The sequence below is a fragment of the Vibrio sp. D404a genome (assembly GCF_030248535.1).
In the GTDB taxonomy this organism is placed as follows: Bacteria; Pseudomonadota; Gammaproteobacteria; order Enterobacterales; family Vibrionaceae; genus Vibrio.
Window position 1 is genome coordinate 1 of the sequence record NZ_JAHGAJ010000017.1, and the last position, 57,671, is coordinate 57,671.

A 57,671-nucleotide genomic window follows, 5' to 3' on the forward strand; every position below is an offset into this window, starting at 1 on the left:
AAGAGATGGGCCGCTTTAAGCTAGGCTCTACGGTAATTAACCTATTCGCTAAAGATGCAATCAAGTTCGATGACAGCATGGCAAATGGTGAGAAAACGGTTCTTGGTACACCTTTCGCGCACATCGCGTCAGCAGAAGCAGAAGCAGAAGCAGAAGCAGAAGCAGAAGCAGAAGCAGAAAAAGTACAACCGGATTCTGAGCAAGAGTAATCTCTACACTCAAAACGAATCACAAAAAGGCGAGCGATGAGCTCGCCTTTTTCATACTCCTCTTCGAAACAATAGCGAATCCCTTTCGCAAATATTGACTAAAAACAAAACAGTTGCCGAAAAGTTAAACGAGTTTCCAATTTTATAACAGCTGCCTAAGTATCGTGAAAACAGATAACTTACTCTATTTGTAGATATTTTCTTCACAGGGGCTCTACTCCATGCCTAGGCTTAATATTGGTGTTCTCATCAAGCTGCTGATCTGTTTTGCGATTCCATTGGGTGTGTTATTCATGCCTATTGATTCCATTCCCATTGACGACCTGACCCTAATTCAACATCGTCTTTTGGCTATCTTCTTGCTTGCTGCATTGTTGTGGGTACTAGAACCCGTTCCGGTTTTCGCTACTTCGATTTTGATCATCACTCTTGAGGTGATCATGATATCGGACAAAGGGTTACACCTCTTTAGGCAGCCACCAGCAGGCCATGATTTAGGCGAACTGATCAAATACACCGATATCTTCAGCGCCTTCTCATCGCCAATCATCATTCTATTCATGGGTGGTTTTGCTCTAGCGATTGCAGCGTCCAAATACGAACTCGACAACAACTTAGCTCGTGTTCTGTTAAAGCCCTTTGGCACTGAACCCCGCTACATCATGCTTGGTTTAATGTTGATCACCGCAGTGTTCTCGATGTTCATGTCGAACACCGCAACCACGGTAATGATGCTGGCTCTACTCGGCCCGATTGTTGCCTCAGCGCCGAAAGGTGATTTAGGTATTAAAGCCTTGGTTTTGTGTATTCCAATCGCTGCCAACACAGGTGGTATTGCGACTCCGATTGGTACTCCACCGAACGCCATTGCATTGCAGTATTTAACCGGCGAAAACGCCATCGACTTCCTAAGTTGGATGATGATGGGTCTGCCGTTTGTGATCATTCAGCTCGCTATTGCTTGGGTTCTACTACAAAAGTTCTTCCCTTCTCAGCAGAAAAACATGGTGTTGAAGCTCGACGGGCAATTCAAAAAGAGTTGGCGCGCAATCGTAGTTTACATCACCTTTGCTGCAACGATTCTTCTATGGATGACAACTAAGCTACACGGCATGAACACCTATGTGGTTTCTATCATCCCGCTAGCTGTATTTACCTTAACTGGCATCATGGGCAAAGAAGAGCTCAAGCTGATTAACTGGGACGTGTTGTGGTTGGTTGCCGGTGGTATTGCGATTGGTATCGGTTTAGACAAGACAGGGCTGGCAGCGGCACTGGCACATGCAATTGACTATGAGTCACTCTCTCCAGCCGCTGTGGTACTAACGCTGTCTATCGTTTGTTGGTTGATGGCAAACTTCATGTCCAATACTGCCACCGCTAACTTATTGATGCCGATTGCTGCAGCGATTGGTGCCTCTATGGAAAGCTTAGCGGCCATCGGTGGTCTGCAAGGGCTATTGGTTGTGGTCGCGTTCTCAGCATCACTCGGGATGATCTTGCCAGTATCGACACCGCCTAACTCACTCGCCTACTCGACTGGACTAATTGAAAGTAAAGACATGGCTAAGATGGGCGTTATCTTGGGCTTAGTTGGCCTTGCGATTGTCTACTTAGCGATGTTCCTATTCGTTTAGATCTCTCTTTTGTCCAAACTCGTCATAGCTCAATACTCTATTGAGCTATGACGCTTCTCTTTTAAACACCACCCTCTACCTGAACTTAACTACTTCAAGCCTTCATGATTTTAAAGCTTAGCCAATCTAGTTCTTTGCGAACTCAGCGCTTTCGGGCATATTAACTCTCTTCGCTTTTTTACATGGATGTGAGCAATGGGATTTGAATGGTTGGCCTTGGCGGCTGCGTTTTTGTGGGCAATCGCCAGCTTAATGTCGGTAAAGCCGGCTCAACACTTAGGCTCGTTTGCCTATAGTCGTTGGCGTATGGGCTGTACGGCAATTATGCTTTCAACCATGGCTTGGCTCACCGGTGGCTGGGCAACTGTCGAAGCCGACCTTATCACCCCAATGATGCTGTCAGGCCTGATTGGTATCTTTATTGGAGATACAGCCCTATTTGCTTGTTTGAACCGCATGGGGCCACGTCAGGCCGGTTTGCTGTTCTCTTGCCATGCTGTCTTCTCCGCCATTCTTGGATACTTCCTGTTTAGCGAAAGCATGACCAGCTTAGAGCTTATCGGTTCCGCCTTGGTTTTCAGTGGCGTACTCACTGCCATTTTCTTTGGTCGTAAAGGACAAGCAAACAACCAACTAGAGACCATCAAAGGCACTGTTTGGATTGGCGTTGCGTTGGGCTTAACAGCAGCAATCTGCCAAGCATTGGGTGGTATTATCGCCAAGCCGGTCATGCAAACCAATATCGACCCTATTGCTGCCTCGGCAATTCGAATGATCACCGCCTTTATTGCGCACTCTGCATTTCGATTAACAGGTGCCAAGCTATCACGTGCAATCAACCCGATGAACGGCAATATTCTATTCATTACTGCAATTAACGGCTTTCTTGCGATGGCGGTAGGCATGACGCTGATTCTATATGCGTTGCAAGAGGGGAATGTCGGTATGGTTGCCCTGCTCTCTTCAACTACGCCAATCATGCTGTTACCAATCTTGTGGATTTACACCAAGCAGAGGCCAAATATCTACGCATGGATTGGCGCTATTGTCGCAGTAGTAGGAACGGGGATATTGGTCAGCTAATCTAACATTGCCAGAGTTAGCTGACTCAAAAGGAAGAGTTATGCTCTCGGGAAAGGAAAAGCCGTGACTTCATCGATATGATCATGGCCCATAGCCAGCATGATCAGTCGGTCGATACCCAGCGCCACGCCCGCACAACTTGGCAAGCCCGCTTTAAGCGCTTCAATGAGATGATAATCAATAGGTTGTGGCTCTAAGCCCATCTCGATACGCTTTTGGTTATCTTCCTCAAAGCGTTGCAGCTGCTCTTGCGGGTTATCCAACTCGTGGAACCCGTTAGCCAATTCAATGCCTTTAAAGTAAACCTCGAAGCGATCCGCTACGCGATGGTCTTGAGGATTAATCTTAGCCAGTGCCGCTTGGGAAGCTGGGAAGTCATAAACGAACGCTGGAACGATTTGACCGATCTTTGGCTCCACACCGATGCTAAACAATAATTGCAGTAAGGTATCGCGATCCTCTTCTGGATCTGCAATATCACTCAGACCTAATTTACCTGCACAGATTTTCAGTTCAGCCATCGAACCTTCTAATGGGCAAACACCTAACACATTAAGAAATGCGTTCTGATAAGTCATACGCTCAGCCTGATCTGATTTCAAAACCAGTTGCAGCAAATCATCCATCTCATCCATGAGCTTATGGTGGTCAAAGCCGACGCGATACCACTCCAACATCATAAACTCAGGGTTGTGATAACGACCGTTCTCTTCATTACGGAAAGCTTTCGCAATCTGATAGATACAGCCACTACCCGCAGCAAGTAAACGCTTCATGTGAAATTCTGGGCTAGTCATGAAAAATAGCTTTTGACCACCCGCGTACCCCGGTCCAACAAACTCGGTTTTAAAGGTATGTAAGTGCACGTCTGTCACCGTGGCATGACTCATGGCGGGAGTATCCACCTCCATCACATCACGCTCAAAAAAGAAGTCACGGATCTGACGAATCAGCAAAGCTCGTTGTTTCAGCTGCTTAATCGGCGCGGCTGGCTGCCAGTTAGAATTGTTCATGATATCGAGAATTACTCACTAAAAATGCTGAGGCGAAAGATACCGCTAGTTTAGCAAAAGATCATCTTTATCTTACTGCTGTAACGCGAAGCCATCTCAACACTGAGCTTGATAATTAAAGCCAAAAACAATTAATGAAACCAATAACAAACTGCTCAATATCTGGCCTTTATCGAGAGAGTTATCTTACCTGTAGCACGCAACAAATTCTTGCCGTGACTACAATCACATATTCTAGAAAGTTTATGCCCTCACATGCATTACCGAAGCAAAACCCTAAATACATCAATTTTTGAAAGCACTTCCTCTCTTACACTGAACCTACCACTTAAGGCTTAGGTGCGATGAGCGGTTTCTATCGTTCACTGATTCCTAAATCGGCTTTTTATAATAACAAGCGGAAAACTCCGCATCACACTGGAGGATAACTGTGAAGACAATTACCACAGATATCGCAGTCATCGGCGCAGGCGGCGCTGGTCTTCGTACTGCTATTGCAGCGGCTGAAGCTAATCCTGAATTAGAAGTAGCACTGATTTCTAAAGTTTACCCAATGCGTTCACACACTGTGGCGGCAGAGGGCGGATCGGCAGCTGTAATCAAGGACGAAGATAGCCTAGATAACCACTTCAACGATACTGTTGGCGGTGGCGACTGGCTATGTGAACAGGATGTTGTTGAATACTTTGTTGAAAACGCGACTCGCGAAATGATCCAAATGGAGCAATGGGGCTGCCCATGGAGTCGTAAAGAAAATGGTGAAGTAAACGTACGTCGCTTTGGCGGTATGAAGGTAGAAAGAACGTGGTTCGCAGCGGATAAAACCGGCTTCCACATGCTTCATACTCTGTTCCAGACTTCGATGAAGTACGACCAAATCAAACGATTTGACGAGTACTTTGTGGTGGATTTGATCGTTGAAGAAGGCGAAGTACAAGGCCTTATCGCGATTCACATGTCTGAAGGTGAGCTTGTTACCATCAAAGCAAAATCGGTTGTGCTAGCAACGGGTGGCGCAGGTCGTGTTTACCACTGTAATACCAACGGCGGCATCGTAACCGGCGACGGTATGGCAATGGCTTATCGCCACGGTGTTCCACTGCGTGATATGGAGTTCGTTCAATACCACCCAACAGGTCTACCGGGTACAGGTATCTTGATGACCGAAGGTTGTCGTGGTGAAGGCGGTATCATCGTCAACAAGAACGGCTACCGTTACCTACAAGATTACGGCATGGGCCCTGAGACTCCAATGGGCGAGCCGAAAAACAAATACATGGAACTGGGTCCACGTGACAAAGTTTCTCAAGCATTCTGGCATGAGCAGCAGAAAGGCAACACCATCAAGCACCCTCTTGGTGATGTAGTACACCTTGACCTTCGCCACCTTGGTGAAGAGTACCTGCAAGAGCGTCTACCGTTCATCTGTGAGCTAGCAAAAGCTTACGTGAACGTTGATCCTGCAAAAGAGCCAATCCCAATTCGTCCGACTGTTCACTACACCATGGGTGGTATCGAAACCAACGGTGAATGTGAAACTCGCATTAAAGGTCTATTCGCGGTAGGTGAATGTGCTTCTGTTGGCCTACACGGTGCAAACCGCCTAGGTTCTAACTCTCTAGCTGAGTTCGTAGTATTTGGCCGCGTTGCCGGTGAACACGCTGTGAAACGCGCAGCAGAGTTCAAAGGCTGGAATGAAGAGTCGATCGCTAAGCAAGTCAAAGCAGTCGAAGATCGCATCGCAGCGTTGATGAACCAAGAAGGCGATGAGAACTGGGCTGATATCCGTACTGAAATGGGTCACACCATGGAAGCGGGTTGTGGTATCTACCGTCAAGAAGACTTGATGCAAGCAACCATCGACAAGATCACCGAGCTAAAAGCGCGCTACAAGAAGATCAGCATTAAAGACAAAGGCAAGGTGTTCAACACTGACCTACTTTACGCTATCGAAGTGGGCTACGGCCTAGAAGTGGCAGAAGCAATGGTTCACTCAGCGATCCTTCGTAAAGAGTCTCGCGGTGCACACCAACGTCTAGACGACAACTGCACAGAGCGTGATGACGTGAACTTCCTGAAACACTCTCTCTCTTTCTTCAATGAAGATGCGGCTCCAACCATCGACTACAGCAACGTTAAGATCACCAAGTCTCAACCGAAAGCGCGTCTGTATGGTGAAGCAGCAGAGAAAGCGGCAGCCGCAGAAAAAGCAGCACAAGCCGACAAATCTCAAGATGAGAACCGTGAAGAGGAGCAAGCATAATGTCAGCGAATCGTATCCAAAAAGTAGACATTCTGCGCTACGACCCAGAGAAAGATGCAGAACCTTACATGCAGACTTTCGAAGTGCCTTTCGATGAGACCATGTCAGTGCTTGACGCGATTGGTTACATCAAAGATCACCAAGACAAAGACCTGTCATACCGTTGGTCTTGTCGTATGGCGATCTGTGGTTCGTGCGGCATCATGGTTGATGGCGTGCCAAAGCTAGCGTGTAAGAGCTTCTTACGTGACTACCCGAATGGCCTGACTATCGAACCATTGGCTAACTTCCCAATCGAGAAAGATTTGATTGTCGACATGACGCCGTTCATTGAACGCCTTGAAGCAATCAAACCATACATCATCGGTAACGACCGTAAGCCTGAAGACGGAACTAACATTCAGACACCAGAGCAGATGGCGAAATACAAACAGTTCGCTGGTTGTATCAACTGTGGTCTTTGTTATGCGGCGTGTCCTCAATTCGGCCTGAACCCTGAGTTCATCGGCCCTGCGGCACTGACTCTTGCTCACCGTTACAACCTAGACAGCCGTGACAATGGTAAAGATGAGCGTATGAAGCTTATCAACGGTGAAAACGGCGCTTGGGGCTGTACGTTTGTGGGTTACTGTTCTGAAGTATGTCCGAAGAAAGTAGACCCAGCAGCCGCGGTTAACCAAGGTAAAGTCGAGTCTTCTATGGACTTCGTGATCTCTATGTTCAAGCCTGACGGCACTCCAAAGAAAACAGCAGAGGAGGCGTAAGATGAGCAACCGTAAACCTTATGTTCGTCAAATGAATCGTACGTGGTGGAGCAACCACCCGTTCTACCGCTTCTACATGCTACGTGAAGCAACCGTATTGCCATTGGTGTTATTTACCGTGTTCTTAACCTTCGGTTTAGGTTCACTGGTAAAAGGCCCAGAAGCGTGGCAAACATGGCTCGACTTCATGGCTAACCCACTGGTTGTTGGCATTAATATTGTCGCGCTACTGGGCAGCCTGCTTCATGCTCAAACCTTCTTCAGCATGATGCCGCAAGTGATGCCGATCCGCATCAAAGGCAAACTGCTTGATAAGAAGCTGATCGTTCTTGGTCAGTGGGCGGCAGTCGCATTTATCTCACTCATCGTTCTTGTTGTGGTTTAAGGAGCTGAATTATGAACCCAAGTTACAAAGTAAATCGCGCTCCTAAACGCTCTGATGAGCCAATCTGGTGGGGCCTATTTGGCGCCGGCGGTACTTGGTTTGCGATGATCACACCAATCACGATTCTTGTACTAGGCATCCTGGTACCAATGGGCATTATTGATGCAGAAGCAATGAGCTACGAGCGTGTGTCTGGTTTTGCCACCAGCATCATCGGAGGTCTATTTGTGATTGGTACACTAGCTCTACCTATGTGGCATGCAATGCACCGTGTACACCACGGCATGCACGACCTTAAGTTCCACACAGGTGTTGCTGGCAAAGTTGCATGTTACGCATTTGCAGGCCTAATCAGCGCACTAGCTGTGATCTTTGTGTTTATGATCTAGGTAAGAGCAGATACGAGATTCGAGTAAACGAGTTTCGAAGAGCTAAAAGCAGATACGGGATTCGAGTAAACGAGTGTCGAAGAGCTAAAAGCAGATTCGAGTTTCGGTAATCGAGATGCGAAGAGCTAAAAGCAGATACGGGATTCGAGTAAACGAGTGTCGAAGAGCTAAAAGCAGATTCGAGTTTCGGGTAATCGAGATGCGAAGAACTTAAAAATAGAAGCAGAGCTGGGTAAACCGGTTCTGCTTTTTTTGTTGCCGCTATATACCCTTACAAAGCGCGACTTACACTAGCTTACACGGCTCAAAATAATTAGTGATAATATTATCATTATAAGTACAACAATGTCATTTGGCAGATGACGGTCATACTTTAATGCAAAGCATGTCCAATAAAAAAGAGGCTGATACCTGTGTATCAGCCTCTTTGCTTTTCTAACCGTTACAGTAATCTGAACTAATACAAGTAATCAGAGCTTTTGGTTACCTATGATCTTATTGCTGTGTGACCTTCTTGGTCTGGTCCATTAAGCCTAATGCACCGAAGCCGGTAATTACATCCAAGTTGGTTTTCAGACCAGTTTGCTCACCACCACCTATGTAGTTCTGTGGCATCTGCACTTGGAAGTTTTGCAGATTATTGTACAGCGAGTTCGCTACATCGCGGTTCAGTTCAGCTAGGTACACCTCTCGGTTGGCACCTAAAGCGGCATATTTCGCTTTCAAGACTTCTGCTTCTGCTCGACCTTTTTCGAGAATCGCTTTCGCTTCATATTCGGCAGATAAGGCATTGGCTTTTTGAATCGCTAGGTTGGCTTCTGCTGTTGCCAGTTCTTTCTCTTTTTCTACCTCAGCCAAGCGCTTGGTTTTCTCGACCTCGACGATTTCACGCTCAGCAATTTGGCGGGCAATTTCCACTTCCTTTTGCTGAGAAATAATCGCAAGTTCTTTGCTGCGCTGCGCGTCTTGAACTTCACGAGTACGCTGAATCTCTTTACGAAGCTGCTCAGTCTCGGCTTGCGCTTTTGAGGTTTCTTGCTCTTGAATCGCTCGGATTCGGTCTGCGACGAGACGCTTCTTGTCCGCCAATAGCTGATCTAGTTGTTTCTCTGGTTGAGGGTCGCCAATCGTCACCTGAGTTACTTGGATGCCATACTGCTGCAATGGGTTGTCCTGACGAATTGGTTGGCCAGTATTGTCCACAACAGGGACAGTCTTCCACACCAACTGATTGGTTCGCTGTAACTGGTTCGAGTTCGACTGGTTTGCCCCGACAGGTGCTAGCTCTAACTCTTCGACTTCTACTTGGCGACGCTCGGTCAGATAAATGCCTTCTCGGAGCTGGTCACCCAATTTAGATTTAAATTGGTTCAAGCCACCTTGGAAGAACTCTTCACCTGTGTATTGAGTAGCCGTAATCACGGTTACGTTACGCGCATTCTTTACCAGCAATGCATCTATCAAGTTGCTGTTGTTACGAAACTCTTTATGCATCTTTTCCACGGCTTGCGGATCGTTGCTCAACTTAAAGCGAAACGTCACCGGGATCTCGCCAATATAAGTATCGGCAAAACGCACCTGCACCGGATCTAACCTCTGATAGAAGTCTTCTCCTTTGCTATTGCCAAAAGACACAGTGATCACTTGATCGTACTTGGTGATCTTTGACAAAAATGGCATGCGAAAGTGAATGCCTGGCTCGGTAAACACATCCAGTTCACCGGTGATATTATTTTGATGCACGTAGCTGTAACCGGCATCGGTCATCAGCACAGAGCTATTGATTGTTAAGCCTAACGCGAGCAGTGGTACACCAAATACCGCTGCTTTGAGTCCTTTATGTAGTAGCTGACGTCTCTCTTCTACTTTCAGACCTTTTCCTAAGCCTCTACTTTCCATTTTATTCTCCTTTTTGGATTGTCATTGAGTTAAATCGAAATAAATCAAAGTGATATGCAACTCACTGACAACGAGGACTAATGTATCAAATTGTTACATTAAGGAATAATCGAAAGATTCATCAAATTTATAAGATTTTTACGAATGATACAGATTTAATCTAACTTTGCGGGGTATGTCGCTATGGAGAGTAAGAAGAAGGGAAAGCAAATCAGAAATGACAGGCAATAAAAAAGGCCGCCGAAGCGACCTTTCATCAGATACTTGAAGTCAATTACTTCACACGACCAACGTATTCGCCAGTACGAGTATCAACTTTAACAACTTCACCGATAGCGATGAATAGAGGTACACGAACTACCGCGCCAGTTGCTAGAGTTGCTGGTTTACCACCAGTACCTTGAGTATCACCCTTCAGGCCAGGATCCGTGTCCGTTACTTCGATTTCAACAAAGTTTGGCGGAGTTACTGTGATAGGGTTATCATTCCACAACGTTAGAGTACATACGTCGTTTTCAACTAGCCATTTAGCTGTCTCGCCTACTGCTTTCGCATCTGCAGCGATTTGCTCGAATGTCTCGTTGTTCATGAAGTGGAAGAACTCGCCGTCTGAGTACAGGTAGCCTAGATCAACGTCTACAACGTCTGCTAGTTCTACTGTATCGCCCGACTTGAATGTTTTCTCTAACACTTTGCCTGACAGCAGTTTACGAAGTTTAACACGGTTAAACGCTTGGCCTTTACCTGGCTTAACGTATTCATTTTCGATAATTGAGCAAGGCTCGTTATCCATCATGAATTTTAAACCGCCTTTGAATTCATTGGTGCTTACTGACGCCATGATTTCCTCTTACACATCTTTGAGTTGATTTCAATGCCGCATATCATAACCCGAAAAGTCGAATCTGTTGAGCAAAACTGGCTCAAACAGCTATCGAATGCGATCTCAGACCCGACAAAACTCCTTGAAGCATTGGAAATAGACCCAACACCGTGGCAAGCGGGCTTCGCCGCACGCAACCTGTTTGCGCTGCGCGTACCGTTAAGCTTTGTCGAGCGAATGGAAAAAGGCAACCCACATGACCCACTGTTGCGTCAGGTTTTGCCATTGAGTGAAGAGTTCGAGGTGCATGAGGGTTACTCTGCGGATCCATTAGAAGAGCAAGATAATGCGATTCCGGGGCTGCTGCATAAGTACAAGAACCGCGCGTTAATGATCGTAAAGGGTGGTTGCGCGGTGAACTGCCGTTACTGCTTCCGTCGCCATTTTCCTTATCAGGACAACAAAGGCTCTAAATCGGTTTGGCAGACCAGCCTCGATTACGTGGCTCAGCACCATGAAATCAACGAGGTGTTGCTCTCTGGTGGCGACCCGTTGATGGCCAAAGACAGCGAACTCGATTGGTTGATTAAGGCGATCGAGTCCATACCTCACATTAAAACGGTTCGTATCCACAGCCGCTTACCTGTGGTGATCCCGGCACGCATTACTGACGAACTATGCCAAATGCTCAGCAACACCCGTCTCAACGTCGTTCTGGTAAACCATATCAATCACGCTAATGAGATCAATGAAGAGCTGACTCAGGCGCTATCCAAGCTTAAGCGCAGCGGTGTGACCCTACTCAACCAAGGCGTGATGCTGAAAGGCGTAAATAATTGCGTTAACTCTTTGAAAAATCTAAGTGAAAGTCTATTCGATGCCGGTGTTTTACCTTACTATATGCATGTACTTGATAAGGTACAGGGCGCGGCGCACTTTTACATTTCCGATCAGGAAGCCAAACAGCATATGCAAGGCTTGATGTCTGAGGTTTCGGGGTATCTCGTCCCTAAACTGACTCGTGAAATTGGCGGCCGCAGCAGCAAGACACCACTCGATCTCCACTTAGAATAAGACGTTACCGAAATGAAGAAGTATTCGAACAGCACCACATGTAATCAAGGTTTTACCATCATTGAGCTAGTGGTGGTGATTGTTATCTTAGGTATTGTTTCAGTGACGGCTGCCAACAAGTTCCTTAATCTTCAAACCGATGCTCGTATCTCAACTTTGAACGGATTAAAAGGTGGTATGGAAGGTGCGAGTTCAATGGTCTATGGAAAATCAGTCGCTCTTGGGATTGATAAAGCCGTAAGTAAATCTATTGAGATTGAAGGCGATTTCATTCAGTTAGCGTACGGCTATCCTGCAGCAATGAATGACGAAACATGGTCGCAATTGATTGAGTCTACCTTTCTAGACGCGGAATGGGACACTGGTAATGCCGACTGGTTTTTTACTAATGTCAGCGCTACTGATGGCATCATTATTTACGCTCCAGCAAGCCGCAAAAAGCAAGGTGATAGCTGCTACCTAGAATATACCGAGGCTACCTCCTCTTCTGAGCCAACCTTTGAACTGACCACCAGCGGCTGTTAAAAGTTACTAACCACAATTTAATCGTCTAGACAAAAACTTTTTGTTCGATCGTCCGGTCTATTATTAGCATACTCGGCTCTATTCTAAATTTTTAGGAGGGGTGATATGTCACAAACCATCGAACAATTTCTCAACCTTGCCCCTTTCAGCTGGGCAGCTCTGGCCGTGTGCATGTTATGCGGCTCTTTAATCGGTATTGAACGTCAAACGCGCGGTAAGCCTGTAGGGATTCGCACCTCGATATTGATCATCAGTGGTACCTACTTTTTCTTAACCATGGCGATCAGTCTTTCACCGAATACGCTTGACCAAGCCCGCGTGCTCGGCCAGATCATCACTGGTGTCGGATTCTTAGGTGCCGGAGTGATGATGACGCTCGATGGCAAGATTCATGGTGTAACGTCTGCGGCCATTATTTGGGTGTTAGCCGCCTTAGGGATGATGATCGCCCTTGGTCATTTAAGCCAATCGGTGATCATCACTGTTCTATCTCTCGTCATCTTGTTGGGTGTCGATAAAGTGGAAAACAGTTTCCAGAGCCTACGCCGAGGCGTTCACCAGAAGTGGATGCGGAAGGGCCGAATCAATAAGTCATAAGCTCGCTTCAAAAACACAAAGCCCAATGAGTGATCATTGGGCTTTGTTGTGTAAGGTGCTTTATTCAAAGCGTAGTTAGAAGACTTGAATACAGACCTGATTCTTACCGGAAATTTTAGCTTGATAGAGCTGTTCGTCAGATGCTCGAATACTCTGGTTCTTCCATAAATGGGCCATACTGTCGAACTTATATATAGAATAGAGCGTTGCCCCACCCGACACTGACACACTGATCCTATCACCATCACTGCAGCGGTAACTCTGTAGACTGATGTCGTTCTGAATGCGCTCAAAGATAGAGGTCAAAAGCTCTGAAGATTCACCAGTAATGGCGACCACAAACTCCTCGCCACCAAAGCGCGCCACAATATCGCGCTGACGAACGCTGCTCGTCATCAAGTGGGCAACGTGACAGATCACTTCATCACCCACCTTATGACCGTATTTATCATTGACAGCTTTGAAGTCATCAATATCAAATACGCCAATACCAATGATCGGCTCTTCATCTTGTGACAATAACCTCGCTTCAAAACCACGGCGATTGAGTAAGCCCGTCATCGGGTCGCGCATTGCAAGCTCATTCAAACGTTTGTGCTCTTGCTTGGTGTGAATGCGCCATAACGCCAATACTGCAAAGATATAGAGACCAAGTAACAATGAAAGCTGTAAACGGTCCATCTCCAACACGTGGAGTAAATGTTCGCGCTTTTTCTCTTCGATATTGAGATAGAGCTGCGTGTTGAGGCCATCGACATACAATGGGTGAGAATGGGTAAAATCCATAAACCCGTACTTGTTTAGGCCAAGCGTGCTTGAGATTTCATAGCCGTGGTCCGGATTAGAAACGAGGTTCGACACATAGCCATCAACCCCAAGCACACCTTTAAACTCACCATCAACGTAGATGCCTTTGGTCAGAGTCACCACCTTTTTACCCGTGAGGTAATCATCATACTGACCAGTATAAACAACCCGGTCTTTTTGCTGCGTTAACCCGAAGCGAATGGTGTTAATCCAATAAGGACGGCTATTCACCACAGAATCAAAGGTATCACCCTCAATGTAGCTGGCGAAATCTGAAGGCGAAGAGATGATGAACTTCTTCTTAGAAATAAAATAGATCGCAGAGATGGTATCGATGGTATTGGCGAAGTAAGCCATGGTCGGAGCGATAAACAGGCGCTTACTTGCTTCGGTGTTGAGCTCTGATTGCGGATCGCACATCTCGACCGGGCCCGAGAACATAAAATCAAAGCGAGGAAGAGACTGCTCTTCACTACTGAAGTAGCAAGTTTGACCATTGATTTTACGCGTATGGTCAAAGGCATAGGTGTCCCCATGCAGCGGATAAAGCGCAGTAATGTTGTATTCAAGCGCGTTGATGATCTGCGTTAACTCTTCAATTGAGCGGCTGACCCTTTGATTTTCAATCCAATACAAAGCATCTGATTCTTCCGCTGAATCAACAAGCAACAAGCTCAATACGAGTAAAAACGTGGCGGTAAGGCCGATAAAAGCCTTTTTAAAATCTAGAATCTGATAGGTAATCAAAGCAACAATAGTCTGCGTTTAAATTTGCCGTACATTGTACCAATTTGATTTTGGTCGTCCAGTGCCAAGTACAAAAATAACAAACCAGATGCTTATCAAGATAAGAAGTAAATATGAAAAGAGTATGACTAACGCCCAAGAAAATTGATCTGAGGCGTTAGCTTACTTAACCTGAAATTCGTGTTATTTAGCGAAGTTCACGATTGGGAAACAAGGGAAGAAGCCGTTGTCTGCACAGTTGATCAGACCCACTTGTACGCCCTCAATCTTGTTGGTTTTGTTGAAGATACCAACCTGAACCGTCGACACCTCTGAAAGGTTTGCAGCGCCCACATCAACCATAGTGTCGCCTTCCGAGTAGTTCACAAAACTCACGTTCGCGCCTTTTACATCATTCGTGATGTTCACGGCACCAAGGTTCACACCCGTCGTTTTACCCGTATTCCAGTTAAAGAAACCCAGTGACGCACCTGTCATCTCTTGGTTCACTTTAGATGCACCAAAGAAACCTAGGTTCACACCCGTCGTAGTTTGTGTTTCTGACATACCAATCACAGCAAGGTCTAAACCTTTAAGGTCGTTAACTTGACCATGCAGCAGCGCAACACGCACACCACCAACCGCATCAGAATCTGGCGCGTTGAATCCATTGATTGTTGAGAACATTACAGGCGAAGAAGCAAATGCCGCTGGTGCCATAACTGCCGCTGATACCGCTAATACTGAAAGTAGTTTTTTCATTGGGGGAGTCTCCACTGACTTATTGTTGGCTTGATTTATACATTATCAATCAAGTATTTATTGTCCTTTATTCAACAGCCTTCCATGTTATATCAATGTCATAACTGTTCTGTTGAATATAAGGCGGTAAATCAGAAAGAGCAATGGAAAAACAGATACGGGATTCGAGTGGCGAGATGCGAAAAGAATAAGAGCGGATACGGGATTCGAGTAGCGAGATGCGAAAAGAATAAGAGCGGATGAGAGAAAAGAAGATGCGAGATACGGGTAACCGAGATGCGAAGAGCGAGAAGGTTTACTGTTCTAGCGATTTAATTAGGGCGCCTAGCATGCGAGAGATTTGAAGAGCTTCAGATTGCCACCTAGCCGCAACGTCTTTGTGAACAAACCCAACTTCAGTGCCGATATCGGCTTGGGTTGCAAATTCACCTATTGAACCTTTTACAATTGCAAAAAAGCGCTGGCGTTCTTTTAAGGATTTTCTCTCACAGCCTTCAGCGATATTGCTAGGTACAGATAATGCGCTACGCGTAATCTGATCTTTAAAACCATAGTCACGGCAAGTCGCCGTTTCCCTATAAACAGATATCGACAGCAGACGACTACGCTGCCACACATCAAGTTTTCTATACAGCGCGATTGCTACCTAAGTATTGAAAAGATAATCATCTCAAAAACGCCCAATAAGCAAGTCCTAAAAAAGCACCAAATCTAGAGACCTTTTCCCTTATTTTTGTCTAATCTCACATCTGCTTTTAATCTTCTAATTCTTTTCGCATCTCGATTACTCGAATCTAGTATCTGCCCTAACTCTCTTCGAATCTCGTTTACTCGCATCTCGAATCTGCTCTTAAGCATCTGCTCTTCAAAACCAAAAAACGGAGACCGAAGTCTCCGTTTCAATTTCACTATGAATAGCGAGGGGGATTACATCATACCGCCCATGCCACCCATACCGCCCATGCCACCCATGTCAGGCATTGCTGGAGCGTCTTTTTGTGGTAGGTCAGTTACCATCGCTTCTGTTGTGATCATTAGACCAGCAACTGATGCAGCGAATTGTAGTGCAGAACGAGTAACCTTAGTTGGATCTAGGATACCCATTGCGATCATGTCGCCGTACTCACCTGTAGCTGCGTTGTAGCCGTAAGAACCTTCGCCGCCTTTCACATTGTTCGCAACCACTGACTCTTCGTCACCTGCGTTCTTCGTGATTTGACGGATTGGCGCTTCCATTGCACGTAGTGCAACGCGGATACCAACGTTTTGCTCTTCGTTGTCGCCTTCAAGGCCAGCAACTTTAGAAGCAACGCGGATAAGTGCAACACCACCACCAGCAACCACACCTTCTTCAACTGCAGCGCGAGTTGCGTGAAGTGCGTCTTCTACGCGGTCTTTCTTCTCTTTCATTTCAACTTCAGTCGCAGCGCCAACTTTGATTACTGCAACACCGCCTGCTAGTTTAGCAACGCGCTCTTGTAGTTTCTCTTTGTCGTAGTCTGAAGTTGCATCTTCGATTTGTTGACGGATTTGAGAAACACGACCTTGGATCATTGCTTCTTCACCCGCGCCATCGATGATGGTTGAGTTTTCTTTAGTGATCGTTACACGCTTAGCTTGACCTAGGTCTTCTAGCGTTACTTTCTCTAGGTCTAGACCGATCTCTTCAGAGATAACCGTACCGCCAGTTAGGATAGCGATGTCTTGTAGCATTGCTTTACGACGGTCACCGAAACCAGGCGCTTTAACAGCAGCAACTTTCACGATACCGCGCATGTTGTTCACGACTAGAGTTGCAAGCGCTTCGCCTTCTACATCTTCAGCGATGATTAGAAGTGGGCGAGATGCCTTAGCAACTGCTTCTAGAGTTGGAAGAAGTTCACGGATGTTTGAAACTTTCTTATCGATAAGAAGGATGAATGGGCTTTCTAGATCAACAGAGCCTGCTTCTTGGTTGTTGATGAAGTAAGGAGACAGGTAACCGCGGTCGAACTGCATACCTTCAACTACGTCTAGCTCGTCTTGTAGTGCTTGACCTTCTTCAACAGTGATAACGCCATCACGACCTACTTTTTCCATCGCTTCAGCAATGATGTTACCTACTGTCGCATCAGAGTTTGCAGAGATAGTACCTACTTGTGCGATAGCTTTAGTATCTGCACATGGAACTGAAAGTGCTTTTAGCTCTTCAACTGCCGCAACAACAGCTTTGTCGATACCACGCTTAAGATCCATTGGGTTCATGCCAGCAGCAACGGCTTTTAGGCCTTCGTTTACGATAGCTTGAGCAAGAACAGTTGCAGTAGTCGTACCGTCACCCGCAGCGTCGTTCGCTTGTGAAGCCACTTCTTTAACCATTTGCGCGCCCATGTTTTGGAACTTGTCTTCAAGCTCGATTTCACGTGCAACAGAAACACCATCTTTAGTGATCGTTGGTGCGCCAAATGATTTGTCTAGAACAACATTACGGCCTTTAGGACCTAGCGTTACTTTTACTGCGTCAGCCAGAACGTTTACACCTTCTAGCATTTTAACTCGTGCGTCGTTACCAAATTTAACGTCTTTAGCAGCCATCTTTATTTCCTTTAAATTCTTTATTCAGTCAGTTCAGTTTGTATAGCGCGGATTACTCAACGATCGCCATGATGTCGTTTTCAGACATGATCAGAACTTCTTTGCCGTCGATCTTTTCTGTTTTAGTGCCGTAGCCTTCAGCAAAGATAACTGTGTCGCCAACTTTAACGTCCAATGGTTGTACTGAACCATTTTCTAGGATGCGGCCTTTACCTACAGCTAGAATTACACCGCGAGTTGATTTTTCAGCGGCAGAACCAGTTAGAACGATGCCACCAGCAGATTTAGATTCAACTTCTTGGCGCTCAACGATAACTCGGTCGTGTAGAGGACGGATATTCATCGGTCTTATCTCCTGATAATTTCCATTTAATTTGATAGTTGCCACGATTGGCATGGGATTAATCAGTATGTTGGGGCGAAGTGAAAGATCCCAAGGGGTGAGAGGAAAAATTTGTGATCGGAAGAGCAGATAAGAACAGATGCGGGGTGCGAGTGAACGAGATGCGAAGAGAATAAGAGCAGTGACGGGATTCGACTAAGCTAGTGGCGAAGAGCTTAAAGAGCAGTTGCGGGATACGAGTGGTGAAGAGCGAAAGGCGTTTCGTATCTCGACTCCTGCTTACTCGTATCTGCTCTTCAAGCTCTTCGCATCCCAAATCCAGTTTACTCGTATCTGCTCTTTCGTGTCTGGAATCTCAAACAACGCGCGGATAACCAGGCAGTCGCAAGAGATTCCCTACCACGCTCGTACCTCGCTATAGGGAATGACGAAGCTACTTCTAACTGTTCAAAACTATTCATATTGATTACTCCTGCCCCTCGTATCTCGTTTACTCGAATCTCGTATCTGCTTTCCTTTCTTTCCTACCCACATCTGTTTATCCTACGCTTTTAGTTTTTACGGCGTTGTACATGCGAGATAAGCACGGGCTTTTGACTGCTCCCATAGCAGAGACATTGCGAACCATGACCATACCGACCATCTTCGGTATGGTGGCGATCTTGATGTTCAACCTTGTTGATACCTTCTTCATCTCACTGCTTGGTACACAGGCGCTCGCAGCCGTAAGCTTTACCTTCCCGATTACCTTTGCGATTAACTGCATCACCATGGGGATTGGGGTTGGACTCTCTACTAGTATTGGTCGCCTACTTGGCAAAGGTTGCTCTGAAAACGCAGCACGCTTTACAGCGCATGGACTACTGCTTGCCGTAATTCTCGTCATAAGTGCTTCAACGCTAGGTATATTCACATTAGAACCTCTGTTTAGTGCGCTTGGAGCTCAACCAGAACTATTACCGCTAATATCCGAATACATGTTGGTGTGGTATCTCGCAATTCCATTGCTCGTGATTCCAATGGCTGGCAACAGCGCAATTCGTGCCAGTGGCGATACCAAAATCCCAGCCAAAATTATGATGCTGGCAGGCCTTATCAATGGCGTGCTCGACCCACTACTAATATTCGGATATGGACCTTTTCCAGAGCTAGGCATTCAGGGCGCAGCAATAGCCAGCGGTTTTAGTTGGTTTGGTGCATTGTGTGGCTCACTTTATGTACTTATCAAACGCGAGAGGCTTTTAGCATTACCTAAGCCAAAAGATATGCTCAACGATTGGAAGCAGATCCTCACGATCGGCACGCCAGCAGCCCTGTCTAACGCGCTCAACCCCTTAGCAGGTGCGATTATCATGATGATGCTCGCCAAACAAGGTACAGAAGCTGTGGCTGCTTATGGCGCTGCGCAGCGAATCGAGTCGATATTAATTATTGTGTTGATGTCTCTAACCTCTGCCCTTACCCCTTTCATGGCGCAGAACTTTGGTGCTAACAACCCTCAACGTAGCTTCAAAGCCTTATTCCTAAGTATGCGCTTTGCTGTACTGTTTCAAGGGCTCATCTTCTTGATGATGGTACCACTCAGCATTCCGCTAGCTGCTCTTTTCTCTCAAGAAGAATCAGTACGCGACATCTTATGGCACTATTTGTTAGTCGTCCCTTTCAGCTATGGTTTCCAAGGTATTGTGATGATGCTGATTAGTGGCATGAACGCGATGCACAAACCACTCAAAGCCTTCCAGTGGAGCTTCATGCGCCTGTTTCTATTCACGCTCCCCTTTGCTTGGATAGGTAGCCTATTTGATAGGATTGAAGGCCTATTTATTGGCTTGGCATTAGGCAACATCGTAGGTGGTGTAGCTGGATATTGTTATGCGTTGAAGCTAAAGGCAGATACGAGTGACGAGATGCGAAAAGATGATTAGAGCAGATACGCAGATATAGACCCAAAGTAGCATTCTACTCCAATCCGTCATTCCCTATAGCGAGGGACGAGCGTAGTAGGGAATCTTTTGCGTATAATGATTTAGTCTAGGAAAATGAATATGACAACTAACAGTTTTAAATCAGTCTATGACGCGCCGATTGGCAAGATGATCATTATTAGCAATGGCGAGGCGATTATTGAAATCGACCATGTCAATCATGATGAGCCCATTACGAGTAACCCTGACGAGCTTTGTAACCTCGCAGCGAAGCAGCTAGATGAGTACTTCGCAGGTACGAGAATCGAATTCGACCTACCTCTGAAAACTATAAAAGGCACTGAATTTCAAAAAGCGGCTTGGCAAGCACTAACGACCATTCCTTATGGTGAAACAATTAGCTATGGCGAGCAAGCTAAGCGAATGAACAACCCCAAGGCCGTACGAGCTGTCGGCGGTGCAAACGGTAAGAACCCATTTAGCATCGTAGTGCCCTGCCACCGTGTGATTGGCGCTAATGGAACCCTTACAGGTTACACGGGCGGCATGAGCCGCAAAGAGTGGTTGTTGGATTTTGAAAGGAAGATGAAAACAAGATGAGAGTAAACGGGATGCGAGATGCGAAGGGCATATAGAGCAGATGAAATATCGAGGTTCGTGATACGAAAATATGTGACGTGTAGCTGCTCTGATTCTGTTCATGACCACCTATTCGCATCACGCGCCTGCTCTTACGCTTTTCTCATCTCGCTTACTCGCCTCTCGCATCTCAAAAAACAAAAAGCCCGCACAACAAGGTGCGGGCTTTCAGTATCTTGAGTACTGTTCAATAACTCGAAAGCTACTTAACCAGAACTTCACCCGTCATCTCTGATGGGATTTCTAGACCTACTAGAGAAAGCATAGTTGGCGCTAGGTCAGACAGTTTACCACCTTCTTTGAACTCAACTTCTTTGTCGCCAACATAGATTAGTGGTACTGGTAGGTTAGTGTGAGCAGTGTGGATACCGCCTGTCTCTGGGTCTACCATCATTTCTGCGTTACCGTGGTCAGCAGTGATCAGCATTTGACCACCTACTTCTTCGATAGCTGCTGTTACTTTAGCAACACACTCGTCCATTGCTTCGATAGCTTTTTCTGCAGCTTCGTAAACGCCAGTGTGACCAACCATATCTGGGTTCGGGTAGTTACAGATGATAGTGTCGTACTTACCAGACTTGATAGCCGCAACCATCTTCTCAGTTAGCTCAGCAGAGCTCATTTCTGGTTGTAGGTCGTAAGTCGCAACTTTTGGAGAAGCAACTAGCTGACGCTCTTCACCTTCAAATTCGTTCTCAACACCACCGTTGAAGAAGAATGTAACGTGCGCGTATTTCTCAGTTTCAGAGATACGTAGCTGAGTTTGACCTTGCTTAGATAGCCACTCACCGTATGTGTTCTCTAGAGATGCTGGTGGGAATGCGATAGCTAGTGGGATGTCAGCTGCGTATTGCGTTAGCATTACGAAGTTGATTGCTGGGAATACAGCGCGCTCGAAGCCGTCGAAATCAGGTACAAAAGTACGAGTGATTTGACGTGCACGGTCAGCACGGTAGTTCATGAAGATAACTGCGTCGCCGTCTACGATAACTGCGTCTTCTTGACCTTCAGCTTTGATAGCCGTTGCTTTAACGAATTCATCGTTCTCGTCACGAGCGTACGCCGCTTCTAGACCAGCTACTGCAGACTCTGCCGTGAACTCAGCTTTACCTAGCGTTAGAAGATCGTAAGCTACTTGAACGCGATCCCAGTTGTTGTCACGGTCCATTGCGTAGTAACGACCTACTAGAGAAGCCACACGACCTTTGCCTAGTTTAGCGAATAGGTCTTGGAAACGTTGTAGAGAGTTTTCTGCGCTACGTGGCGGTGTGTCACGGCCGTCTAGGAAGCAGTGTAGGTAGATCTTCTCAGCGCCACGTGCTGCAGCCATTTCAACTGCTGCGTAGATGTGGTCTTCGTGAGAGTGTACGCCACCTGGAGACATAAGACCCATGATGTGTACTGCTTTCTCAGCCTTGACCGCAGAGTCGATAGCTTCTACTAGCGCTGGCGTTTCAGCGAACTCACCATCAGCGATAGATTTAGTGATACGAGTTAGGTCTTGGTATACAACGCGACCAGCACCAATGTTAGTGTGACCAACTTCTGAGTTACCCATTTGACCGTCAGGTAGGCCTACGTCCATACCAGAAGCAGAGATTAGTGTGTTTGGTTTGTTAGCAAACAGGCTATCGATAAATGGAGTTTTTGCATTCGCGATTGCGTTGTTTGCTGTGTCTTCACGGTGACCGTAACCGTCAAGAATCACTAGAGCCATAGGCTTCTTAGCTGACATAGGACTGACCTCGTTCAATTCAAAATAAATCGGTATAAAAACAAATTAGCGTAATTTTACTACAGTTTACAGTCAAAACTGTAGTGGAAGATCAAGAAAGGTAGCAGGTAGGAGGATCAGAGCTGAAAAAAAGCTTCTTTTGAAGGACAGAACGAAGCTATAAGAACTTTCACAATAGTGAGAAGAAGCTAGGTATGAATAATTCTTGTTTCAAGTGTGAGGAGCTCCCCCTGCCTCCTCCTTGGATAACGTCTAAGTCAAAAATATGTATCTAAGATACAAGCAGCCTTGGGCATCATAAAGCTAATTTGTATCTTGTGCTCACATTTTTACAAGATGCGAACAATATAGCGAACACACTGAACGCTATCATTTTAATCGGTAATTAAAAATCACTCTCTAATATTTTTAATATGTATGAGTTCCAATCACTTATCGCAAATACGGTAAGTCAAGCAATTAAAACCAATAATCATACATATTAAATAGACATCAAAATCAGAACTTACTCTTATCAAGTTTGGCCATACTTTGCGCCATCGTCCATGGCGGATGCCAACCTAAGGCTGTATCTAGTGTCGAAGCATCTACTTCAAGATCACCAAAAAGCTGTTCTATCATCATAGACTTACCTGTTAATTTCCCTAGTAATCGGAAAGCAAAAACCGGTATAGGCATTTGAAGTACTCTCTTTCCCAAACCTTGAGCGATTGAGTCAGTAAACTGACGTATAGATACGGTTTCACCTTCACTAGCCAAAAATACTTTGTTCGCGGCTTTCTCATGTGTGGCACAGCAAACGAGTAAGTCAGCTAGGTTATGAACAGAAATGAAATCACGACGGTTATTTGCACATCTAAATGGTAACAATGGCGACTTCGCTACTAATCTGGATAGAAGCCCAAAATTCCCAGGAGCGTTAGGACCATAAACTAAGGTCGGACGCACAATCACCACCTCCATCCCGGTTTCATTCGCTATTTGTTGCAGCGCTAGCTCAGCTTCATATTTGGAGTTTGTATACTCATTATCAGGTGACACTTCTGAATCTATCTTAAAAGTTGCTCCACCACGAGTAGACGCCCCATTAACGCCTATAGAACTAACGAATACAAAACGTTTAATACCTACTGCAGCAGCATCTCGAGCTAACTTGATCGTACCATCAAGGTTAACATTACGAAGTTCTTCATTATTTACAGCTTTATTATGAGCAAGACCGGCTAAGTGAATAATAGTATTGCATCCATCTAGAGCCTTTGACCAACCAGTGTTACTTTCAATATTCAGTACCACAGCGTCTGAAAAGTCTTCGCTACTAGATCTAACAACACAGCGGTAATCTAGCTTGCCCTGAACAATAAGCTCTCGTCCAATAAACCCTGTAGCTCCTGTCAGTAAAGTTTTCATTTATATTTAAACCACACTACGTTTATTAAATATTTGATGCAGTAGTAAAGGCTCTTCAACCATGAGAAGCCTTGCTCATTTCTATAAATATTCCAAAAGAAGCTAATCAATTTAAACTTGTTAGAACTTACAGAGCCATTAACTAAACGGTAGGTGGCTAAGTTTTCATTAATTCCATCCACAAAATTCCCATCCTTTAAAATACTTAACCAAAGAGCGAAATCTTCATGTCCGCATTTAGGGAATGAACGGTCTTCAAGTAAGCTTTTATGGAGCATAGCTGTCAAGCAACCCACTGAATTATTTGACAATAATTGTTTATACCCCACTTTTTCCGGCGGAGAGTAACTCGCAACCTGTACCCCTCTGGAGTCAATAACACGATAAGCAGTACAAGCAAAAAGACTACCGGACTCCTGCATAAAGGCCAACTGACGCTGCACTTTTTCAGGCTTCCACAAATCATCAGAATCTAGAAATGAAATATACTGCCCTGTAGCCAGCTCTAGCGCTTTATTTCGAGGAGCAGCTGGTGACCCTGAGTTCGTGATAAGCTTATACACTTTGACACGAGGGTCAACGATACTCTCCAGAACATCAAGAGTACCGTCTGTAGAACAGTCATCTACAATAATAAGCTCGATATTCTGATATGTTTGGTTCAGTACAGAGTAAACCGAAGCCAATATTGATTGGGCACTATTGTATGCTGGCATAACAACAGACACCAAAGGTGAGCTTCCCATCAACTAATTTCCTTAGCTAACTTAACCGCATCTTGCATTGAGTCTTCTATCGAGCAGTACTTCCAGTCACCATATCGACCAATAGAGTAAATGTTGTGCTTACTCAACTCCGTGAACACTTTTGATTTAGTATTATTCGATGACTGACTTACATGCACATAGGCAGGGTCCATGACCAAAGTACAATAGGACTCAAGTTTATGATCTGTGATAATTCCAGTGCAACGTAGACCTTCCAAAGTTTGTGAAAGTTGCTTCTCAATATCAACACTATCTTCTGGTGCATAACCAACTTCTACATACATGCTCAGTTTGTCTGATTTGAGAATGTTGTCATAGAAGCCAACGCGATAAAAGTTAATGTCTTTTTGAGGAAAATATAACCAGTGCAGGTCTTCATAAGGAGATTTCTTATCGAAACCTAAGTTCAATACCAAAACCTTATTGTAAGACAGGGACTTCTGCTCGCTAGTAAAGTCGTGACTTGAAAACATTGGAAGGAAACGATTTAGAGGAGCACTATTTATCAAGTAATCAAATTCAATAGTACGTTTATCAGTCACGACTTTTTTACTGATTGCGTCAATAGAAACAATAGGCTCATTAAGTAAAATCCGATCTTCTTTAATATCTTCAGCTAAAGCATCAACGAAAACCTTTGCTCCTTTTTTTGGATAAAGAAAGTGGGCGTTATAACTCGCAACTGACTGAGCCTTAAAAGATCCTATAACCTGATCTAAGTTTGCGTAAGGGAAAAAGCGTCCCATAGCATCTACGTCTAACGTATCCAGATCGCATGCATAAAGCTTTTCGTTGTATGGCTTCAAAAAATATTCAGTAATTGATTTTCCAAACTTTGAATACAGCATATCTAAAAAAGAAGAATATTCATCTTTTTCTTCTCGAAAATAAAGATCATATAAGCAGTTAAGTAATCTTTCCTTTTTCAATTGATGAATATTGGCTTGAAATGGAAAATCAACAAACTGATCGTCAAAGTAAACTTTAGTTACTTTATCCCTCTCTACTAGTTGCTCACTAGAGATCTTATCCTGGAAAAAATCTTTCAGCTCTTTTGTAGCAAAATGAAAAAAGTGACCAGCATAATCCCAAACAAAGCCATCTTGATAGATAGTGCGACAAAAACCTCCAAGCTCAGCCTCTTTCTCAATAATCAAATAGTCTTCGCTATCAACAAAATTGGCAAAAGCTAGGCCTGAAACACCCCCACCTACGATTAAGTACTTAACTTTATTCATTTCTTATGCTCTCTGCTATATTCAAAAGTTCCCTTTAGCATTATTCTTAAACTAGAAAAAAAACTAAACCGATGCTTGATGAGTTGATACTTCTTAATTGTAAATGCAATATCGAATAAGTAACCCCTGACTCCAAATAAACGATAGAAAGCGGCCCCTTTCGAATACAATAGTTCATATGTAATGTCAGTACCCGAACTCTCTGGTGGATGAATGACTATTGGGGTTGGGATATAAACGCATTTAAGACCAGCATCTAGCGCATCTTTTAAAAAAATGATTTCATCATGTACACGATACTTACTACCTAGACCAAACTCTTTATCTAACAGTAACCCTGATTTCTTTATGGCCTCCCTGCGAAAAGTAATCTCAATAGATGCACACTTTAGAATAGAAAGCTCGTTATGAACCATCTCTCTGTTGATATAACCATCCTTAAAAGGCTTACCTTCTGTAGTTTGTATCTGAAATGTTATTAAGTCAGCATCAGGGTAACGAGAGTAAGCATCGAGAATAACTTGTTCATACCCATCAAGATAGCTCACATCATCATCGGCAATAACACAGATGTCCCCAATAGCATTCTCAATAGCCAAGTTTCTACTTAATGAACTACCCCGTTCTGTATTGGAGAGCATCCTTACTGAGCCGTTTGTCTCTATTGACTCATGATCAGCTTGGTTAACAATCAAAAGTGAGGATTCGATGTTTTTTTCAGATAATGGAAAAGATGCCAGGTTCTCTCTATGCATTGTCGCCATTAGTATCTCAATGTCTATACTCATAATATCTTTAAAGTAGGGTTAATTTAGCATCTTTAGTTTTTTAGCAATTAAATCATTCCACATGCTCGTGCAATGAGCATAGAAATGCTCCAATGGTATAAGCTGCATATGCTGTTGTGCAATGGGGGTATTGGTGTTTAGTGCTGCAGTATTTAGCGCAACTCCCACTTTAAATCGAACACCTAGTAAATGCAGAAGTTCAACTGGGAAATCCAACGGTAGCTCCGGACACCCTAAAGGCATTACATCTATTTCTTTAGGATGGCGTTTAACAATAACATCTAATCCCTTATTCTTCAGCTTTTCTAACAATGATTGATAAAGGGCATGTTTGAACTCTAAAGAACATAAACCCGCCTCACTGATAGGCTGTGTTAATAAAAGAGCTTGTTGATTTGCTTTTGAGTAATAAGTCTCCGAAACGCCAAAACACCACATAAGTTTAGATTTGATAGTTTCCTCACGCAGGATATTAAACACATCAAAAACTTGTCGTGTCTTTTGACGTACTAAAGAGCAAGGAATCATATCAGGCTCAGGAGCTTCTACAGCGTCGACCCACTTTTCTTCTCCCCAGATTTGACGCTTAGGGGATAGCCCAAATACTAATCGGACCATTCCTTTCAGAAACGTTACTTTTTGAAATTGATAGCTCGCAAAACCATCAACACGTAGAGTCGTATTTTGACTATGCCCAGCTAAAACCTTTGCTAAGAACGGCCCTGAATGATAGCAATAAAATTTATCAAAAGATTGATCGAAGTAATTATATAATTTCCAAGTAAACGGAGTAATAATATATCCTTTCTTGAAAGATATATTTCTTCGGATAACTCCTGGTAAAAAGGCTCCTCCCCCTGAAAAAGAACGAATAAAATAGGCTTCTTTAATAAAAACAAACCTAATATTAGGAAAGCTCTCTTTCAATCTTCTTCTTAACCTTGGACTAACATATTGAAAGTCAATAGGCATAAAAATGACATGTTCTATATCGCCATCACGTATTGTTTCGGACAGAGCTAGTAATAGATGAGCATAAGTTATGCATAGATGCACATTTTTCATAAAACAATGTCATCCATCATTATCGTTTAATAGTCAATGTGAAATTAACTTTATCATCCGGATTAATAAAAACATCCAAAATTGTTGAAATAGACTTCCGAAAAACTTTATTTATCATAAAAGATTCACTCCTAGAAAGCCTCAAAAGGTTCCATAATGATGCCCAATAACTAACATTGCTCCCTGTATAAACATAGTCCCTAACAGTAAATTGACTAAATAATATCTCTATCGTTTTTTTTGTATATAGAACTCTATGCCTTGGTGTATCTAAGTGAATCCAATTCTTACCAAACAATCTAGCACTTCCCGAACTAATATTTGGAATATCGATAATCACATGAGTCGATTTGTGGGAGTGCATATCAATAAATTTGACGAATTGCCAAGGGTCTTCTAAATGCTCAAGTAATTGAGATGATACAATCACATCAAAATTTCTATCTATTTCTAATGTATCCAACTCCGATTCAAACAACTCTACTTCAGGCAATAGGGCACTGTTTTGCTTTGCTGCACTAACATTCACATCCGTACCCGACAAAGTCGCTTTAGGGAAAGATTGGCCGATATGATACAACAAGGCACCAGAACCACACCCAATATCAATAACTGAAAAAGAATCATTTTTACTATATAGTTCACTTATCTTATCAATAAACACTTGATGAGAATCAGAAATATAATTAATATTCATTTTATGAGGTAAGTAATCATTATAGTATTTACCAAGATTAATACCATCATCGACAATCGACAGTGATTCACAGTTATCACAGAACGTCCAGTCATAAGATTCAACTGAAACACTAAAGTTAATATCTTTACACTTTTTATATTTAATATTAGATAGCGAACCACAAACTTTGCATTTATACATTAGAATAACCATTTAAATATTATTTTAATATCAACCATACAAGTAATTGTTTCGACGAACAACTTTCTTTCTACTGTAAAATTATTTTTAAAACAAGCTAATAGCTTTTTTATATTTCTTAGCTTCAAACCCAAAAGAGTCAATATCAGACCACTCAGTGAATAATCTTCCACATTAGCTTTTATAAAATAATATTGATCTCTAGTATGCTTCCACTTTTGCCCTTTAAAGATATCTGTTGATGGCTCTCGATATACCATCGCTTTGTTATCAAAAAAAACGGAAAAATTGGAGTTAATAAGTAAGCGATAATAAAATTCAATTTCAGGAGCATAATTATAATCTAATGTATTGTAAAATAGCCCTTCATTCTTGAATATTGTCTGAGATGGTGGTGGGACCTCGATAAGTCGCTTATAGTACTTCAGGTACTCCTTATTAGTGAGGTATCCATCTTTGGAAAAAGTATACTTATCACTCTTGATGACATACATACCAAGATCTTCAAATTGGTCAACTTTTTCAAAAAAATTCAATAGACAACCTGGGAAAAGATAATCATCACCTTCTAGCACTAAAAGATATTCACCCGACGCAAATTCGAAGCCATCATTCCAATCGTCAGTTCCGTTCATATCCTTATCGACATAAATGAACTTTATTTTATCATTATTTACTAATGCGCTATTTTCCATAACCCTTCGGGAACGCTCATCACCGTTACGCAAAGTAACTATGATTTCGAAAGATCCAACACCTTGGTTTAAGACCGATGTTATTGCTCTTTCAATGGTCTCAGCTCTTTCATTTGCAGGAATAATGATACTAATAAGACACATTTATAATTCTTCCTTTAAGGTTATCACTACTTCGTCAATACTTTTTACTACACGAATTTTACTACTGGATATTGAAGTGTTAGTAAGTAGTATGCAATTAACATTATTGTTAGCAAATCTTTGAGCATATTTCAATTCATCATCAATATGGAAAGCTATCCTCCCATAGTCGTAATCGTATGAATCTTCATTTTTGGGCTTGTGTACTATATGTTCGAATTTGAAGCCTTTTGAATGCAACCAATCACACATATTTGATTTCATATTTGGGAAACGGCTATCTTCGATTGGTCTAGAAGTAGATATAATCACTAAATAACCTTTTTCGTAAAGGTAACTATTTAGCTTCAACATTTCATCAAATATTTCCAGCTGATACTTATAGCAGCCAAGACGGTATTCGTCTTTTATTTGTGAGTATTGTACTTTAGATAATTTAGACTTAGCGCACTCGACAGAATCAAACTTCAAACCTGTTTTTATCGTTAAATAATTAAGCCAACACTTAGGGTAATCTACCAAAATCCCATCTACATCGAAGCTTATTATATCTTTCTTCATTTACACCCCAGTTAACCTATTAGATAGTTCTTTTGCATAATATTTAGTTAAAAATAGGAGAGCCCCGACAAGTATAACAGATAATTTAATGAAAACTTCCATTATAATAGAAAGATCTAACGAAATAACAATAAAAGATAGCAAATTACAAATCACCACAGTCAATCCAAATCTCCACCATGGTAAAACCACAAAGTAACCTTTTTTACTTCTATTATATTGAGCGCCAAACAAGACTATTTTTGATACCAAGTTCGATATGGCAGCACCAATTAAACCAACAAAGGGAATCAAAAAGAAATTAAAAGATATACTGGATAAAGCACTATAAAAACATGCAACTAGATTATCCTTCGTCAGTTTTTCTTTCAAAAGAAAAAGAACTGTTGAGATAGACATTAAAGCAGAAAGCAGCATGCTATTCAAAAGAATCAGTACATAAATATAAATATCTGAATATATCTCTGACAATACAATATTAATAACGTCATCAATAAATAGAGATATTGATAAGAACATAAGTATCATCAAATATATATTTTTCTCTAGCGTGAATGCAATTTTACTTCTGTTACCTAGTTGGTTTGCCAATTTGTAAAAATATGGGATAAAAACTAACGAAAGAGCACTAGAAAAGACTAAAAGCACAGAAGACATACGGTAAGACATAGCATATAAACCGACTTCCTCATTACCAATAAAGTAGTCGATCAACGCCCTATCCGACATATTATTAACCCAAGTCACTAACATCATAGGAATAAATGCACTGGAATACTTTAAAGAACTCAATATTATAAACTTATCTATTTTTACTCTTTTTTTTGCTTTAGATATAACAATTGGAATATAAACAAGAAATGGCGCTATACATGTCGCATACAAATAGCCTTGAACGGACAAGTCTAAAGTTGCCAGAAAGAAGTAAATAAGAACAACCTGAACAACCGTTCTAAATAGTATTGTTGCTACATATTGGTTTACTTGAGATTTAATATGTAATATTGATAGGTTAATATTGACAACTGCATTAAAATAACAAGCACTCACAATATACACTGAGTAATCACTTGCAAACCCTATATCAAGGCCTTTCAGAAAAACTGATATAAATATCGAAATTAACGCTCCAAGTAAAATCACCGTAACAAGAAGTGAATCTAAAAGAACATTTTTCTTCTTTTGTGTTTCTTGTTCAAAATAGAAAACTTGAACTGACTTATCTAGAGAAAACAATATAAAGATGGAAACAAAAAAGTTTACCATCTCTATTTTTGCTATTTCACCATAACCCTCAGCAGTAAGGTAATGACTATACAAAGGTAGAAGTAGGAAACCACTAAGCTGGGGGAGCACATTGGCCACCCCATACTTTACCGCAGATTGAAAAGACTTTGTCACGTACGAACCTAGTAATTTGCTATTTTCTTATAAAGTTTTGCGTGAGCTACCTGCTCGGACAAAGGACACAAATATTCAACGTCGCCGGATAAAAATGCCTCAACCTGCTTAAATAAACCAGGCTTAAATTCAATATCAATGCTATCATCAATATCAACAAATCTTTGCTCTATACTACCAACCTCTTGAATTTGAAGCTTTTCCATAGGCCTAAAAATCAATCGGTGTTTACTGGTCAAGACTTCAACACTCCAGCGCCCAGGCCCGCCCCAATTCCCACTATAAGAAAATAGAGCACCACTATTACTCACTCCAGCACCAGCGTAAACATACGACCTTTCATGCCATTCAGACGAGCCTGTGGTAAATGATGCTAACTGGCTCGGTGCACCACCAAGATGGAATGCTAGATCCACAACATGAGTAGTATTAGCAAAGAACCAGTTATCTTTTACTGACTCATCTTTTTGAACATCTTTAATTACATGTCCCCATTCCGTTAACTCAAAGTGAAAATTTACTACCTGACCGTCTTCTCTGATTATTTCTCGAGCTTTAGCTACTGATGCATAAAAGCGTCGATTGTAGGCTATATAGATATTAGAATAGAATGTTTCCATCTTATTCAGTAACGTTTCTAATTGCTCCACATCAATCGCTCCTGGCTTCTCTACAAGTAGGTCTTTAACACCAACTGATATAAGGTGGGAGCTAACAGAAGCAAGAGTTTCAACTCCGGTAGCAACAATTGCTTTGGTAATAGAGCGACTCTCTATAAAATCACAGTCAATACCTTCAACGCCACCTAAGAGTGGTTTAATACCTGTAAGCTCTTCAAATTTTTCCGCATTCGTTTTCCCACGACCAACGACCATAAAATCAAGGTTTTGCTTCTTCAAAACCTTAGCGTAGTCAATCGCCATATTGCTAGTACCGACTAGTATTATCATTTTTACATTCTCATTCTTAAACTAGGTAATTGGAGCGATGTCAGTTTGAATTGCAAGCTCATGACTCAATAAAGGGAAAATAGAGTTGAGTAATAATTGATGATGTTTTTTTGATTCTAAATAAGGAGTCAACTGACATTTATCGCTAAGTACTTTTTGAATAAATAAATGCGTTAACCCACTTTGAAATGGCGTTGAGATAGAAAGCTGTTGCGTGGCTTGCGTGTGCTTATTCATCACAGTCATTGTGCCAGCAATTTCGTTTATTACTATAGACTCGTCAATTGTATCAAGTACAATTTCAAAACTCACACCATCACTGCCACCATCTTCACACTCAAGCACTAATGCACTGTGGTAATTTTCAGCATTCGCATTGAAAATACCGATGACTTCTTTATACCCTGCTCGTTTACTATCGACTACATAGGAGCCATCAAGGAAGCTTGCTGAAAATAGTAGCTCAGACTCGTTTAGGTAATGCCACAAATCTATGTAATGGACGGCATTACAAGCAAGTCCCCACCCTTGGCCTGTCACCTTTATATCTACACGTTTGCCTGATAAACGAACCTTTAAATCTTGGTAAAGAGTATACATTCTCCTTGGGCAGTTGACCCAAGCCTTGGTATTATACTGTTCCAACATATGTGATGCTGACTCCAATTCACTCAGAGTCTGAAACAGTACTTTTTCCAACAGCATGTACTTCACATCATTGCTCTCAAGAATATCCTTCATCAATTGATAACGGATTGCAGAGTTTGTTGCAATAATACAAACATCGACTGAGAGGGCCTTAGGCAATTCATCGGTGAATGTCACCTTAGGGGAGCTTTCTATTGCCACTTGTTGGTAACGCTCTCTCGCGACTTCCAATGAATTCGTACTAACATCATATACCCACACCTCGAAAGTGACGTCGAGATGACTCAATGCTTGTAAATGACGACTGCCCAGTTGGCCAGCACCTGCGATGAGTACTGTTTTCATGTTATTCCTTTTCTATTGAAATATCTGAGAACAGCTTCTGCTTCGAAGTGTTCCAAATGTCAGAAGAGCTGAGAATATCGTAGAATTTAGTGTCACTATTTCCACAACCAAACTCTTCATGCTTATCGTAAGTTTTACCCTCTATAACTTGTATAGTTTCAAGGATGATGTCTCTGCGTTCCGGACAATTAACTATCGATTTTGCTGTCGCTCGATTATTTTGTCTTGAGCCGAGGTTAATCGAGGGAATGCCGTAGAAAGGAACTTCTCGGACCCCCGCACTCGAATTACCAATCATAAATTGGCTATTCTTGAGAAGTGTCAAAAAATATTCAAACCTCAGGCTTGGAAAGACTCTAAACCTATCATGTCCGTTAAGCCTATCCAATTCATCGATGATAATATCGGAGCCGCTATCATTATTAGGGTAAACTACAATGTAGTTATAAGTTGAGCTCAACAAGGCATCAACGGTTTCTTTTATGTGCTCACGAATCTTATCGATTTCAGTCGTAACTGGGTGGTACATGAAGACCGCATATTCCTCGAAAGGGATATCGTAACGGTTACGCGCCTTATCCAGCGAAGGCAACTCATCAGATACCATGATATCTAAATCTGGAGAGCCAATATTGAAGATTGTCGACTCTAATTCCCCCAACTGTATCAGTCGACTACCCGCGCGCTCATTGCTTACAAAATGAAGATGTGACATTTTTGTCACAGCATGCCGAATCAACTCATCTATCGTACCAGAGACTTCTCCGCCTTCGATATGTGAGACAAGAATATTATTGAGAGAGCCGACGATAGCACCTGCGAGCGCCTCTACGCGATCACCATGAATAACAATCATGTCTGGCTCGATCTCACGGGCATAATCCGACAGACCAGAGATCGTCTTCGCCAACACACTATCCATAGAATCAGAACGGTTCTGATTAAAGAAGTTATGGGTATTTTCAAAACCACACTTCTCTACTTCTTTACCCGTAAAACCATACTTTTTGAGTAGATGCATGCCTGTCACAAATACATAAGCTTCAAACTGATCCGAATTTTCTATTTTCAACATGAGGCTCTTTAGCTTACCAAAATCTGCTCGAGTGCCTGTCAGAAATAGTATTTTCTTCACCATGTGATACCTCTATAAAAACTCTTTCTTAATTTGAGTATCTGCTTTAATAAACGTGCTTGCTTTTCTTCCCAATAGGCGTTCGTAATCTTCGGCTAAAAAGTCACCTGTGCCAGGTCTTTTCACCCATAGGTTATCCGTCGTAAGCTCTTCGCCCTCATTAATATCTTTTATACTAACTACGCTAGCATAGGCAAAATCAATCGTTACTTGTTCTTCTTTTGCGGCTTCTTTCTTACCACCTCGCATCGTCGCCATTCGCGCTGACATAGCGATAAGCTCTGCACACTCTTCAGCATCCATAGAGCAACAAATATCAGGCCCAGGTCTCTCTTTCGAATCAGTAAAGTGACGCTCTAATACTGAAGCACCCGCGGCAACCGCACCTAGACAAGCTAAGTTATCAATACTGTGATCTGAAAGCCCTACGACTGCGTCAGGGAAAGCTTCTTGAAGCTGTATCATTGCACCAATTCGGATTAAGTGGTCAGGTGTTGGATATAGGTTTGTGGTATGCAATAAGCAAAATTCTGTTTCATGCTTTCTAAATATATTTACGGCTTTTTCAATTGAAGCGATATCATTCATACCGGTGCTAAGAATAACTGGCTTGCCAAAACTTGCGATAAGCTCAAGTAACGGGTAATTATTGCACTCTCCAGAACCAATCTTATATGCCGGAACATTCATCCTTTCTAAGCGAAGTGCCGCAGCACGAGAAAATGGTGTACTAATAAAGATAGCGCCTTTAGATTCTACATAGTCTTTAAGTGCTGTTTCATCTTCTTCGTTCAGAGCACATCGCTCCATTATTTCATAAATCGAAACATCAGCATTGCCAGGAACCACACTTTTTGCTTCTGCACTCATTTCATCTTCAACAACATGGGTTTGGTGCTTAATGATCTCAGCTCCCCCATCTAGGGCTGCATCAACCATCTGCTTAGCAACTTCAAGAGAGCCTTCATGATTAATACCGATCTCAGCGATCACCAACGGGGCAAAATCAAGACCAACTTTTCGACCTGATATTTCAAAAACTGGGTTACTCATCATTACTCTCCATAATTCTTTCTATATTTAGTAAATCTTCTAGCCTATCAATATCCGCTGACTCTTTTTCAGACATTTCATACGGGAAAACGCCATCCCTAGGAATTCCATTACACAATTTAAAACTGTGTGCAGAGAAAATATAGATAGCGCCATTCGGTTGATAAGATTTGGGTAAGTCTTGGCGTCTAGTATAAGGAGCGGAAGCTCCATAAAGCCCACTAATAGTACCGTTTTCATTCAATTTATAGGCTTTAGCTGGACTATGACTCGGCTCAAAAACGCTAATAGTGCAACTAGCTTTACACTTTCCGTGAAGGGTCAATGCTTCTGAAATATGTGTACTGTTACGAAGCGGCGATGTAGGTTGCAACAGCACAATATTCAAAAACGTCTCCAATTTTTGGAGCTCCTGAATTGCGTGGTCGATAACCGCTTCACTCGTGGCCTCATCACTAGCTAGGTGCATTGGACGGCATATGACTTTTGCACCGTACTTTCTACTGACGTCTTTAATCTCTGGATCTTCTGTAGTAACAAATACTTGATCTATTTCCGAACATTGCAATGCTGCTTCGATTGTCCAAGCAATCACGGGTTTACCATTGAGAGGAAGAATGTTTTTTCTAGGTAGCCCTTTGGACCCGCCTCTAGCGGTGATCAATGCAAAGTTTGACATCCGCACTCCTTGTTACCGTTAAGCTCTTAACTCGAAAGTCTCAGAATTAGTTACTAATATTCGATTCGACATATTGGTATGTAACCTCTAAGTACTCGCTTTTAGGTGATAGTAATTGCCTTGCTCTACAATCTAGAAAGCAAGTAAATCCCTACTTCTAGGCTGATAATGAGAGCAAAATTTTACCTGAATTACCTAAACCTCACCAGTAATTTGGGACATCTCACCCAGAAAGCTGAGCTTCCTTATAGGGCGCTCTTCAAGGTCACTAATAGTTAATCAAAATACTCGAATACTATAACCATTCAATGCTCATATCATTTTATGCCAATTACTTTATGTAGGATCAGCCTCTTAGCAGTAAAGAGAATCAGTGCTAGAATGGTCTCTTTATACAATGCAGCAAGCTATCACTCAATTTTAACGAGTAACTAATGATACGTATTTTAGACTTTTTAGCCGCTTTCTTTGGCTTGTTAACGTTATGGCCAGTATTGCTTATCGTTACGATTGTTGGTTTTTTCGACACCGGTTCTCCTATTTTTATTCAAGAGCGTGTAGGACGAAAGAAAAAACCCTTCAACCTTATTAAGTTTCGAACAATGTCTGTTGACACTCAATCTGTTGCTAGTCACTTAGCAAATACTGCTTCCATCACAAGATTGGGGCACTTTTTGCGTAAAACTAAGATTGATGAATTACCACAGCTCATAAATGTACTCAAAGGCGAAATGAGTTTAGTTGGCCCTCGACCAAACTTATTTAATCAAAAAGAATTAATTAGAGAACGTGATGCCTTAGGCATTTACAATGTGCTTCCAGGAATCACCGGTTTAGCGCAAATTCAGAGTATTGATATGTCAACACCGGCTCTCCTTGCTAAAACAGATAAAAAAATGATTGACACACTCACTCTCATCCACTATTTCAGATATATTTTGCTTACTGCAAAGGGCAGTGGTAAAGGTGATGCTGTAAAGTAAACGAGAGAACAACCATGTCATTTTTACAACCTATTTGGGTTATGCCGAGACCACTGAAGCGACTCGTTAGCATCATTGTTGATGTTATATTTATTATTTTTTCTTTTTGGGGTGCTTTTGCAACACGTTTGGGTAACATTGAAGCTTATACTCAGCAAACTGAATACTGGAAGCTAATCGCATTTTTAGTTCCATGTACACTAGTTGTCTTTGTTAAAAGTGGGTTATATCGTGCAATTCTTCGTTATTTAAGTTTACATGCGGTATTAAATATCGCTATTTCTGCCATTGTATCAGCAGCTTTTATCGTTTTCTTTTCTTACTTTAACCATCTATACATGCCTCGCTCTATCCCAGTTATATACACGACTTATCTAGTCATATTGTGTGGGGGGTCTAGATTAATTGTTCGATTTTTAGTATCTAATTTAGTCGTAAAGCAAAAAAAGAAAGTCCTGATCTACGGTGCGGGGGTGGCAGGCCTACAACTCGCAGACCTTTTACGCCAAGGTAAAGACTATCATCCTGTCGCTTTCATTGATGACGACAGGAAAAAGCACAAGACAACCATGCATGGTATAACCGTTTATAGGCCTAAGTACCTTGATAAAATAATCAAAAAGCACGGTATATCAACGATACTATTGGCTGTTCCTTCAGCTTCCCAGCTTCAGAAAAAAAAGATTATTCAATCTTTAGCTAAGTTACATATTGAAGTATTAACTATTCCAAACTTAGACGATTTAGTGAATGGTAAACTGTCTATTGGACAACTTAAAGAGGTGTCGATTGACGATTTACTTGGTCGCGTAGCCGTTGCCCCCCAAGCAGAGTTCATGGAAGCTAATATTAAAAACAAGGTCGTAATGGTTACAGGTGCGGGCGGTTCTATAGGCTCAGAGCTCTGTCGCCAGATCGTCCAAAATAAACCAAGAACTTTAATCCTGTTTGACGTTTCTGAGTTTAATTTGTATCAGATTGAACACGAATTATCGCAGATGATAATGAATGAACAACTATTAATAAACGTGGTCCCACTATTAGGCTCAGTACAACAGCCTAACAGGTCAGTCGAAGTCATGAAAGCATTTGAAGTTAATACCGTTTTTCATGCAGCTGCTTATAAACACGTACCCTTGGTCGAGCACAATGTGATAGAAGGCGTACGTAACAACATTTTCGGAACTGTTTATACAGCAAAAGCTGCAATCGAAGCAGGAGTTGAATCCTTTGTTTTGATATCAACAGACAAAGCTGTTCGGCCGACAAACATCATGGGGACGACAAAACGAGTAGCTGAACTTGGCTTACAAGCCCTAGCAGACATCGAGCGTAAAAAAGAGAATGGAACACGATTTAGTATGGTGCGTTTTGGTAACGTTCTTGGCTCATCAGGATCTGTAATCCCTCTGTTTAAGAAGCAAATAGCGCAAGGAGGCCCAGTCACACTAACTCATAAACATATAACCCGTTATTTTATGACGATTCCTGAAGCTGCTCAATTAGTGATTCAAGCAGGAGCAATGAGCAAAGGTGGTGATGTGTTTGTATTGGACATGGGAGAGTCAGTGAAAATAGCTGAACTTGCTCGTAACCTCATTCACTTATCGGGTTTAGAGGTTCGAAATAGTGACAACCCAAATGGTGATATTGAGATTAAATGTACTGGCTTGCGCCCTGGAGAAAAGCTCTACGAAGAACTGTTAATAGGAGATAACGTAGCGAAAACATCCCATCCACGAATCATGACGGCTAATGAGGATTTTTTACCTTTGGATGAATACAATCAGCTTTTAGAGCACTTAGATACTGCTTGCCATTGTTTGGATCATGACACAATTCGAAATCTGCTGCTCGAAGCACCCACAGGTTTCACCCCTGTTGATGGCATTGGTGATTTAGTATGGAACGCTTGCAAAGGCAAACAATCCACTCATTAAACTTCGCAAAAGTAAAAAGCCTTAAATGATTATTAGTTTTAGAGGATGTACAGCAGCTTCAACACTAGAGTCTAAAGCATATGATAAATAGAACTAATAAAGAACAAGTCGAAACTGGCCCAATTTATAATCAACTAAATGTACATTACTAGTCATTTAGCGTATGATTCATGCATTAGGATATAAAAATAAAACTGGCTAGAGTTATATCATGTTCTTGGAACTTTCATTTGTTGGCTTTTTCTCTTTTGCCTCACTTTTCTTGATGCGCAAAGTAGCAAAGGCCATTGGCTTAGTGGACAAGCCAAATGCTCGTAAGCTACATACCGGAGCTATTCCCCTAGTTGGTGGCATTTCAATTTGCCTTTCAATTGGTCAATATATCGCTTCAAACCCAGATGTAATCCCTCACAGTTACCTATTCCTTTCATGTATAGCTATTCTGATTGTCGTAGGTGCATTGGATGATAAATTCGACATCAGCTTTAAAATTAGATTAGTCGTTCAAGCCCTCCTATCTATAGCAATGATGTACTTTGCTGACATCCGACTAGATAATATTGGTAACATCTTCGGCTTTGGTGATATGCATTTAGGTATATTGAGCCCAATCGTTACCATCTTAGCTGTCATTGGTGCTATTAATGCATTTAACATGGTTGATGGTATCGATGGCCTTTTAGGTGGGCTTGCTATTGTGACTTTTGCCGCTCTCGCAGTTTTGTTAAAAGTTGATAGTCAACATGGGCTTGCTTATCTGTGCGTCGTTTTTATTGCTGCAATTGTCCCTTACATTTTAATGAACCTAGGTATTTTGGGGCGAGAACGTAAAGTTTTCATGGGCGATGCGGGAAGTATGATGATAGGCTTTACGGTTATTTGGCTTTTACTAGGTGCAAGCCAGCAGTCTACTGATACACTTATGAAACCAGTAACCGCGCTTTGGTTGATTGCAATCCCACTAATGGACATGACAGCGATTATGTTCAGAAGAATACGCCGTGGAGATTCACCATTTAAACCAGACAGAGAGCATCTACACCATATTTTCCAACGTTTAGGGTGTACCCCAAAACAAACACTAGCCATTATCTGTTCTATTGCTGGAGGCTTTGCGGGATTCGGAATTTACGGTGAGCTGAGTGGTATCGCTGAATCAACAATGTTTACTTTATTTATACTTTGCTTCTTAGGATACACAGTGGCTATGAGCTATGTTTGGCGAATTACAAGCTGGGTAAGGCGTTGTAGAAATTTACCAGAAAAAGTGTTCTAGAGTTCATTAAAACTTGCTCCACTGACGTCAGTAGCTCTGTAACTGATAGCACTAAAATAAAAATGGCCATGTTCGATATATGAACATGGCCATTTTTAATAAATCTCACCAAGACTAAATTTCTATACATCCCCACTCAGGGAAGTGCTTACGTACATACGCATTCAGATCTTTTTCTGACTGACTGTATTGGCGAGCTTGATCTAGAGACTCTGCTGTCGAGTACACAACACCAGCACCAACCGTCACATTGGTAAAACGATCAATGATAATAAATGCACCTGTTTGAGGTAAAACTCTATACTCATCGACTGCAACTTTGTCAGTTAATGAGACAGACATAAAGCCAATTTCATTAAGATCTAGTGAGTCACTATCTTGAGCATGCTGCTCTAGAGTATTCACATCAACTTTATGTGCGATATCCGTTACTCGTCCAGAACAAGACTTTGTCGCAAACTTAAAGGTATACTCTTTATGCGTTCGAAGTGGATTTTCATCCATCCAAACCACATGAGCATCCAACTTATTAGTCACAGCTGGTTCATGGCCTTTATGAACAATCATATCACCACGAGAAACATCAATCTCATCTTCAAGAGTAATCGTAATAGCTTGTCCAGGGAATGCAACGTCCAAGTCACCGTCATGAGTGTAAATTGATTTCACTTGTGATGACTTTCCTGACGGCAGTGCAGTCACTTCGTCACCAGGGTGAATCGTTCCCGAAGCAAGTGTTCCGCAGAAACCACGAAAATCCAAATTTGGACGGTTTACGTATTGTACCGGGAAGCGCATTCGATCAAGGTTTTTATCTTGATCGACCTTTACCGTTTCCAACAGTTTCATCAACGTTGCGCCTGGGTACCAATCCATGTTTTCACTAGGTGTAACGACATTGTCGCCCTTAAGTGCTGAAATTGGAACGAAACGAATATCGTCAATATTAAAGCTCTTAGCCATTTCTCGATAATCAGCTTTAATCTTCTGATATACTGTTTGGCTGTAATTCATCAAGTCCATTTTATTGATAGCAACAATAATATGTTTGATACCGAGTAATGAACAAATGTAGCTATGACGACGAGTTTGAGTTTGAATACCGTAGCGCGCATCAACCATAACGATCGCCAGTTCACAAGTAGAAGCACCTGTTACCATATTACGAGTATATTGCTCATGCCCAGGAGTATCGGCGATAATAAACTTACGCTTATCTGTCGAAAAATAACGGTAAGCAACATCAATAGTAATACCTTGCTCACGCTCAGATTGAAGGCCATCTACCAATAATGCTAAATCGAAGGCCTCATCAGTAGTATTAAACTTCTGAGAATCCTTTTCGATTGCAGCCATCTGATCTTCGTAAATTAGCTTACTATCATAGAGCAGGCGACCGATAAGAGTAGATTTACCGTCATCAACGTTACCACAAGTTAGGAAACGAAGAAGATCCTTATTTTCGTGCACTTTCAGATATGCTTCAATATCTTCAGCAATCAAGTCTGATGAATGTGACATGTTTAATCCTTAAATTGACTGACGCAGCATACTTTTTAAAGGGGCTCTTTTTTAAGTTGGCTTCCGTAAGTATGCCTTTCAAATTAACTATGCATAGAAACGCGTAAGCGTTTCAATAAATGCTGTCTTTTCTTGGTTTGGGAGTTGATTAATGCCTGCCGCAGCCTTCCGACCACCACCGGTAGCAAACTGAGTACAAACTTCATCCGCACCTGTTCGATTATTCAATGGAGCTCGAACGCTAACCGTATAGTCTTGCTGGTTTTGATTCAAAGTTAATACTGCATGCGCTTTGTCTGGTGATTGATTTGCTAGATTATTACCAAACACACCGCTAATACGTCGAGCCCACGGTTCACAAGGTAGCTCGTACACTTCTGCAATTTCGCTATCGGCAATTGGCCTCAACTTCGCTAAGTTAGCGCTATCAGCTTCATAACCAGTTTTAAGCACATAGAATGGCGATGACAAATCCTCTTTCAAATCAAAAGGAGATTGATATTCCATCAGCATTGAAAAAAGCTCTGCCGGTGGAATATAGAGATCTGCTATCGTGGCACCATAACCGTTATAGTTTATTAATGTACCTAGTTCCTTTAGGAACTCTCTTTCTAGTTTTGTCAGAGATAGCTCGTCTGCGAGCGCCTCTGCGCTTGAAAACAAATTATCACCGTATGCACCAACAACAGCCCAGGTGGCGTAACGCCCTGATAAATGTTTATTGATCAATAAACTGGTACATGTCTGTGCATCCAAATTAATCAAAGCAGTAAAGTTACTCGCTTGAGGGACTTCACCAGTACGATGATGGTCACAATAAAACAGTGGGATATCACGCTCGATAAGGTCATATAGAGCGTCAATATTCTTTTCCATCGATATATCTAGTACCGTGACACCACTAGCGTCGCTCTCTAAAGCAACGTGCTGTAGTAACTTGATATCTCGCTTCACACCGGTTATCAGCTTCGACTTTTTTGGTTCGGCTTTTCGCAATTGTAATAAGGCGATAATGCCATCAGCATCCCCATTAAAAACATCGTAATGCATCATCAAATATACCCAAGTCTTTGTAACTCTTTGACTACTGCTTCAGCACAATCTTCAACTGATTTTTGTGCTGTTTCTATACGAATCTCGGCATTCACAGGAGCTTCATAAGTAGAGTCAATACCTGTAAAGTTCTTGATCTCACCTGAACGAGCTTTCTTATATAAACCTTTAGGGTCTCGCTGTTCACAAACCTCAAGTGGTGTATCAATAAACACCTCTAGGAACTGCCCATCAGACATAAGTGCTCGAGCCTGTTCTCGATCGGAGATAAACGGAGAGATAAACGCAGTCAATACTAGAGAACCAGAATCAACAAACAACTTAGCTACTTCGCCGATTCGACGGATATTTTCAACACGATCTGCATCACTGAAGCCTAAGTCTTTATTCAGTCCATGACGAACGTTGTCTCCATCAAGTAAATAGCTATGCTTTCCCAAACTTAGTAATTTACTTTCTACAGCATTAGCGACCGTGGACTTTCCGGAACCACTCAATCCAGTAAACCAAAGTACTGCAGGTTTCTGACCTTTTAACTGAGCGCGATCTTGATGAGTCACGGACGTATTGTGCCAAACAACGTCATCACTTACAGAGTCATTCAGTTTACGCTCGTAAGGAGTCGACATTAGAAATACCCTTCACGCTTTTTCTTCTCCATTGAGCCTGCACTATCATGATCGATAGCACGCCCTTGGCGCTCCGAGGTCGTCGTGAGAAGCATTTCTTGAATAATCTCTGGGAGAGTTGTTGCTTCAGATTCAACGGCGCCCGTTAATGGATAACAACCTAAAGTACGGAAGCGAACCATTTTCTCTTCTACTACTTCACCGTCTTTCAACTCCATACGTTTATCATCCACCATGATTAACATACCATCACGCTCAACTACCGGGCGTTTAGCTGACAAGTACAGCCCTGGAATTTCGATGCTTTCTAGGTAAATATATTGCCAGATATCGAGTTCAGTCCAGTTCGAAAGTGGGAAAACACGAATACTCTCACCTTTGTTCACTTTACCGTTATAAACGTTCCAAAGCTCTGGACGTTGGTTTTTAGGATCCCAACGATGGTGTTCGTCACGGAAGGAGTACACTCGCTCTTTAGCTCGAGATTTTTCTTCATCTCGGCGAGCACCACCAAAAGCAGCATCGAAGCCATGCTTATCCAATGCTTGTTTTAAACCTTGAGTTTTCATTACATCAGTATGTACCGAACTACCATGAACAAAAGGGCTTATATTCATCTCTAAGCCTTCAGGGTTTTGGTGAACAATGAGTTCCATGCCTAATTTCTTCGCCATGTAATCGCGAAATGCGATCATCTCTTTAAATTTCCACGTTGTGTCTACGTGCATCAGTGGGAATGGTGGAATACCCGGGGCAAATGCTTTCTTGGCAAGGTGCAACATTACTGATGAGTCTTTACCAACTGAATAAAGCATCACTGGGTTATCGAACTCAGCTGCGACCTCGCGCATGATATGTATCGACTCAGCCTCTAGCTGTTTCAGGTGAGTCATGCGTTCTGGAGAAATATTCATTTCTAAAAAATCCTTAAATTACAATCCAATAAAAAATGGAATCGTAGTTAATACAATTGCGCTATAAAGTAGGCACACTGGCACACCTACTTTAATAAAATCTTGTAGTTTATACTGACCCGCATTAAATACCATTAAGTTGGTTTGGTATCCATATGGGCTGATAAAGCTTGCACTGGCACCGAAGGCGATAGCTAAAATATATGCATATGGGTTGACCGACAACGAAGAGGCTAACTCTAAACCTATAGGAAACACTAGTGCCGCTGCAGCATTATTGGTCACTAATTCCGTCATCATCCACGCCAATAAATAAACCACTAAAAGTCCAATAAACGGAGTAAACAAATAGTCGTAAGAATGAACTACCCTTTCTAAGCCGTTTAAGGCACCACTGTTAAACAGCGCCTGAGATAACAACAGCGCCGACGAAATAATCAGCCAGATATTCTTGGGGATACGTTGTAATACTTCATTTGCACTCAAACTGCCAGACAGTAGCAATAAACCTAGTAAAATTAACATAACTTTAAATAGCGATACCAATCCAACGGCAGCGAGTAGAATCGCCCCTAGAAAGCCACCTATTGTTAGCTTTTCTTTCCACCCGTCCAAACAACCTTCGGTTTCCACTTCATTCAATAAAAAGAAGTTTTTTGTGATGTTATTACGAGAAGAATAATCATCCCCCACCGCGAGCACTAGATAATCACCAGCTTGCAGTTCTACATCACCCAGCTTACCTGATATCACCTCTCCATCTCTTTTAATAGCTACCACAGCAGCATCAAACAAAGCGCGAAAACCTGCATGCTTTAGTGTTTTTCCTATTAAATGGCTTTCAGGACGAATTACAACTTCAGAGAGGTTATCAAGAGGTAAGCCGATATCGGAAGCAAACAAAGACAACCCATCGAACTGAGTTAAAGTAGTAACCTTTTTAACATCGCCGCTGAACAATAACCGATCATGAGTTTGTATCACTTCTTGCGGTGTCACTGGGGATATCAAACGTCGATCACGTAAGATTTCCACCAAGAATAATGATTCCAAGTGACGAAGACCATTTTGTTCTACAGACTTTCCTATTAGGTCTGAATCTGAAGCGACCTCAGTATCAATAATATAGTCACGAATCTTAACTTGAGTATTATCATACTCTGGCAATAGTGGGCTTAATGCAAACAAAAGCGTTCCGCAGCCAAGTACCAAACATAAGCCCACCGCAGTAAAGTCGAAAAACATCAAACTGGGCAAACCAGAGTCAATAACCAAACTGTTTACAATCAAATTGGTAGACGTTCCGACTAAGGTTAGAGTTCCACCAAGTATGGCCGCGTAAGAAAGAGGGATAAGCAGTTTACTGGCCTTGTGATGTGGGTTGTTACGGATTGGAGCCAACATAGTTGAAACTACTGCTGTATTGTTCAATATTGCAGAAGAAAAAGTAGTTAAACCAAACAGCCTGAATAATGTTGAATGATAATTAGGTCCAATTACATAATTGGTAATCACTCGAAGGAGTTTGGTTTTTTCTAACGCTACAGAACAAACCATTAGTAGTATCAAAGTGAGTAAGCCTTTATTTGAAAAGCTTAATATAACTTGCTCCGTCGTAACAAGAGAAGTACTAAAAAGCACCAATAGCAATACGCCAAACACTCTATCCGGATGAGATTGAAAGCGTATCAAACCAAAGACTGTTGCAACGAATAAGCAAAGTACGTGAACAGCAGGGTTCTGTAACCAATCAAGCAAAACTTTTGCTCCAAATAAGCGAACTAAGTTCTAAGACTCTAAAACACTACAAGTCGCAGACTAACATTGTGAATGTTCTGGCTCAAGTAAGCGCCTTTGTAAAACAAAGAAAGACAATCTCTAGTAAATGGTTCACCATCCCAATAAAAGCGATGAGAAACTAAATTAACAACAGTTATTATTCAACCAAATTTGCAACCTAGCAATATCTTTTGAACTGCACTTATTATGCAAATAGATATGGAAAAATGTCATCATCGACTAGAAGCCTCTATCTGATATACCCAACGGGCATAACTTAAAGGGTCAATGAGCCTCATAAATTTTCATAACAGAATCTAAGGCATGTTGAACTACAATTTGTTCATCATAATCTTTCTCAATACGCGATCGGCTGTTTAAACACATTCGACTGTATGATTCATCATCCAGCTGAAGCATAGTAACCATTTTTTTATACAACGAGTCTGAAGACTTCACTTTGCACAATAAGCCGTTGAAGCCATGAGTAATAACATGCTTACAGCCAGGTACATCTGTGGTTATACTTGGAAGGCCCATGGCACCGGCTTCTAAAAGTGTTCTAGGCATTCCCTCTCGATAAGAAGGTAACACTACACAATCCGCATTTGCATAAACTTGCGCTATCGTGTTACTTGGGCCAATCCAGTTGATGTAGTCGGATTTTGATAACTCTTTAAGCTCATCACATGACAAAGCTGAAGCATTGTCCACCCCCGCAAAACCACACAAATCAAGCGTGAATATATACCCACTTTCAGCCAGTTTATGAGCTGCTGATATAAGCTCACGAACCCCTTTATCACCTAGCATTCTTCCAACAAATAAAAACCGGAAGGGCTCAGTAACATCACGATTTACTTTTATTGATGGTTCAAAATCATAGATATTAACACCAGAGCCTGGAAGCAGCGTCAATTTATTTTTATGGACCAGTTTATTGCTAATTAACACCTCCATATCTTCCGGATTTTGGCAAAACACTTTGCTGGCAAAAGGTTGGGATAAGCGATAAAGCAACTTCACAACTTTAGACGTTAAATTATTATTAATAAAAGCAGTACCCAGCCCAGACACATTATTAATAGCTTTGACGCCATTAAGCCGAGACGCCCAAGTTCCATAGATATTGTTCTTAATCGTAAAGTTAAAAACTACGACAGGTTTAACTTTACGATAAAACCAAAAGAGCCTGTAAACCAATGCCAAGTCTTTAATTGGGTTGCTGCCTTTGTTGTCCATTTCAAGATGAAACCACTCACACCCTAGCTCATCGACTAGTTTCTGAGAGTAGCCATCAACTGGAGATAGGCAAACAACTTTAAAACCATTTTTCTGGAAAGCATTTATCGTGGACGACCTGAAATTATACAAATACCAAGATGTATTGGCAGACAGAACTACTTTATTCATAATTAACTACAACAAGGTAAATGGATAAAACTGATACGGTAACCAGGCAAAACTATGCCCTGCAAAGAAAAGCCACACGAACAAAACTAAGCAATAATAACTACAAATAAGCAATACCCATTGTTTATTCGCCTTATTAGGATTTCCTAAAACTTCAGGCAAATGGGCGAAAACAACCAATTGTAATGGTAATAAGTATAGCGCGACACGATCTACCGCGGTACTGGCAGATGTTAGAAAAAGAATGGCAAACGAAATTAATGAAGCATATGAAAACCAACCCCATATCTGTTTTTCTTTAACAAGCATGTTAAATAAATTACGGTAATATAAAAAAATCACACTCGGCACGACACACATAAAAACTCTAATTAATGCACCTTGGGACTGATATTCTGCTTCTACGTAGTTGGCATAAAGCGCATCAACGCTATCTTGTAACAAGATAATATAAGCTCCTACTGCAGCAATGGTGATCCATAAAACACTTAACATTCGGCTCTTTGAAGATATCAGTGCAGCTACAGGAATCAGCAACACTGCCGATTTATGAAATAACGCTGCAACAATAATCCAGATAGAAAACCGAAAAGTAGATTTGTGTATTAATGCGTTAAGAGCGATCATTCCAAAGCCCAATGCTGTTGCTTGGCGTGAATAGCCCATTGCCAACACAATAGTCATGTAAGGAATAGCCGTGACTATCGCAAGCATTGGTCTTGGCAAATTCTTACAAAATACCATTAAACCAAGGCTAAAAAAGAAACCACAGAGTAAATTAACAGTATATATCCCGCCACCTACAGCACTGGCGATATAGTTAAGCAACTGATAACCCGGGTCTCCTAGTGAGAGTACCTCTTGTAGTGATAACCCATGGATTCTTTCCAAATAATCAAGATAAGCATACCAATCCCCTCCAACTTCCACTCGAAAGCCTACTAAAAAAGTAATGACAGCAGGTACAATTACCCAGACAACCGGTAAACGTTTGCCCGAATAATTATAACCTTCCGTGCGTCTTGGCTCAGCAACAGCAAAGGCAGCCACTAAAAAAAATAATGTCCAATACGCTAGCATTTATACACCTTCAGCTTCAAGCCATTGCTGAAACATTAGAACACACCATAACTGTGCTGTATGGTTATACTTCTTGGTTAAGTGTTCTTGCCAAAGTTTTGTAACCATTGGTTCATTTAAATAACCTTCGCGTTGCAATCTTACCGGATCAATTAATCCCTCTACCCACTCTCTTAATGATGTTCTTAGCCATGTATCTAGAGGAAGTGCAAAGCCCATTTTTGGCCTCTCAATTAACTCTTTAGGCACATATCTATATAGTACCTCTCGTAGGGGCCACTTTGTCACACCTTGCCTAAGTTTGATATCAAACGGCAACGACCATGCAAATTCTACAACTGAGTGATCAAGCATCGGTACTCGAGTTTCTAATGATACTGCCATTGCCGCCCTATCAACTTTAGTGAGAATGTCATCACTCATATAAGTCATCATATCCAAAGCCATCATCATCTCTGGTGCACTCAAGCTTTCAAACAGGTCATTTTGGGTAATAACTGACTTTGGTTCCTTACCTAGTAATACTAATTCTTCAGGCGCCTTCCATTGAGAAACTAACCCCAAGTATAAATCTTTAGAGCCTTGAGCTTCCAGTACCGCGGCTGCTTTATGTAGCTTATCGCCCAACTGACGCATTTTTTTTGATTTCGGTAAAACACTGTTCAACCCATCGAGCCGCTGGGGAGAAAAACTACTTATTCCAGTGGACAATAACGTTCGAATTGCAAATGGCAACGAACTAACTCTAGGCCACATTGTATGGGCAAGCTGATGGCGGTTATAACCTGCAAATAGTTCATCACCGCCATCACCTGATAGCGCAACAGTTACATATTGCTTAGCTAACTTAGAAACTAAAAAGGTCGGTATTTGTGAAGAGTCTGCAAAGGGCTCATCATAAACATTGTGAAGCTCAGGAATACAATCGAGAGCGTCTCGTGGGCTTACATACATTTCCGTATGCTCTGTTCCTAAATGTTTAGCAACAACCTTGGCATGTTCAGCCTCGTTATAAGCTTTATTATCAAAACCCATAGTAAATGTTTTTACAGGCTTATTGGTATTTGCCTGCATCAAAGCCACAATGCTTGTAGAATCGACACCACCAGATAAAAACGCCCCTAATGGAACATCTGAAATCACTTGTCGATTAACTGCCATCGTCAACACTTCATCCAACTTATCGACAGCTTGTTGTGCAGTTCCAGAAAAATGATTTTCTAAACCTTTGTTTACCACATCTTCAGCAGACCAGTACTGTGACTCAACAATTGAGAGCTTAGAATCAATCGTTAAAAACCTACCGGGCATTAACTTAAAGGTATGTTTGTAGATACAGTACGGCGCTGGAACGCAATTATGACGCATATATAAGCACAATACATCGCGGTTTATTTCGGGTTGAAAAGCAGGATGTTGCTTAAGTGCCTTAAGCTCTGAAGCAAAAATCAAGCTGCCATTTTGATTGGTGTAAAATAGTGGCTTTTCACCTAGCCTATCTCTTGCTAAAAGCAACTTTTCTTGTTCTACATCCCATAGCGCAATAGCGAACATGCCAGTCAGGTGCTTTAACGTTTTTTCAAACCCCCAAGCATCTATACAAACTAAAATCGTTTCAGTATCAGAGTGTCCACACCAAACTTCATCAGGAAACTGCTCTCGCAATTCTAAATGGTTATATACCTCACCATTAAACACCATTATATAGCGGCCACTGTTCGAAATCATTGGCTGGTGACCTGCCGGTGACAAATCTTGAATAGCTAGACGCCTATGACCAAAAGCTAACCCATCTTTCTCCGAACACCAAAAACCATCACTATCTGGTCCACGATGAATCAGCTGTGCGTTCATGCTTTTGATCGTACGATCAAGAAAGTCCCTACTTTGAGAGTTGAAAGAGATGAATCCGGTAAAACCACACATAATTATTTATTGTTACCTGAAATAGAATCAAAAAGAGTAATAAGCGTGCTTGATTGCGCTTGTACAGAGTATCGGTTTTCAACAGCCTTGCGGCCGGCCTTTCCCATAGTCATGCGGAGTTCATGATCTGTTAATAGACGATCCAAAGATGCAATAAATTCATTATGATTACTCGCCAATAAACCGCATTCACTGCCCTCGACAATAGCGGAGTTGACACCTACAGGAGAAGCAACAACAGGCACACTGCAAGCCATATATTGAATTAATTTATAGCCACATTTACCCTTCTCCCAAGGACCATCATCTAGTGGCATGATACCAACATCAAAACTACGTATATAATCGACTTCTTTTTCTTCTTCCCATGAAAGAATTTCAACTTTAATATCAGAAAGCTGGCCTACAATGTCTTTGCTTGCACCTACAACTCTGAGCGTAAAATTATGTTTCCTAGATAACTCGACAAACACATCAGCACATTGAACAACATATTTTTGAGTGGAAGGGGAACCTATCCAACCAATCACTAGGCTATCACTTTCGTTCAAATGCATTTCAGGATAGCGGTTTAGATCGATTACTGTAGGTACTTCTACAATCCTTTTTGCTCCCGCCGTAATTGCACGACTAGCAAGATAGTCATTACCTACCACTACCACTGCGGCATTTTCCATGACTTTATCTATCTTATTACGAAGTAAGCGCCGGACAGCTTTATTCGAAGATAAGTCGTAATTGTGAAATATAGCATCATCGTAGTCGACAACATACTTTACACCTAATAATTTTATAACTCGTTCAAACCAAGCAGGAAAGTATGGTATAAACTCATATTCTACCCAAATTACATCATATGTTTTGATGCTAAACAGCGTAAAAATTCGAAGCAAAAAAAACTTAACAAGCATAAACTTGGGAACTTTTTCTTTATTATATAATCGAGTCAGGTAATCATCACTAAACAACGCTTGCTGTCGAATCGTAAAGCCTGCTTGCTCAAGAGCATTAAAATACTGCATGGTTCGAAGCCGTGTACTCGCCCCCTTGCGAGTGTATTTAGATAACAATAAGATCGTTTTCATTTAATGCATTTCTCATACACGCGATGGTATTTTTCTGCTCCGACATCGGCAGAAAACAGTTCGACTGCTGCTTTTCTGCAACGTTCAGGATAGTCAGGTTCTAGTAAGAAATCATACATCAACTTCAAGCCTCGCGTGATCTCTTCATCGCTACCATCTTCAATAACAACACCAACATTATATTTTTCAATTAAATCTGCCATATCTCCTACTCCTCGGTTTCCAAGAATAGGTTTCCCGCATGCTAAAAATTCGGCCATACGCGTTGGAGCTGAACCTATTTTACTTATACCAGCTGTGAAATACAAAATACCAAATTTTAATTCATCAATTGAACTTTGTACCTCATTTGCTGAACACTGCTCAACAGAAAAACATGATAGATTATAACTATTAGCAAAATGATTTAACTTGTGCTGTTCATCGCGTGTTACGACTTTAAATTCAGATTGGGTAAATATATTTTCCGAAATTTTTAATGTTTTAAACAACCAATCCAAATGATACCATCCACTAATAACAGTACCCATCGTTCCAAGTTTAGAGTTCGAATGATGCCCGCCAGTGTTAAACGACGAATCAAAACGAACAAGATCGACACAAGTCGGTATTACAGTAAATTTATCTTTTGATAAATGTGGAATAGTATTTACAAGGTAGGGGACAGCTACATTAGTTAAACTGATGTTTGAAGCAGAGTTGATTAACAGCTTACGTTCTAAGTATTTTAATGTTTTATAAACCACTGATTTTCTTTTCAGTCTACCTGCATCAATCATCTCTTCTGGCCATAACGCTCTCATATCAAAAATAAATGGTGTTCGCGTTATTTTTCCAACTAACCAAGCCGCAATGGCTGGGATGTAACTACGGCAATGAACTAGTTTTACTTTGTTACTTGAAGTAAAGCGAAATGTATCCCAAAATAGAATAGTTAAGTCCCAGATAGTAGCTAACAAGCGAGGTCTATGGTGGTATATTCTAGGTTTCCAAATAATTCCAAGTTCAATACACTCACGCTTTAACTCTTGAACATCTGATTTTTTTTCAAAGTCGCTTCTTTTTTCAAAGCTCACAAGAGTAATAGAGTAATTTTCACTTAACCTAGATAAATAAGCAAGAATTTGAGAACGCCCAAGTGGTTCGAGTAATCCAGTGTAGGACAAATATAGTGTTGATGGCTTCATTATTAATTAAACCCTAATACATCAAGGTATCGTTTTACTACAACATCGGGAGCAAAATATTTTGCCCTTTCAATAAGCTTGTTTTGTTCATGCTCTGATGCCAATGAACAAATAATAGCATCGGCTAATTTTTTCTCATCACCTACCGGCACTAACTTACCGAATTTTCCATCAGATAAAATTTCGGATGGTCCATAATTGCAATCTGTTGCTACTACAGGGGTCCCACAACCAAGCGCCTCGACAATTACATTTCCAAATCCTTCACGCTTTGATGAGAGTACAAACAAATCTGCATTAGCGAAGTACTCTCTCGGTGTATTAACAAACCCCTTAAAATGAACTGCTTTCTCTAGATTATAGTCGTTGACCATTGATTGCAATTGGGCACGAAGAGGCCCCTCACCTAAAATAATTAATGTTACATCTAGCTCTTCATTCACAATAGAAATTGCTCGTAACAACGTAGGGTAATCTTTAGCGTCAATCAACCTTCCAGCAGCAATAATAGTGGTAGATGGGTATTTTATAGCTGGCGTGCTTGAGTCCTCGATATTAAATAACGGAATGGGATTATATAACGTTGTTGGCAATTTATTCAGATGCGAGACACGCTTCATATCAGAACAAACCCCAGAAGAGACGCCAGCTACTTCATCAGCTATCCTGTATGCTAAGAATGTGCTAACTTTCAACCAAAACCTAGTTTTAAAGCTTGCATTTTTAAATTGACTTACTAACGAGCTATGTTCAATTAAAAGCAACTTAAACTTATTCCGATTGATTAATTTCGAGAATGCAGTAAACGCAGTTAAGCCCCACATCGAAGCAATAATGGCATCTGGCTTACTTCTATTAATATAAGAAGAAAGTTTAAAAATAAATTTAATATCTGAAGTTACATTTAGGTTAATAACGTCAAAATCTTTTAAAGCATCTAATAACAAAACCCCTTTTGACATTTTCAACACGATTTCTACGTTAAAGCCAATTCGTTTAAACTCATACGCCAAGTCTAAATTAATTCGTTCAGCTCCTCCAGCGGATAAATCTGGCAATAATAATAAAATTTTTTTCTGCACACTAGTTCTCTTAAATTAGAAAGAAACCACAAGTCATGACAAAACTATAACTAAATAAAGGCAATATACTACCAAGCGATTTATTTAATATGTTTAATTACTTTCGCAGGAACTCCTACTGCCAATGTGTATTCTGGAATATCAGAGCGAATCAATGAATGAGCGCCTACTACTGCAGCATTACCAATGTTACAGTTTCTGAGTATACTTGATTTAGCACCAATCCAAACATCTTTACCGATAACTATCATACCTGTTTTAAACCCAGATTTTCGAATAGGTCTACAGTCAAGTGAATGATCCTGGTCTCGAATTACTACATATTCAGCAATCAGCGATTCAGCACCTATACAGATACCTTCTTTAGAAGTAATTATACAACCATCACCAATATGTACATCACTTCCTATTATTACATGTCCGCCCTGAACAACTATTTTGACGTTATCACAAATTGAGACATTGTCATCTATAGTTAAGCTACCACCGTCAGTACATGATATATAACATTTAGAACCAAAAGTAACATTATTTCCTATAGAGACAGAATTCATAAAGTATTTGCATTTTATATATGACACCTTTGATACTAACTTCTTATAGACAAGCCTAATAAAAGAGAACAATTTTGCCATTATCCACATATTCAGTCACCCACACTATAACTATATTTTTTCTTGGAAATTTTCTTGACTATCTTTATCTTAAGCAACTTAAAAGACACCATAAAAAATTGTTTAGTGAATATGGTTTTATAAAATTCTTTAAAGAATGGGTAGAAATGATCTTTTTTTATGAGAAGGCCAAATAATAGATAGCTTTCATACATTCTAAACTCTTTTTCATATTTACCACCTAGTGCAACTTGATTAAAGTTATTATTGGAATCGAGAACTTTTCGATGAAAATTTAGTGATGTTTCAACATCTTTTGTATTTTCATTTGTAAAAGAGTTTAGAGCTAAGCGTCGATAGACCGACATGGGCACTGGCAGGTAAATGACCCCATTAGGGATAGATGACAATATTTGATTATAGTAATCTCCCACAACCAAAGCTTGAAATAGCTCATTCAACTGTCCAAACACATCTTTCCTAACAAAAACCGATGCTGTTGGACTAAATCCTCCTCCAATTTTTATGACTTCTTCGGTAGAGAAAGTTCTCTTTTTGTTTGCATATACTGCTGATTTAACTATGCTTCCATTAGGATAAAGTTCGTAAGCAGGATGAAAACACATCTTTACTTGAGGATTACTCTCCAACTCGTCATACTGTACTTGCAACTTATTTTTATTCACCCAAAAATCATCACCTTCACACAACGCCAAATATTTTGACCTTGCAAATCTTGATGCATATCGAAGAGGTTTAAACCCCCCTTTGGAGTACTGATTCTCTTTTTGAAAAATTGGTTTAATAATATCCGGGTATCTTTTTTGATAGCTTTTAACAATATTAGCGGTATTATCCGTTGATGCGTCATCATGGATTACTATTTCAAATCTAAAGTTTGTTTTTTGCATCAAGAACCCAACTATAGCATCCTGTATATAATTTTCTTGATTATAAGTAGCGCAAATAATACTAACGCAGACCTCGTCCTTGTTATCCCAAAATGACATTATATCTTCTTGACTTTCTAACTTCTGACTCGTTATATCTAACATTTCAACGTTCAACTTTCTCTTTTATGATTGGATACAGAACTCGTTTAAATTCTAGGCTAGGTTTAGATCTAAGCATAAAACTCAAGCCAAAATATAGAATATTAAAAATTGCCAACTTTATTGGTAGCGTTAAAGTTCCTTCAACAGCTAAGTGAAAACTTAATTGGAGAGTCACTAACACTGAAATAAACCCAATACTCATTTGCGTAATTATGGGGCTGAAAAACAAAAACGAATTAGTATTTAGTTCCTTCCCTGCAAAAATAACATTCATACCAATATTTAGACAACCAACTAATACCAACCCATACAAGTAAGCTTCTATTCCATTCAAATATGCGTTAATAAAGTTTAATACGTGCACAGACTTTTTCAGTACTTCTAATTTCAAAAAATCACCAGAATTACCTCTACTACTTAACACGTTTACCAGCAAAGCACTAAGTGGGTATACAAAACTACTAATAAGAAGTAATTCCAGATATTTTACTGAAGGAAGCCACTTTTCAGAGAACAATAGTACGATCAATTCCTCGGATATAACATATACACTGCCGATCAGTAAAAATACCACAAAGCACAATATATTGAGTGTTTTTATTATTATGCTCCTAAACTTATGGAGGTCGTTTTGAACCTTACTAAGGATAGGAAACATCACAGACATTAAGCTACCAGAAGAATATTGAATAACAAGAGAATTTAGCTGCTTTGCTCTTTGAAAATACCCAAGAGTGCTTATAGAAAATAGTTTCCCAATAATAACATAATCTAGCCTCGTGAATACAGAATCAAGTAAACTAGCCAAGAACATTCTAAAACCAAAAGTCCACAGCTGCTTTAGAGCTTTCAATGAGAATTGGAAACTAGGACGCCATTTACAAGTTGTCCAAAGGCATAAATTGAAAAACACGCCTTGAGAAAGAACCTGAGCAACTAAACTCCACACTCCAAAGTCATTAAACGCCAATGTGACACCTAAAAAACCACTCAGTAATGACGATTTAAAGCTAGCTTTAGTCAATAAAGGGTAATTTAATTGTTTTCTTAGCCGAATAGCTTGCACACTACTGCATGCATTTATGATAAAAATAACACTTATAGCTTGTGTTAATTCTACCAATTCAACATTATTATAAAAACTAGAAATAAGATCAGCCGAAAAAAATGTTGTACAGGTCAGAAGTAGAGCTATGCATATATTAAAATAAAAAACAGATGAATAATGAACATCTAATAATTTCCTGCGCTGAATCAAAGCTCCCCCTAAACCTACATCGGCGAAGACTTGTGCTATCCCGACAACGACCATTATCATTGCGATCAACCCAAAGTCACTTGGTTCCAACAATCGAGCGAGAAAAATAGTGACGATAAAGCCTGTTCCTTGTGTGGCTAGTTTACCAATAAAGTCCCAAACAAACGCTTTTATCCCTTTATTTTTTAAATCTTTCATAATCCATAAAGCACTATCTAATAAACTCAGACAAACCAACTTCTTTCAAGTAACTAGATATTTCTCTAGTTACTTCTGGCTGCAAAGATGTTGAGTATAGTGCATTTATATCTGTATTTTTAATTACAGAATATGTACCTTCCACATTATCTCTTGAATTTAAAAAATCATATGTTTGTTGTGTTATATCTATTTCCAAAAAACTATATATATCCTCGGTTGTAGACACTGGATTAATGCAAAGGTCTTCATAACTAACGATATAAACTCTATTAGGAAACTTCTGCTTAAGGTGTCTAAACATAAAAACCACTTCAGACCATTTCTGTAACCCGAAATACTCCTCTTTACGACCTAGATTCTTTTGGGAAGCATTTATTAATTCATCTTTTAACTCCCAACCAAGGTCTTTTCTAAATTCCCTAGGAGCGTTGTACCAACTATTAATAACCGAATAAGGGTTTCTTACTAAAGCTAATAGTTTCACATCTTTATCTTGGGTCAACAAATTATCAATTATATAATGATAACGAACTTCCTTATAAACCACACAATCAGGATTACAATCCTTCCTAAATTGAGGTTTTTTTCCACTATCGCGATCTGATTTTTGGTTTACAAAATCATCTTTTGTGACAGAAATTTTTGAGAAGAATGAGCTTATTTCATCCAAATTGGAACTTTCAGTTAAGTAAGATTTAAACTCATATGAAAACAATGGCTGGAATGCATATTTTGTTCGTGGAG

At 41.1% G+C, this 57,671-nt stretch carries 53 protein-coding genes (1 of these 53 running past the window's edge); 15 read left to right on the forward strand and 38 right to left on the reverse strand.

The genetic code is table 11. From position 1 onward, the window contains the following. The 3 genes from KI655_RS10230 to KI655_RS10240 form a co-directional block, all read left to right on the forward strand. Nucleotides 1–209: phosphatidylserine decarboxylase (locus KI655_RS10230; RefSeq protein ID WP_373417586.1), on the forward strand; the 209-nt coding region annotated here is incomplete at its 5' end. A 221-nt stretch (nucleotides 210–430) separates the two neighbouring features. Beyond that, a complete protein-coding gene (locus KI655_RS10235) occupies nucleotides 431–1,846 on the forward strand; it encodes an SLC13 family permease (RefSeq protein WP_285404395.1) in 1,416 nt (471 codons plus the stop codon). Nucleotides 1,847–2,041: 195 nt separating this feature from the next. Beyond that, complete coding sequence (locus KI655_RS10240; protein WP_285404398.1) at nucleotides 2,042–2,929, forward strand: DMT family transporter; 888 nt, start codon at nucleotides 2,042–2,044, stop codon at nucleotides 2,927–2,929. A 38-nt stretch (nucleotides 2,930–2,967) separates the two neighbouring features. Here KI655_RS10240 and epmA read toward each other — a convergent pair whose 3' ends face one another. Further along, the gene (gene epmA, locus KI655_RS10245) at nucleotides 2,968–3,942 is read right to left on the reverse strand and encodes an elongation factor P--(R)-beta-lysine ligase (RefSeq protein WP_285404401.1); all 975 of its coding nucleotides are present in this window, start codon (nucleotides 3,940–3,942) and stop codon (nucleotides 2,968–2,970) included. Between the two features lie 430 nt (nucleotides 3,943–4,372). Here epmA and frdA point away from each other — a divergent pair, with 430 nt between their 5' ends. From frdA to frdD, 4 genes are read left to right on the forward strand one after another with little or no spacing between them, the layout of a single operon-like run. Continuing rightward, entirely contained in the window at nucleotides 4,373–6,205 is a 1,833-nt protein-coding gene (gene frdA, locus KI655_RS10250; RefSeq protein ID WP_285404403.1) for a fumarate reductase (quinol) flavoprotein subunit, read from the forward strand. Beyond that, nucleotides 6,205–6,969: a succinate dehydrogenase/fumarate reductase iron-sulfur subunit gene (locus tag KI655_RS10255; protein WP_285404405.1), complete on the forward strand. Its 765-nt coding sequence runs from the start codon at nucleotides 6,205–6,207 to the stop codon at nucleotides 6,967–6,969. Before frdA ends, KI655_RS10255 begins: the two co-directional genes overlap by 1 nt. Before the next feature lies 1 nt (nucleotide 6,970). Beyond that, entirely contained in the window at nucleotides 6,971–7,354 is a 384-nt protein-coding gene (gene frdC / locus KI655_RS10260; protein WP_032551236.1) for a fumarate reductase subunit FrdC, read from the forward strand. 11 nt (nucleotides 7,355–7,365) lie between these two features. Further along, the gene (gene frdD / locus KI655_RS10265) at nucleotides 7,366–7,743 is read left to right on the forward strand and encodes a fumarate reductase subunit FrdD (RefSeq protein WP_032551235.1); all 378 of its coding nucleotides are present in this window, start codon (nucleotides 7,366–7,368) and stop codon (nucleotides 7,741–7,743) included. A 495-nt stretch (nucleotides 7,744–8,238) separates the two neighbouring features. Here frdD and KI655_RS10270 read toward each other — a convergent pair whose 3' ends face one another. Both KI655_RS10270 and efp read right to left on the reverse strand, forming a co-directional pair. After that, on the reverse strand, nucleotides 8,239–9,642 hold the full coding sequence (locus tag KI655_RS10270; RefSeq protein WP_285404408.1) for an SPFH domain-containing protein: 1,404 nt from the start codon (nucleotides 9,640–9,642) through the stop codon (nucleotides 8,239–8,241). A gap of 274 nt (nucleotides 9,643–9,916) precedes the next feature. Next, the gene (gene efp, locus KI655_RS10275; RefSeq protein WP_032551233.1) at nucleotides 9,917–10,483 is read right to left on the reverse strand and encodes an elongation factor P; all 567 of its coding nucleotides are present in this window, start codon (nucleotides 10,481–10,483) and stop codon (nucleotides 9,917–9,919) included. A 33-nt stretch (nucleotides 10,484–10,516) separates the two neighbouring features. On the opposite strand from efp, the gene epmB reads away from it, so the two are divergent. The 3 genes from epmB to KI655_RS10290 all read left to right on the forward strand — a co-directional run bounded on the left by epmB (nucleotide 10,517) and on the right by KI655_RS10290 (nucleotide 12,661). Beyond that, nucleotides 10,517–11,539: an EF-P beta-lysylation protein EpmB gene (gene epmB / locus KI655_RS10280; protein WP_285404411.1), complete on the forward strand. Its 1,023-nt coding sequence runs from the start codon at nucleotides 10,517–10,519 to the stop codon at nucleotides 11,537–11,539. Nucleotides 11,540–11,551: 12 nt separating this feature from the next. After that, on the forward strand, nucleotides 11,552–12,064 hold the full coding sequence (locus tag KI655_RS10285) for a prepilin-type N-terminal cleavage/methylation domain-containing protein (protein WP_285404413.1): 513 nt from the start codon (nucleotides 11,552–11,554) through the stop codon (nucleotides 12,062–12,064). Nucleotides 12,065–12,169: 105 nt separating this feature from the next. Continuing rightward, complete coding sequence (locus KI655_RS10290) at nucleotides 12,170–12,661, forward strand: MgtC/SapB family protein (protein ID WP_285404415.1); 492 nt, start codon at nucleotides 12,170–12,172, stop codon at nucleotides 12,659–12,661. Between the two features lie 75 nt (nucleotides 12,662–12,736). Here the strand turns inward: KI655_RS10290 and KI655_RS10295 are convergent, their stop codons facing one another. The 5 genes from KI655_RS10295 to KI655_RS10315 form a co-directional block, all read right to left on the reverse strand. After that, nucleotides 12,737–14,137 carry a sensor domain-containing diguanylate cyclase gene (locus KI655_RS10295; protein WP_285404417.1) on the reverse strand — a complete coding sequence of 467 codons (1,401 nt, stop codon included), beginning with the start codon at nucleotides 14,135–14,137 and terminating at the stop codon, nucleotides 12,737–12,739. A gap of 261 nt (nucleotides 14,138–14,398) precedes the next feature. Further along, nucleotides 14,399–14,956 (reverse strand): VC2662 family protein, encoded by a 558-nt coding sequence (locus KI655_RS10300; RefSeq protein WP_285404419.1) that lies wholly within the window; start codon nucleotides 14,954–14,956, stop codon nucleotides 14,399–14,401. A 295-nt stretch (nucleotides 14,957–15,251) separates the two neighbouring features. After that, the gene (locus KI655_RS10305) at nucleotides 15,252–15,596 is read right to left on the reverse strand and encodes a four helix bundle protein (RefSeq protein ID WP_373417249.1); all 345 of its coding nucleotides are present in this window, start codon (nucleotides 15,594–15,596) and stop codon (nucleotides 15,252–15,254) included. 287 nt (nucleotides 15,597–15,883) lie between these two features. Then, a complete protein-coding gene (gene groL, locus KI655_RS10310) occupies nucleotides 15,884–17,530 on the reverse strand; it encodes a chaperonin GroEL (protein WP_171369303.1) in 1,647 nt (548 codons plus the stop codon). 52 nt (nucleotides 17,531–17,582) lie between these two features. After that, nucleotides 17,583–17,873, reverse strand: coding sequence for a co-chaperone GroES (locus tag KI655_RS10315; RefSeq protein WP_032551221.1), 291 nt, complete (start codon nucleotides 17,871–17,873; stop codon nucleotides 17,583–17,585). A gap of 572 nt (nucleotides 17,874–18,445) precedes the next feature. On the opposite strand from KI655_RS10315, the gene KI655_RS10320 reads away from it, so the two are divergent. Both KI655_RS10320 and KI655_RS10325 read left to right on the forward strand, forming a co-directional pair. Next, nucleotides 18,446–19,798, forward strand: a complete 1,353-nt coding sequence (locus KI655_RS10320) for an MATE family efflux transporter (protein ID WP_285404422.1) — start codon at nucleotides 18,446–18,448, stop codon at nucleotides 19,796–19,798. A gap of 120 nt (nucleotides 19,799–19,918) precedes the next feature. Next, nucleotides 19,919–20,398, forward strand: a complete 480-nt coding sequence (locus KI655_RS10325) for a methylated-DNA--[protein]-cysteine S-methyltransferase (protein ID WP_285404423.1) — start codon at nucleotides 19,919–19,921, stop codon at nucleotides 20,396–20,398. A gap of 241 nt (nucleotides 20,399–20,639) precedes the next feature. Here the strand turns inward: KI655_RS10325 and gpmM are convergent, their stop codons facing one another. From gpmM to KI655_RS10400, 15 genes are all read right to left on the reverse strand, one after another. After that, nucleotides 20,640–22,172: a 2,3-bisphosphoglycerate-independent phosphoglycerate mutase gene (gene gpmM, locus KI655_RS10330; RefSeq protein WP_285404424.1), complete on the reverse strand. Its 1,533-nt coding sequence runs from the start codon at nucleotides 22,170–22,172 to the stop codon at nucleotides 20,640–20,642. Nucleotides 22,173–22,670: 498 nt separating this feature from the next. After that, nucleotides 22,671–23,582, reverse strand: coding sequence for an NAD-dependent epimerase/dehydratase family protein (locus KI655_RS10335; RefSeq protein WP_285404425.1), 912 nt, complete (start codon nucleotides 23,580–23,582; stop codon nucleotides 22,671–22,673). Next, nucleotides 23,579–24,328, reverse strand: a complete 750-nt coding sequence (locus KI655_RS10340) for a glycosyltransferase family 2 protein (protein WP_285404427.1) — start codon at nucleotides 24,326–24,328, stop codon at nucleotides 23,579–23,581. The genes KI655_RS10335 and KI655_RS10340 overlap by 4 nt, the downstream gene beginning before the upstream one ends. Then, entirely contained in the window at nucleotides 24,328–25,587 is a 1,260-nt protein-coding gene (locus tag KI655_RS10345; protein ID WP_285404429.1) for an NAD(P)/FAD-dependent oxidoreductase, read from the reverse strand. Before KI655_RS10345 ends, KI655_RS10340 begins: the two co-directional genes overlap by 1 nt. After that, the gene (locus KI655_RS10350) at nucleotides 25,584–26,351 is read right to left on the reverse strand and encodes a glycosyltransferase family 2 protein (protein ID WP_285404430.1); all 768 of its coding nucleotides are present in this window, start codon (nucleotides 26,349–26,351) and stop codon (nucleotides 25,584–25,586) included. Before KI655_RS10350 ends, KI655_RS10345 begins: the two co-directional genes overlap by 4 nt. Before the next feature lie 42 nt (nucleotides 26,352–26,393). Beyond that, on the reverse strand, nucleotides 26,394–27,440 hold the full coding sequence (locus tag KI655_RS10355) for a polysialyltransferase family glycosyltransferase (protein ID WP_285404432.1): 1,047 nt from the start codon (nucleotides 27,438–27,440) through the stop codon (nucleotides 26,394–26,396). A gap of 19 nt (nucleotides 27,441–27,459) precedes the next feature. After that, a complete protein-coding gene (locus tag KI655_RS10360) occupies nucleotides 27,460–28,320 on the reverse strand; it encodes a trans-aconitate 2-methyltransferase (RefSeq protein WP_285404434.1) in 861 nt (286 codons plus the stop codon). Further along, a complete protein-coding gene (locus KI655_RS10365) occupies nucleotides 28,320–29,159 on the reverse strand; it encodes a glycosyltransferase (protein ID WP_285404435.1) in 840 nt (279 codons plus the stop codon). The genes KI655_RS10360 and KI655_RS10365 overlap by 1 nt, the downstream gene beginning before the upstream one ends. Continuing rightward, entirely contained in the window at nucleotides 29,160–29,720 is a 561-nt protein-coding gene (locus KI655_RS10370; RefSeq protein WP_285404437.1) for a hypothetical protein, read from the reverse strand. It abuts the gene before it with no gap. After that, entirely contained in the window at nucleotides 29,721–31,121 is a 1,401-nt protein-coding gene (locus tag KI655_RS10375) for an oligosaccharide flippase family protein (RefSeq protein WP_285404439.1), read from the reverse strand. It lies immediately after the preceding gene. Nucleotides 31,122–31,129: 8 nt separating this feature from the next. Further along, nucleotides 31,130–32,044, reverse strand: a complete 915-nt coding sequence (locus KI655_RS10380; RefSeq protein WP_285404440.1) for a gfo/Idh/MocA family oxidoreductase — start codon at nucleotides 32,042–32,044, stop codon at nucleotides 31,130–31,132. A gap of 48 nt (nucleotides 32,045–32,092) precedes the next feature. Next, nucleotides 32,093–33,064, reverse strand: a complete 972-nt coding sequence (locus tag KI655_RS10385; RefSeq protein ID WP_285404442.1) for a Gfo/Idh/MocA family oxidoreductase — start codon at nucleotides 33,062–33,064, stop codon at nucleotides 32,093–32,095. Between the two features lies 1 nt (nucleotide 33,065). Next, complete coding sequence (gene neuC / locus KI655_RS10390; protein ID WP_285404444.1) at nucleotides 33,066–34,202, reverse strand: UDP-N-acetylglucosamine 2-epimerase; 1,137 nt, start codon at nucleotides 34,200–34,202, stop codon at nucleotides 33,066–33,068. Nucleotides 34,203–34,211: 9 nt separating this feature from the next. After that, a complete protein-coding gene (locus tag KI655_RS10395) occupies nucleotides 34,212–35,252 on the reverse strand; it encodes an N-acetylneuraminate synthase family protein (protein WP_285404446.1) in 1,041 nt (346 codons plus the stop codon). Beyond that, a complete protein-coding gene (locus KI655_RS10400; RefSeq protein ID WP_285404448.1) occupies nucleotides 35,245–35,931 on the reverse strand; it encodes a cytidylyltransferase domain-containing protein in 687 nt (228 codons plus the stop codon). Before KI655_RS10400 ends, KI655_RS10395 begins: the two co-directional genes overlap by 8 nt. Nucleotides 35,932–36,365: 434 nt before the next feature. On the opposite strand from KI655_RS10400, the gene KI655_RS10405 reads away from it, so the two are divergent. The 3 genes from KI655_RS10405 to wecA all read left to right on the forward strand — a co-directional run bounded on the left by KI655_RS10405 (nucleotide 36,366) and on the right by wecA (nucleotide 40,130). Further along, nucleotides 36,366–36,914, forward strand: coding sequence for a sugar transferase (locus tag KI655_RS10405; RefSeq protein WP_285404450.1), 549 nt, complete (start codon nucleotides 36,366–36,368; stop codon nucleotides 36,912–36,914). Nucleotides 36,915–36,928: 14 nt separating this feature from the next. Further along, nucleotides 36,929–38,854 carry a nucleoside-diphosphate sugar epimerase/dehydratase gene (locus KI655_RS10410; RefSeq protein ID WP_285404453.1) on the forward strand — a complete coding sequence of 642 codons (1,926 nt, stop codon included), beginning with the start codon at nucleotides 36,929–36,931 and terminating at the stop codon, nucleotides 38,852–38,854. A gap of 211 nt (nucleotides 38,855–39,065) precedes the next feature. Continuing rightward, a complete protein-coding gene (gene wecA / locus KI655_RS10415) occupies nucleotides 39,066–40,130 on the forward strand; it encodes a UDP-N-acetylglucosamine--undecaprenyl-phosphate N-acetylglucosaminephosphotransferase (RefSeq protein WP_285404455.1) in 1,065 nt (354 codons plus the stop codon). 114 nt (nucleotides 40,131–40,244) lie between these two features. On the opposite strand, the gene cysN is transcribed toward wecA, so the two are convergent. The 15 genes from cysN to KI655_RS10490 all read right to left on the reverse strand — a co-directional run. Next, nucleotides 40,245–41,651 (reverse strand): sulfate adenylyltransferase subunit CysN, encoded by a 1,407-nt coding sequence (gene cysN / locus KI655_RS10420; RefSeq protein WP_285404457.1) that lies wholly within the window; start codon nucleotides 41,649–41,651, stop codon nucleotides 40,245–40,247. A gap of 87 nt (nucleotides 41,652–41,738) precedes the next feature. After that, on the reverse strand, nucleotides 41,739–42,701 hold the full coding sequence (locus tag KI655_RS10425; protein WP_285404889.1) for a DHH family phosphoesterase: 963 nt from the start codon (nucleotides 42,699–42,701) through the stop codon (nucleotides 41,739–41,741). 2 nt (nucleotides 42,702–42,703) lie between these two features. Then, the gene (cysC, locus tag KI655_RS10430) at nucleotides 42,704–43,333 is read right to left on the reverse strand and encodes an adenylyl-sulfate kinase (RefSeq protein WP_285404459.1); all 630 of its coding nucleotides are present in this window, start codon (nucleotides 43,331–43,333) and stop codon (nucleotides 42,704–42,706) included. Beyond that, nucleotides 43,333–44,247, reverse strand: coding sequence for a sulfate adenylyltransferase subunit CysD (gene cysD / locus KI655_RS10435; protein ID WP_306416255.1), 915 nt, complete (start codon nucleotides 44,245–44,247; stop codon nucleotides 43,333–43,335). Before cysD ends, cysC begins: the two co-directional genes overlap by 1 nt. Nucleotides 44,248–44,265: 18 nt before the next feature. Beyond that, nucleotides 44,266–46,005: an SLC13 family permease gene (locus KI655_RS10440; protein ID WP_285404461.1), complete on the reverse strand. Its 1,740-nt coding sequence runs from the start codon at nucleotides 46,003–46,005 to the stop codon at nucleotides 44,266–44,268. A 306-nt stretch (nucleotides 46,006–46,311) separates the two neighbouring features. Next, on the reverse strand, nucleotides 46,312–47,439 hold the full coding sequence (locus tag KI655_RS10445; RefSeq protein ID WP_285404463.1) for a glycosyltransferase family 4 protein: 1,128 nt from the start codon (nucleotides 47,437–47,439) through the stop codon (nucleotides 46,312–46,314). 6 nt (nucleotides 47,440–47,445) lie between these two features. Further along, nucleotides 47,446–48,519, reverse strand: coding sequence for an EpsG family protein (locus tag KI655_RS10450; RefSeq protein ID WP_285404465.1), 1,074 nt, complete (start codon nucleotides 48,517–48,519; stop codon nucleotides 47,446–47,448). Beyond that, on the reverse strand, nucleotides 48,520–50,445 hold the full coding sequence (gene asnB, locus KI655_RS10455) for an asparagine synthase (glutamine-hydrolyzing) (RefSeq protein WP_285404466.1): 1,926 nt from the start codon (nucleotides 50,443–50,445) through the stop codon (nucleotides 48,520–48,522). A 2-nt stretch (nucleotides 50,446–50,447) separates the two neighbouring features. Then, the gene (locus KI655_RS10460) at nucleotides 50,448–51,530 is read right to left on the reverse strand and encodes a glycosyltransferase family 4 protein (RefSeq protein WP_285404468.1); all 1,083 of its coding nucleotides are present in this window, start codon (nucleotides 51,528–51,530) and stop codon (nucleotides 50,448–50,450) included. Continuing rightward, nucleotides 51,527–52,717: a hypothetical protein gene (locus tag KI655_RS10465; protein WP_285404470.1), complete on the reverse strand. Its 1,191-nt coding sequence runs from the start codon at nucleotides 52,715–52,717 to the stop codon at nucleotides 51,527–51,529. Before KI655_RS10465 ends, KI655_RS10460 begins: the two co-directional genes overlap by 4 nt. 2 nt (nucleotides 52,718–52,719) lie before the next feature. Further along, a complete protein-coding gene (locus tag KI655_RS10470; RefSeq protein WP_285404472.1) occupies nucleotides 52,720–53,799 on the reverse strand; it encodes a glycosyltransferase in 1,080 nt (359 codons plus the stop codon). An 80-nt stretch (nucleotides 53,800–53,879) separates the two neighbouring features. Continuing rightward, on the reverse strand, nucleotides 53,880–54,353 hold the full coding sequence (locus KI655_RS10475; RefSeq protein ID WP_285404474.1) for a hypothetical protein: 474 nt from the start codon (nucleotides 54,351–54,353) through the stop codon (nucleotides 53,880–53,882). 92 nt (nucleotides 54,354–54,445) lie between these two features. Beyond that, nucleotides 54,446–55,468, reverse strand: coding sequence for a glycosyltransferase (locus tag KI655_RS10480; RefSeq protein WP_285404476.1), 1,023 nt, complete (start codon nucleotides 55,466–55,468; stop codon nucleotides 54,446–54,448). Nucleotide 55,469: 1 nt separating this feature from the next. Then, nucleotides 55,470–56,924, reverse strand: coding sequence for a lipopolysaccharide biosynthesis protein (locus KI655_RS10485; protein WP_285404478.1), 1,455 nt, complete (start codon nucleotides 56,922–56,924; stop codon nucleotides 55,470–55,472). A 13-nt stretch (nucleotides 56,925–56,937) separates the two neighbouring features. Then, nucleotides 56,938–57,671: the 3' portion of a sulfotransferase domain-containing protein gene (locus KI655_RS10490; RefSeq protein WP_285404479.1), read on the reverse strand. 70 nt of this gene lie beyond the right edge of the window; 734 of the gene's 804 nt are visible here — the last part of the coding sequence; its start codon lies beyond the right edge, outside the window; the stop codon is at nucleotides 56,938–56,940.

What these genes read in the sequence shown, in the direction of transcription:
- KI655_RS10235 (WP_285404395.1), top strand. Translation starts at nt 431, where the DNA reads ATGCCTAGGCTTAATATTGGTGTTCTCATCAAGCTGCTGATCTGTTTT.
- KI655_RS10240 (WP_285404398.1), top strand. Translation starts at nt 2,042, where the DNA reads ATGGGATTTGAATGGTTGGCCTTGGCGGCTGCGTTTTTGTGGGCAATC.
- epmA (WP_285404401.1), bottom strand. Translation starts at nt 3,942, where the DNA reads ATGAACAATTCTAACTGGCAGCCAGCCGCGCCGATTAAGCAGCTGAAA.
- KI655_RS10255 (WP_285404405.1), top strand. Translation starts at nt 6,205, where the DNA reads ATGTCAGCGAATCGTATCCAAAAAGTAGACATTCTGCGCTACGACCCA.
- frdC (WP_032551236.1), top strand. Translation starts at nt 6,971, where the DNA reads ATGAGCAACCGTAAACCTTATGTTCGTCAAATGAATCGTACGTGGTGG.
- frdD (WP_032551235.1), top strand. Translation starts at nt 7,366, where the DNA reads ATGAACCCAAGTTACAAAGTAAATCGCGCTCCTAAACGCTCTGATGAG.
- KI655_RS10270 (WP_285404408.1), bottom strand. Translation starts at nt 9,642, where the DNA reads ATGGAAAGTAGAGGCTTAGGAAAAGGTCTGAAAGTAGAAGAGAGACGT.
- efp (WP_032551233.1), bottom strand. Translation starts at nt 10,483, where the DNA reads ATGGCGTCAGTAAGCACCAATGAATTCAAAGGCGGTTTAAAATTCATG.
- epmB (WP_285404411.1), top strand. Translation starts at nt 10,517, where the DNA reads ATGCCGCATATCATAACCCGAAAAGTCGAATCTGTTGAGCAAAACTGG.
- KI655_RS10285 (WP_285404413.1), top strand. Translation starts at nt 11,552, where the DNA reads ATGAAGAAGTATTCGAACAGCACCACATGTAATCAAGGTTTTACCATC.
- KI655_RS10290 (WP_285404415.1), top strand. Translation starts at nt 12,170, where the DNA reads ATGTCACAAACCATCGAACAATTTCTCAACCTTGCCCCTTTCAGCTGG.
- KI655_RS10300 (WP_285404419.1), bottom strand. Translation starts at nt 14,956, where the DNA reads ATGAAAAAACTACTTTCAGTATTAGCGGTATCAGCGGCAGTTATGGCA.
- groL (WP_171369303.1), bottom strand. Translation starts at nt 17,530, where the DNA reads ATGGCTGCTAAAGACGTTAAATTTGGTAACGACGCACGAGTTAAAATG.
- KI655_RS10315 (WP_032551221.1), bottom strand. Translation starts at nt 17,873, where the DNA reads ATGAATATCCGTCCTCTACACGACCGAGTTATCGTTGAGCGCCAAGAA.
- KI655_RS10320 (WP_285404422.1), top strand. Translation starts at nt 18,446, where the DNA reads ATGCGAGATAAGCACGGGCTTTTGACTGCTCCCATAGCAGAGACATTG.
- KI655_RS10325 (WP_285404423.1), top strand. Translation starts at nt 19,919, where the DNA reads ATGACAACTAACAGTTTTAAATCAGTCTATGACGCGCCGATTGGCAAG.
- gpmM (WP_285404424.1), bottom strand. Translation starts at nt 22,172, where the DNA reads ATGTCAGCTAAGAAGCCTATGGCTCTAGTGATTCTTGACGGTTACGGT.
- KI655_RS10335 (WP_285404425.1), bottom strand. Translation starts at nt 23,582, where the DNA reads ATGAAAACTTTACTGACAGGAGCTACAGGGTTTATTGGACGAGAGCTT.
- KI655_RS10340 (WP_285404427.1), bottom strand. Translation starts at nt 24,328, where the DNA reads ATGGGAAGCTCACCTTTGGTGTCTGTTGTTATGCCAGCATACAATAGT.
- KI655_RS10345 (WP_285404429.1), bottom strand. Translation starts at nt 25,587, where the DNA reads ATGAATAAAGTTAAGTACTTAATCGTAGGTGGGGGTGTTTCAGGCCTA.
- KI655_RS10350 (WP_285404430.1), bottom strand. Translation starts at nt 26,351, where the DNA reads ATGGCGACAATGCATAGAGAGAACCTGGCATCTTTTCCATTATCTGAA.
- KI655_RS10355 (WP_285404432.1), bottom strand. Translation starts at nt 27,440, where the DNA reads ATGAAAAATGTGCATCTATGCATAACTTATGCTCATCTATTACTAGCT.
- KI655_RS10360 (WP_285404434.1), bottom strand. Translation starts at nt 28,320, where the DNA reads ATGTATAAATGCAAAGTTTGTGGTTCGCTATCTAATATTAAATATAAA.
- KI655_RS10365 (WP_285404435.1), bottom strand. Translation starts at nt 29,159, where the DNA reads ATGTGTCTTATTAGTATCATTATTCCTGCAAATGAAAGAGCTGAGACC.
- KI655_RS10370 (WP_285404437.1), bottom strand. Translation starts at nt 29,720, where the DNA reads ATGAAGAAAGATATAATAAGCTTCGATGTAGATGGGATTTTGGTAGAT.
- KI655_RS10380 (WP_285404440.1), bottom strand. Translation starts at nt 32,044, where the DNA reads ATGGCGATTGACTACGCTAAGGTTTTGAAGAAGCAAAACCTTGATTTT.
- KI655_RS10385 (WP_285404442.1), bottom strand. Translation starts at nt 33,064, where the DNA reads ATGAAAACAGTACTCATCGCAGGTGCTGGCCAACTGGGCAGTCGTCAT.
- neuC (WP_285404444.1), bottom strand. Translation starts at nt 34,202, where the DNA reads ATGGTGAAGAAAATACTATTTCTGACAGGCACTCGAGCAGATTTTGGT.
- KI655_RS10395 (WP_285404446.1), bottom strand. Translation starts at nt 35,252, where the DNA reads ATGAGTAACCCAGTTTTTGAAATATCAGGTCGAAAAGTTGGTCTTGAT.
- KI655_RS10400 (WP_285404448.1), bottom strand. Translation starts at nt 35,931, where the DNA reads ATGTCAAACTTTGCATTGATCACCGCTAGAGGCGGGTCCAAAGGGCTA.
- KI655_RS10405 (WP_285404450.1), top strand. Translation starts at nt 36,366, where the DNA reads ATGATACGTATTTTAGACTTTTTAGCCGCTTTCTTTGGCTTGTTAACG.
- KI655_RS10410 (WP_285404453.1), top strand. Translation starts at nt 36,929, where the DNA reads ATGTCATTTTTACAACCTATTTGGGTTATGCCGAGACCACTGAAGCGA.
- wecA (WP_285404455.1), top strand. Translation starts at nt 39,066, where the DNA reads ATGTTCTTGGAACTTTCATTTGTTGGCTTTTTCTCTTTTGCCTCACTT.
- cysN (WP_285404457.1), bottom strand. Translation starts at nt 41,651, where the DNA reads ATGTCACATTCATCAGACTTGATTGCTGAAGATATTGAAGCATATCTG.
- KI655_RS10425 (WP_285404889.1), bottom strand. Translation starts at nt 42,701, where the DNA reads ATGCATTACGATGTTTTTAATGGGGATGCTGATGGCATTATCGCCTTA.
- cysC (WP_285404459.1), bottom strand. Translation starts at nt 43,333, where the DNA reads ATGTCGACTCCTTACGAGCGTAAACTGAATGACTCTGTAAGTGATGAC.
- cysD (WP_306416255.1), bottom strand. Translation starts at nt 44,247, where the DNA reads ATGAATATTTCTCCAGAACGCATGACTCACCTGAAACAGCTAGAGGCT.
- KI655_RS10445 (WP_285404463.1), bottom strand. Translation starts at nt 47,439, where the DNA reads ATGAATAAAGTAGTTCTGTCTGCCAATACATCTTGGTATTTGTATAAT.
- KI655_RS10450 (WP_285404465.1), bottom strand. Translation starts at nt 48,519, where the DNA reads ATGCTAGCGTATTGGACATTATTTTTTTTAGTGGCTGCCTTTGCTGTT.
- asnB (WP_285404466.1), bottom strand. Translation starts at nt 50,445, where the DNA reads ATGTGTGGTTTTACCGGATTCATCTCTTTCAACTCTCAAAGTAGGGAC.
- KI655_RS10460 (WP_285404468.1), bottom strand. Translation starts at nt 51,530, where the DNA reads ATGAAAACGATCTTATTGTTATCTAAATACACTCGCAAGGGGGCGAGT.
- KI655_RS10465 (WP_285404470.1), bottom strand. Translation starts at nt 52,717, where the DNA reads ATGAAGCCATCAACACTATATTTGTCCTACACTGGATTACTCGAACCA.
- KI655_RS10475 (WP_285404474.1), bottom strand. Translation starts at nt 54,353, where the DNA reads ATGAATTCTGTCTCTATAGGAAATAATGTTACTTTTGGTTCTAAATGT.
- KI655_RS10480 (WP_285404476.1), bottom strand. Translation starts at nt 55,468, where the DNA reads ATGTTAGATATAACGAGTCAGAAGTTAGAAAGTCAAGAAGATATAATG.
- KI655_RS10485 (WP_285404478.1), bottom strand. Translation starts at nt 56,924, where the DNA reads ATGAAAGATTTAAAAAATAAAGGGATAAAAGCGTTTGTTTGGGACTTT.